Here is a 57,671-nt window from a genome sequence, read left to right as displayed (position 1 = left end):
CTTTAAAAAGAGAAAAGCCTGGAAGCAAGAAATTTTACAACGAGTAAGGGGAGATAAGGCAAAGCGTAAAGAAAGAAAGCAAGAAATTGCTGCTTTGCCAGAATCAGAACAAAAGGCAGAGGTAAAAAACGATAAACTTTTGCGAAAAGAAAAGAAACAACAAAGAAAAGAAGAATTGAAATCTTTAAATCGTAAAGAAAGAAAAGCTGAGAAAAAAGAAGCGAAAATGTATAAGAAATTAAAAAATAGACCAAGACGTTTCACTATTTGGTCGATCTTTGCTGCACTGTTATTAATCATTTTTATAACATTTGGACCGAGAGCTATAAGTATCGTTGAGAACATGGCTGGTAAATATATTACAATTGATACAACAAGTGAAGAAGCTGACCAAGCTAGAGCAACAGCTGATGATGTTTCAGAAAAGATTGCGGATGAAGGATTAGTATTATTAAAAAATGAAAATAATTCGTTGCCGTTAGAAGATAAAAAAATTAATGTATTTGGTTCTACAGCCTTTAATTTTAAATATGGCGGAGGTGGTTCAGGGGCTTCTGACCTATCTCGTGCTGTGAGTTTATTTGATGCCCTTAAGAATGAAGGTATTGAATATAACCAAGAACTATATGATTACTATATGGGATTACCTGAAATAGAAGCATCAACTGGTGATTCAGACACTGGACTTATTCAAGTCGCCAAAGGCATGTTAAGCAGTAATGAGTCAGAGGGCGAACCGGATGTATCTGATGAGGCGTTAGCCCAAGCTAAAGAGTACTCTGATAACGCGATGATAGTTATCCAAAATGATGCTGTGGAAGCTACAGATTTAAGTGAAGATGAACTAAGGATATCTGATGATATGCGTGCCTTAGTTGAAAAGACAGCTGAGAACTTTAATAACGTGACGCTTGTTGTGAATGCTGGTAATACCCTAGAATTAGGCTTTATAGAAGAATTTCCAAGTATTAAGTCTGTTGTTTGGACCGGAATACCTGGACCATTTGGGACTAATTCGCTTGCTAAAGTATTATCAGGCGAAGTAAACCCTTCTGGACATATAACTGATACGTATGCTTATGATGTTGATTCTTCACCAGCAAGTGAAAACTTTGGAGATTATCAGTATGAGAATTTAGATAAAGCTTACCTTAACTATGAAGAAGGTATTTATGTAGGGTACAGATTCTATGAGACTTTTTATCAAGATGATGAAGAAGGATACAATCAAGCCGTTCAATTTCCTTTTGGATCTGGTTTAAGTTATACATCATTTGATTGGGGTATCGTAAATCAAGAATTAAACAGTGATTCTATTGAGTTACAAGTAGAAGTAACAAATACAGGTGATGTAGCGGGTAAAGATGTCGTACAAGTTTATTACTCTCCTCCATACACACCTGGAGGTATTGAGAAGTCTGCCATTAACTTGGCTTCATTTGAAAAAACGAAGTCATTAGAACCAGGTGAGTCTGAAGTATTAACGATTAATTACGATACAAGAGATATGGCTTCATATGATATGGAAAATGAGAACTATATTTTAGAAAATGGAACATACGAGATTAAACTTGGAAATAATGTTCATGAAATTAACAACACAGTAGACTTTGAATTGTCTGAAGATATTGTGTACCAAAAAGATGCTGATACCGGAACAGAATATAAGAATCGTTTTACTCAATCAGAAAAGGATTTGACAGTTCTTTCTCGTAATGATTGGGAAGGGACATATCCATCCGATCAAGATGATTCAAAAGTTGCAAGTGATAAAGTAATTGAAAGAGTTCAAGAACATGAATTTAAAGATGATGTAGAAATGCCTACTACGGGTGCTGATAATGGGCTTAAATTAGAAGATCTAAAAGGATTAGATTATGATGATCCTTTGTGGAGTGACTTTTTAGATCAGTTGACTGTAGATCAAATGATAGATTATGTAACAGAAGCTGCTTATCATACTAAAGAAATTGATGAACATGGTATTCCAAATACAGTACTAATGGATGGACCTGCTGGTTTTAATTTCTTCGGCTTTAAACAGTTTGAAGCTGGCGCATATCCAGCGGAAATAGCCGTAGCATCCACTTGGAATAAGGACTTAGCATATGAGATGGGTGAAACGATAGGACATGAAGCACAAACATACGGTATACACGGATGGTACGCTCCAGCTCTTAATGTTCACCGTTCACCACGGGGTGGAAGAAACTTTGAATACATGTCAGAAGACCCTGTGTTAAATGGCATGATTGGTGCTGGTATGTCGAAAGGTGTTCAAGATCAAGGTGTTACAGTATTCATGAAGCATTTTATCATGAATGAGCAAGAAACAAATGCACGTTCTGGGATGTTGGTATGGTCTAATGAACAAGCAATGCGAGAAATTCACCTGCGTCCTTTTGAAATGACTGTAAAAGAGGCTGGTGTAACTGGCGCAATGTCTAGTTTCTCTTACATTGATGGAAAATGGGCAAACTCAGCACTACTAAATGGTATGCTTAGAGAAGAGTGGGGATTTGAAGGTGTTGTAACTTCAGATGCAGTGTTCGGTTTCATGGAACCAGAAAAAGCGATCACATCTGGTAATGATTTAATGTTAAATCTATTATCCGTACCGGGCCATCAGGACGCTTTAGAAGAAGCATATGACGAGCACCCAGCAGCGATTACAACAGGGCTACGAAACAGTATGCATAACTCTTTATATGCAACACTTCAAACGTACCTGTTTGACTAAAATATGACTTGTTAGGGTAAGAAGGCGGAATTTGTTTGCCTTCTTACCCAATAATAATTTTTGGGGCGGTGTAGAATGAAACATAAAGATATAATTAAACAAATGACTTTGGAAGAGAAAGCTTCCCTCATGTCTGGACAAAACTTTTGGAATACGAAAGCAATAGAACGTCATGGTATTCCATCCATAATGCTAACTGATGGACCACACGGAGTACGTAAACAAGGTGGGAAAGCAGATCACCTAGGATTAAACAAAAGTTTACCAGCAACTTGCTACCCAACAGCAGCAACGCTAGCAAATAGTTGGGATAAGTCCCTTATAAATGAAGTAGGACAAGACATCGGTAAGGAAGCGCGCAGTGAAAAAGTGAGTGTATTGCTAGGACCTGGTCTAAATATAAAACGTAATCCATTATGTGGACGTAATTTTGAATATTTCTCAGAAGACCCATACTTAACTGGTGAGCTTGCTAGTGAAATGGTAAAAGGCATTCAATCTAACGGGATTTCAGCTTGTCCTAAACATTATGCTGTGAATAGTCAGGAACATATGCGGATGACAATTGATGAAATCGTCGATGAGCGTTCACTTAGAGAGATTTATTTAACAGGGTTTGAAAAAGTAGTGAAAGAAAGTAATCCACATACAATCATGTCCTCTTATAACAAGGTTAATGGCGAGTACGCAAATGAAAACCAACATTTAGCGAATAATATTTTGTATTCTGAATGGGGATTTGATGGTGTTATTGTAACGGACTGGGGTGGAAATAATGACCGTGTTGCAGGATTAAAAGCCCATAACCAGTTAGAAATGCCATCTACTAATGGAATTACTGATCAAGAAATTGTGGAGGCAGTAAATGCAGGAACTCTAGATGAATCAGTATTAGATGAAGCGGTAGATCAATTGTTATCTCTGATAAATAAAGTGCGTCTAGACGATCAAGAATCTGTACAAGCAGATTATGAGGAACACCATAATAAGGCAGTTGAAGCTGCTCGTCAGTCTATGGTACTGCTTAAGAATGAAAATAACATTCTCCCGCTTAATGAAGAGGAAAAAGTAGCTGTTATTGGTGATTTTGCAAAGAATCCAAGATATCAAGGCGCAGGAAGCTCTTTAATTAACCCTTATAAGTTAAGTAATCCACTGAATAATTTAGAAGATTCTCCGTTAAATATTGTTGGATACGCACAAGGGTTTAAGCGTATGGGAGGAAAGAGTAGTAAATTATTGAAAGAAGCAACAAGTCTTGCGAAATCTGCTGAAACAGTTATTTTATTTATTGGTCTAGATGAAAGTAAGGAAGCTGAAGGGGTAGATCGAGAAGACTTGAAACTGCCGCAGAATCAATTAGACCTTGTTGAATCTTTAGTAAAAGTTAATAAGAATGTGGTGGTTGTTTTAGCTGGTGGTGGAGCACTTGAATTACCATTTGCAGATCAGGTGCAAGGTATTTTACACACTTACCTGTCTGGCCAAGGTGTTGGGGAAGCTGTTGTTGATGTTCTTCTTGGTAAACACAATCCGAGTGGTAAATTGAACGAAACATTCCCGATCGTTTATTCCGACATCCCTTCTTCGCCATATTTTCCTGGAGATCAAGTAACAAGTGAACATAAAGAAGGGTTATTCATCGGTTATAGATACTTTGAAACGGCTAATATACCAGTGCGTTACCCATTTGGATACGGGCTATCTTATACAACCTTTGAATATAGTAATATAAAGATTGATCGTTTAAATGTAAGTTTCGATCTGACAAATTCAGGGCAAGTGGCTGGAGCAGAAATCGCACAGTTGTATATTGAAAAGGTAGATTCAGAAATTTTCCGATCGAAAAAAGAATTGAAAGGCTTTGATAAAGTACACTTGGAACCAGGGGAAACGAAGCGGGTAACACTAGCATTAACAAGACGGGATTTCTCGTATTATAATCCTGAAATAAAGGATTGGGAGATTGAATCAGGGAATTACAAGGTTCAAGTTGGCAGTTCCGTTCAAGAGATTCATCTGGAGGAAACGGTTGAGATGGATGGCGTATCCCCGTCGATATTTTTAAAGAGCGAATATCCGCATTACGCAGTGGCGCAGGTAAAGGATATTCCCGATTCAGAATTCGAAAAATTATTAGGGGAAAAACTACCTCCGAAAACCTGGGATCTTCATAAAGATTTAGGAATGAATGACACGATTAATCAAGCACAGTATAAGAATTGGTTAGGAAAATCATTATATAATTTAATTATGTTCTTTCACTTTTTCTTTAAAAAGATTGGAAAACCGTTAACGGCAAATAATGTGTACTTTGTTATTAACATGCCATTTAGGCAAATTGATCGCTTTTCAGGCGGGAAAATAAGCAGAAAGAATGTTGAAAGATTATTACGGTGGATAAATCGATAAGATGAAAAGAATGCTGGGATTTCTGTGGTTAATAATGATAGTTAATTTAATCTTATCTTATCCCCGGAACTTAAACACTTAGATAGAAGATAAGTATCAGGAAGACCCAAATCATTCATATTTTAAGGATAAGTGAGAAAACCAAGATGAAACAAAGGATTAAATATACGAAAAAACTTGCTGAAAAACCTAAGATTACCTATATGGAAAGAGGCCTCTTATTAGTTGACTTAACTTTTAAGAGGTCTCATTCTATGTTTGATGAATTGTAATATTAAGTAAAACACCTAAAAAAGCTGCTCAAAACAGTTTTGTGCAAAATGTAGAGAACCTTACCACCAGTGAAAGTAAAACAAATGGTTGAACACGTCCTGGATAAGTGGACATTATGTACACTTTATAAAAATAGGGCGCTATCAACTTCATTTATTATTAAGTTGACACTCGTTACCTTGTGTTCCTTTCTGATGAAGGGACGTTAAGTTAGTTGTGGTCATTTATGAGTTTGTATTGGCCTTTTTAAACACTTCGCCCTGCCACAATTGATACAGATAAATGATTAAGGAAAAACCGACCATCATAGCAACAATAGCTATGGTGGGCAAAGTTGATTCACTTGAAACAATTCCGATACGCTGCCATATCGGGTAGACGATATACATAAATAACACGCCCAAAAGTATATTGACAGTCAAATACAACCAAAATTTTCGGAAAGTAAAATGGAATACCCAGATCACTATAACTAAATATGCTCCATACACCCAGGGCACCGGGACGACTTTATCCCACCCGAACAGACTCGAATCTGCTTCATTCCACCATCCGTAATGGTAAGCCGCTTGATATGCCAAGGTGTGAATAGCGGTCATAAATAGAGCGACTGGCATGTACCTGCGTACAGTATCCATATTTAATAAAAACAAGGATGCATAAGGCAATATCAAGAGTGACCAGAGAATAATTTGATTCATGTTGTTAACACCTCGTAATAGCTTTGTGCGTAGTGTGACACTCTGTTCAAATATTTATTCGATAGTAGTAACTGAACGACCAATAGTTTAAATATATTATCATTCTAATCGAGAATAATTTTGCTGTTCACTGCTCCAATAGGATAGGCGTAGTTGAACTCAAAAATTCTTTTGAAGATCACTCCATACTCAGAATGTGAATATCATTCCTAGGTGAAACCCTTTATTAAGGCTCTTAATCCAGATTCTTTTTAGGCTGTTGTTTATGCTTCCTGTCTTTGACCTCAGTAAATATGTTATCTGGCGTATTTGTTTGAGTTGCTGAGTTTGCATTCTGAGGCTGCGGTTGATTTGATTCAATCAGCGATTTGAGCATCTGAATATCCTGTTTAGTAGCATATTGGTTATCAGTCTTTAACATATATCCTAACTGCCCGTTCGGTTCTATTGTAGCCCATTGTACATCACTAATATGTTGGATATTTTGTTGTCTCATTCGCATTTCAAGCATATCAACCGTTAGCCGCAGCTTTTTCAAATTGCTTTCATTAACTTGGCCGTTTTCGACTACTATAAGTGATTTTCCATAAACAAACGTCTCAAGAGCGTCCGATTTCAAAACAATATACTCAACTAAGAGAAGTGTACCCACCATTAGAATTGTACTCACCATTGTAATCCCAATACTTCTGTCGCCAACAGGTTGAATAATCAAGGAACCAATAGCAATCATCATGACAGTCTGTGCAACGGTCAGCTGTGAGATCGATTTTCTTCCTGCCAATCGCAATATCAGTATTCCACCCACGACGACAAGAATAGCTTTCCATATGAAATTGAAATCCAAAAGATCCCCTCTTTTCAAAAGTTGCTAAATATATTTTAGTTCATGCTTCCTGTTTAAAATAAAATCCATAATCTTTAATAGCTATTATTTATTGTGGATGATATTTTTTACTTTATTCTCCATTCGTCAAACATCTCCATTATTAATAAGAAAGCTGATATAAGGTTATTAGCACCCGTCTCAATAAATCTACTGTCCAGGTTTAACGAAGTTAAGTTTCAGCTTGGCCAAAAGCAAGTGGCAGAACGTCTTCATGACATATCCGAATCCAAAGAAACAATCCCGTACAACCATTAACATCGTACGGGATTGTTTCATGCGGTATGAGCATGTTTATGTGAATCGGACTTATTTCTTTAAATTCTACATATCATGATCTGTGTTTTGTTTTTGTCGTGTATGATTGCGTTGTTTGACTTTGTGTGAGCCTTGCATGGGTTTACCATATGGTTGCTTCGGACTCTTCGGTAAATCTGGTTTTTCCTGTTGTTTAGGCCCTTTAGGTTTTCCGCTCATTGACGATCTCCTCCTTGTTGATTTGTGTATAGCTTTTGACAAGGGAAAGGAATCTATACAAAGAACGGAATCACTTGCGAATGAAAATTATCAATACTGCAAAGGTTATATGATGTCAATACAAAGAGCGAGTCACATTTAATGGTTAAATAGAGATGGTAATGATTTAAAACGAATCAGTTAAAGCAGATTTCTTATAAATATTTTCTATAGTATTAAAATGAAATCAACCAATTATCTTGACACTAAGATAAATCATTTAACTCTAGGAGGTTCATTATGAAGATTAAAGCAGCAGTCACAGAGGGACAAGGGCAAGATTTTAATTTTGAAGAAGTCGAATTGGCATCACCTAAAGCGAATGAAGTGTTAGTCGATATTGTTGCGACAGGTGTCTGTCATACGGATGCCGTAGCACGTGATGAAGCAATTGCGCCTTTACCTGCAGTGCTTGGACATGAAGGTTCAGGTATTGTTGAAGAGGTAGGGGAAGGTGTGACTCGTTTGGAGAAAGGGGACCATGTTGTCATATCATTCGCGCATTGCGGAGAATGTGATCATTGTTTAACGGGGCATCCAACGGTTTGTGAAACGTTTAATGAATTAAATTTTGGTGGTATGAACGATGATTCAACGCATCGATTATCCAAAGATGGTCAACCACTTTCAACTTTCTTTGGCCAATCGTCATTTGGTTCATATGCCGTTGCTCACGAGCGTAATGTTGTCAAAGTCGATCAAGATGTGGATATAGCGTTATTAGGTCCTTTAGGGTGTGGCATTCAGACAGGAGCAGGTACTGTTCTGAATCGTATCAAGCCAGAATTCGGTTCAACTATTGCAATTTATGGAGCAGGAGCCGTTGGTTTAAGTGCGATCATGGCTGCAAAAATAGTGGGTTGTAAAACGATTATTGCTGTTGATGTACACGATTCACGACTGGAGTTAGCGAAAGAACTTGGTGCGACTCATACCTTAAATGGCTCAAAAGTTGATGTATTAGAAGAGATTAAAGAACTCACAAACGGTGGTAGTACGTATGCTGTGGAAACGACAGGTGTTCCGGATGTTGTTCGCCAAAGTTTACAAGCATTACGTCCACTAGGCATATCAGCGATTGTGGGTGTGACGCCAGAAATGGATATCGACGTGCATAATGATTTAATGGCTGAAGGGAAAACAATGGTCGGTGTCATTGAAGGTGATTCAGTACCCAATGTTTTCATTCCAGATCTAGTTGATTACTACAAAGCAGGACAGTTCCCGTTCGATAAATTGGTTAAATTCTATGACTTTGAAGAGATCAACCAAGCCTTTGAAGACTCTAAAAATGGCGAAACAATTAAACCTGTTTTAAAAATTAACCAATAAGATAAAGGTATACTATGCACCTTTTAAGCAGTTTGTAGCTGTTTGAAAGGTGTATTTTTTTATTTGATTGTGGAAATAAATTGTTATAGAAATCAGAAAATTATCAAGTGTTACAATGAAAAAGTTTGTTGAAATATGTTGTTAATAATTTGAGATAGAATTGGCTCATTGGAAAAATCTCGTCATAAACACTTAACCCGCCTGTAACCACAAAGCCTGTCACCACGTGTTATGATGTAGCTTGTAAGATATTAAAGGAGGGAAACACCCATGAAAAAACTAGTAGCTTCAATTGCTACAGGTGTTATCATCGCGGGCGCAACAGCAACCACTGCATCTGCAGCAGATTACGAAGTTGAAGATGGCGATACACTTTGGGGCATCGCAGAAGAAAACAACACAACCGTAGAAGAATTAGTTGATATAAATGATTTAGATACAAAGACGATCTACTCCAATCAAACACTAACCCTAGATGAAGCCTATACCGTAGAAGAAGGCGATACATTGTTTGCCATTAGTGAAGAACATGATGTATCAGTCAGTGAACTTAAGCAATGGAACGAGCTTAATTCAGATCTCATTATGGTTGGACAAGAACTAGATTTAAACGGTGCTAATGTAGAACAAAGCACAAATGAATCAACTTCTGCATCAGCTGACAGTTCATCTAATGAATCTAGTCAATCTGAGGAGTCAGCTGAACAAGACACATCAGATGACGTTCAACAAACATCAAGCAACAATAATGAATCGTCCTCTGAAGAGCAGCCTTCTTCACAGAACGACCCAGAAGGACGAACGATAACAGTATCAGCCACAGCTTATACAGCTGATTGCGCAGGATGCTCAGGTGTGACAGCAACTGGTGTCGACCTAAATGCTAATCCAAACAAAAAAGTCATCGCTGTTGATCCAGACGTGATTCCATTGGGTACAAAAGTTCACGTTGAAGGTTATGGCACTGCAATTGCTGCAGATACTGGTGGCGCTATTAACGGCAACAAGATTGATGTTCACGTACCAACAAAAGATGAAGCATATGACTGGGGCACCCGCACAGTCGATGTTACGATCGTTGAGTAAAACACGAACGATAACAATTAAAAAGAATAGCTAAGAGATTATAAGAAGCGCAGTACTTGCCAGATAGGATAGTAAGTACTGCGCTTTTTTAATGGACGCTGAGAAATTCAGAGAATAGGATTAATAGATTCAAGCATTATTTGTCTGAAATTTTAAATTTCTTATCGTATAATTGTTATTATGTTGATGAATTAGAGGAGGTTAAAATATGTCATTTAATTTAGTTTTAATAAGACATGGGGAATCAGAAGCAGACATACCACCAGTTAGACATGAAGGACAAGCAGATTACCCTTTAACGAACAAAGGACGTGAACAGATCAAAAAGCTTAGTGAATTCACTACAGGCAATTATTTTTTTGATCGAATGTATTCTAGTACATTAAAACGTGCGAAAGAATCAGCAGAAATCATTAATCAAGATATGAATAGTGAGATAGTTTTCTTAGAAGAGTTAATGGAAATGAGTAATGGAGTTCTAGCAGGTATGACTAAGGAAGAAGCGAAAATTAAGTATCCATTACCAATAGATAGGAGAGCACATGAGTCTGTAGAAGAAGGAGAAAGCCTTATCGATTTTAAATATCGTATAGAGAACATACTCTCAAAAATAAAAGCAGAAGCGGACAGAGAAGACCTGCAGCAAATTTGTATAGTTGGGCATGGTGGAACCATTTCGATCATGATCCAATTGCTTTTACAGATTCCTGTATTTAAACATGGGTTTATGAATAGTGATGCGGGGGTTTCAGACCTTACTGTTCATAGTGACAGGGTAATAGTTAATTTCCTGAATCGTTAATTATAATCACTTTTAATGATGTAGAATACTAATTGAAAACAAAACAAATTAATAATAATTTGATTAGCTAAGATAAGTGTGCTACATAATATGCAAACGTTCTAAAATGGAATTAATTAAAAATTGTATATCCTCTTTAACTGAATGAGTTGCTGGATCGTCAATGAATAGTCCCTCGTAGTAAAGTGAGAATATAAGCTCCCTTCAATCATCAAACATTATAGAATTTAAATGGCATGTTGTTAGAATGAATTGACTAGAATATATTCACTTGATATAATTCGAAATATGTCGATGTATAATATTAATTATAACCAAACTGAAAAATATTCTGAAATGTTTAAGGCTTTATCCAATCCATATCGTTTAAAGATTTTTCTGTATCTTGCTACTCATTGTCGTCCTGGAGAACTTAGTACTAATGATGAAATGCGTTACACTGTTGGAGAGTTAGGGGAAGACTTAGAAATAGCACAATCCACTGTATCTCATCATCTTAAAGAACTTCGTCAATCAGGTTTAATTCGTATGGAACGAAAAAGTAAAAATGTTGAATGTTGGGTGGAGCAGGAGACGCTAGACTTTATGACGGCTTTCTTTGAAGTAACGCAGGATTAAACAGAATAAATTTTTAATCAAAACATCGATATATTTCGATATATCGATGTTTTGATTGGGGGCTGAATAATGATGTTAATGCCAACTGTGCAAGTATTTATGACTATGATGGTCCAACTAGTTCTTTTATTTGCTGGAATCAGCTTAATTTTAGGAATAGTTAATGAATTTATATCAAAAAACTTTATCAGTCGTATGTTAACGAATGAAAGTTTGAGAGGGAATTTCATCGGTGCAACGTTAGGTTCATTAACACCTTTTTGTAGCATTACAACCATACCTATTTTGGTGAGTTTTATGAACGCTGGAGCATCATTTGGTTCGTCTATGTCTTTTTTCTTAGTATCTCCCCTTGTAAATCCAGTGATCATAAGCCTTTTCTGGATATTATTTGGTTGGGAAATAACAATAATGTATGGTCTTTTGTGTTTTATGGCAGCTGTGATTCTGGGAGCTGTTTGGGAAAGGTTGAAATTGTTTGAGAAGATAAAGCATCATAAAATAAGTAATCTTTCTTCTTGTAATTCTAAGGATTTAGAAAAGCCAGAAGAAAGATTTCATATAAGGTTACAACGTATATTTAAGAGTTCTTGGAATCAATTTAAGTCACTTATGCCTTTTCTTATTTTAGGAGCAGGATTAGGAGCAATTATTTATGGGTTAGTGCCTGAAGGATGGATAGTCAATATAGCTGGTCCTGAAAACCCTTGGGCTATACCTGTGGCTGCTTTAGCAGGAACATCTTTATATGTTGGAGTTGAAACGATGTTCCCAATAACCAAAATTTTATTAGATATGGGGATGGGTATCGGGGCTGTCATGGCTCTAACTATTACTGCTGCCGGAATAAGTGTACCTGAGGTGATATTTTTGTCCAGCATATTTAAAATGAAATTACTACTTGTTTATGTTTCTACAATTTTGGTCATTTCAGTTGGTATGGGATATATATCTGTTATTTTGTGAATTCATTTTTGTAGGTGACAATATAGAAAAGTCAGTAATATACTTAATCGTTTTCAACATAAGGGTGGGTTAAGACCTATGAAAGTTTTGGGTTATTAATCAATACCAATGGCTAAATGTAATTAAATCCGATAAACAGAGATGCTATAATAAAAATTAATAAGAATGGATGCTTAAAAAAAGAAAAAATCACTTGGTTGGATTGTTGACGAATTGAATCCTCTGTTGAATATAAAACAAGAATTAGAATCATAGTTACAATAAATGCTATTATATTAATCATTGCATTGGGGCTAGTCATAGCTACCATATCCCCAAGCATTGCTCCCATCATTCCTCCCATTAAACCAGAAAGCGCACCTTCAATGACGGCAGGCAAACCAATTGGAATTCCAGCTATAAACCCAACAGTTAATCCAATCATGATCGAATATATGGTGGACTCAAATAAATTTCCATGGTGGATAACCCCAAGGATTGTTCCCATTAAAATTCCTGCTGACATACCTAATGACATAGAAATCAGCATTCCATTCATTTTTGTTATCCATTTTCGATAGTATGTTACCAAAGAAATGGTTGCCACAATTTGCGTAATACACAATACAATTATAAATAACAGTGTAAGCGACATGACTTCAACCCCAATCATAATTTGTCCACTTTTTATTTTATTCACTGCTAATTGATAATATTAGGCCTTAATTCATTTAACTATACAGGGGGGAGTAAGTTGCCGTGGAGAACCGTATCAAAAGTGATAAGAAATAAAGATTGCGAATCAACAATTGAAGAAGTAACTTGTTTAATTATTTTATCGAACTATAAAAAACGGTTATGTGTTTTACTACACTATTCGCAGGGATAAAGTTCGGTAAGCACAACAGTTCCTAAGGAGGCTCTTAAATGCGCTTCACTTCAATTGATTTTCAAGCCTTATCGAGAAAGTCATTAGCCTTGATGTTAACAGGTTTTGTCACGCTGTTCGTCTCGTTTTATATTTTCCTTTCGCTGGCAGATGACGTGTGGGAGGATGAGTCGTTTAAGCTCGATGTGATGGTCAATCAGTTTATTGCGTCGTTTAATACCCCGTGGTTAACAGGTGTGATGGGATATATTACGGAAACGGGGTCCGTTCCTTGGCTTACAGTTGCGACGATTTTGGTTGTCGCGTATTTAGTGTTGTTATCGGACAAGAGTTACTGGGTGGCGACGTTTTTAGTGATTAATATGCTTGGGATCAGTGGTTTGACGAAAGGACTTAAATTATTATTTGAACGGCAGCGTCCGGAAACGCTTGAGCAGTTTGATGGGACAGGTTTTAGCTTCCCTAGTGGCCATTCGACTGGAGCCATTACATTTTATGGATTCATGATCTATTTAATTGTGATCAGTCAGTTAAGCAAAGGGTCGAAGTGGTTGATTAATGGATTTCTAACGGTATGGATTCTATTAGTCGCCCTTAGTCGTGTGTTTGTTGGCGTACATTATATCACGGATATTATCGCTGGTTTAGCCATTGGATTGGCATGGTTACTCATTTGTATAGTAGGTTTGGCATTGTTACGCCGTCGCTAAATAAAAATTTCAGCAAAGCATCATTTTCTCGTTTAACACCTTTTTAATCGTGGGTATAGGTTAGTCATCTGGTTGTTGAGTTCATATCCATGTAGAGTGGTGAATAGGTTGTTGGAGATGGAACAGCAAGACTGACGATTAGGAGGGTAGCGATGCGATTTGCGGGTGTCGGGTTAGTGATGTTAGCTGCTATATGTTGGGGTATAACCGGCGGAATTGCTGAAATATTAATGTCTAAAGGGTGGAGTCCACTGGTCATTTCCTTTTATCGAGGAGCGATTGGGCTTACCTTTTTCCTCACGTGGTTACTGCTTTATATCAAGCGAAATTGGATGATCTCGCGTCGATTTTTTATCTGGTCCTTTCTAGCAGGTATAGGTGTTGCAGGTAACTTCACGTTTTATTTCCTCAGTATTCAATCCTCAAGTATCGCAGTTGGTGCAACGCTAATGTATACTGCCCCTATTTTCGTTTTGTTAATTTCCTTTGTCTTAAAAATAGAACGCTCGACTTGGTTTAAGTGGGGCTGCATTGCTTCGGTCCTGATCGGAATCGCCCTCCTTACTGGTGCCTACAATCCTGGTGCTATTTCCGTGAGTCTTATCGGTGTGCTAGCAGGGCTTGCCTCAGGTATTTCCTATGCTGTGTTTATATTTGGGTTCAAAAATGCTGCCTCGTTTGGGAAATCACCGATGACTCTAACATTCGCTTTCCTCTCATTTTGTTTCGTTTTATTCTTTTTTATCGATCATAATGAAGCAGCTAATGTCGTCACATCAAGTGATATTGGCTGGTTTCTATTATTAGGCATTCTTGGCGCTGGCGTGTCATTTATCATCTATTTAGTCGGACTTCGTATGACAGCTCCTACCACAGCTTCCATGGTCGCGATGCTAGAGCCTGTGACGGCTTCTTTGTTTGGCGTGCTACTTCTGGGCGATCATTTAGGCCTTGTTCAATTTCTTGGTATGGTGCTGATCTTAGCTACGGTTTCATTACTTAGTCTGAAACAATCTGATTAACAGTTAGGTTAAGTGTCTTTTTAAATAATAATGGATCAATAGCTCTTTTTGATCCATCCATAAGATCTTATACCTATGGTTAGAGAGAAAAAGTTAAGCTTTTCGACACTGAAGGCCTCACCACTTATCACAATTCGAATAATATTTATTGATAATCGATAAATAACGTGGTAATCTTTTATGTAGTATTTATTAAATGAGGTGTTTAGTATGAAAAAGCATTCCACATTATTTTTAAAACTGACTGTTGCTCTAATCAGTTTGCCAGTATTGATCGTGTCAATATTAGGGAGTTACTGGTTAGTCCAAAATCCAGTCAATCCAGATTTCGCACATATCCTTTATCCCATTTTGATTGGGGTTTATGTCTCGGTCATACCATTTATTTTCGCCTTGATTCAGGCCATAAAATTATTAAATTATATTGACCATCATCAAGCATTTTCTAATAAGACGGTTTCAGCTCTTAATAAAATAAAATTATGCGCCATTGTAATTAGCGGAATTTATGTATTAATATTACCTTTTGTTTATTGGATAGCGGAAATAGATGATGCTCCAGGATTGATTTTAATTGGAATGGCTTTTGCCTTTGCAGCATTTGTTTTTGCAGTATTTGCTGCATTACTTCAACGGTTACTAACGCAAGCCATTATGATTAAAACTGAAAATGATTTAACAGTCTGAGGTGAGTGATATGGCAATCAGAATAAATATTGATGTGATGCTGGCTAAGAGGAAAATGAGCGTGACAGAGTTGTCTGAACAGGTCGGGATTACCATGGCAAACTTGTCTATCTTAAAAAATGGAAAAGCCAAGGCGATTAGGTTTTCCACATTAGAAAATATATGTAAAGCTTTAAACTGTCAGCCAGGAGATATTATCGAATATCTACCTGATGATGATTCAGATGACAGCACTCAAATTAATTAATTGGGTTATAGATCAATAGATGTAACGTGATGGTAAACGTTATTCTTTTATCTAAACAGGTATAATAAGTATCAAGGAGTCTATCATGATTATTACCTTTACCGGCAACAGTTGATTGTTTAAGTTATTGTAAAAGGAGATTTTAAACATGAATACCATGCGAATCTAGGTAAGCATGCATGATAGTTTTTGATTTTTGCCAGCGGATTATAGTCTGCGGGAATTCTTCAGGGCTTTTAATAGTCCTATAACGATAATGGTTTATAGAAGCCAGTCGCTTTCCCTTCAAAACCTAGATTGGTATAAAATTGATGGGCATCAGCTCGTTCCCCGCGATTACCACTATTCAATACGAGTCTACCTGCACCTTGTTGTTTCGCCCACTCTTCAGCTTGGTGGATGAGCTCTTGGCCAATGCCTTGTTTTCGGTAGTGGGAATCCACAACTAACGCGACAATGCGTACATAGTCATCATTTTTTTCGTAATGATAACCTAAGAGCATACCAATCAACCCCACAACCATTCCATCACGTTCAGCTACTTGAGTATTATACATTGGATTTGAATTGATTTTATTCAATCGACGTTCCATGTCTTCCTCGTTCGTAGGATAACCTAATTCACCCATTAGCTTAGTTATTGCTAATAAATCTGACTCTTGAGCAGGTCTAATCATTTTTGCGCCCCCTATTCAGTGTTTAAATAAAATTTTATATAAACTGTTGATACTATCATACTGAAAAGCACACCAAATTTAAATAAGAATTAGTTATGGCACTAAAATGGCTCTTCTAGGAGGCACTTTGACTTCTTGCTATAATTCTTAGATGATAAGGATGAAACCATGACCTAACTCCATGAGTCTTATAAAAATGAAACATATTAGTTTGAATAAGGGGAAGGGTTAAACTATGTCGTTTATTCGTCGTTATCCATTTATGTCATTTTTTCTAATTGCCTTTGGTTGGAGCTGGTTGAATGATTATGTTGGTTACTATCTCGTTGATCAAAAACCAGGCTTGTTTTCCTTAACATTAACTAGAACATGGGGGCCGCTAATTGCAGTATTGATCGTGATTAATGCACAAGGTCAATCAATTCAATCATGGTGGAAGCGAGTTACCTATTACCGAGTAGCGATGAAGTGGTATGTGGCTGCTTTGGCTTTGCCGTTTGTTCTAGGGGAAACACGATCACTTATTCATTGGAGTGCTGGAGCTGAATTGCAGTTTCAAGGTTATTCGCCATTGTTAGTTGTGTTAAATTTTGTTGTTGTGTTGTTTTTAGGTGGTGCTTTAGAGGAATTAGGTTGGCGGGACTATGTGCAAAGGTATGTTCAGAATACATATTCAGTGATCTTAGTGGCTATTGGTGTTGGTGTCGTGTGGACTCTCTGGCATGCTCCGTTATTTTATCTATATGATCTGCCTTCATATACAGCGAATCAGTTTATTCCGTATCTTGTGACAGTTGTTGGTTTATCTTTAATCTTTACTTGGGTATATAATGGGAGTGGTGGTGTTGTCTTGTTGCCGATGCTGGCTCATGCAACCGCGAACCTTCCATCGTTTACAACGACCTCAGGAAATGTGTCAGAAGCGGTAACATCAATAGCAAGCATCTTACATCCAACCTCCTTTGTGGTAGTTGGATTGATCTTGCTTGTTATACAAAATCGATTTCGCCCACGCACATTTACTTAAAAAGTGGCGATCTTTTTTAAATATATTTCATTCTTTCATCATAGCTTGAAATGTCGCAGATCAATATAATAGAGGTCCGCCAATCAAAAGGAGATATTAGACATGAACACAATGCGAATCTGGGTCAACATACGCGATAGTTTTTGGTTTTTACCTGCCATATATAGTCTATTAGCGCTGATCGTCGTGACCTTTACTAACTTAATTGACACGTTGTTTATTCCAACCATTAAAGATCAAATTCCATCTGGTTTATTTGTAAGCAGTAGTACGGCTTCGAGTTTGTATAGCTCACTCATTACTGCGATTTTGACGATGACGACGATTAGTTTCTCAACAATTATGGTCGTCTTAACCACATACTCAACTCAGTTCTCACCACGAACATTACAGGACTTTATGAAGAGTCGTGTGACTCAACACGTACTGGGTGTGTTTTCATTTGGATTTATCTATACACTGATTAATTTGTTAATGCTTGGAACTGAAGGACCTAAAGGACTTGTAGGACCATTTTCAACAGTATTAATTGCCATTATTTCACTTGGATTCTTCCTATTATTTATTCATCATTCATCGCGTTATTTACAGGTGAATAATCTGATCGGTCAAATTCGTACGGATGCATCTACACTTATTCACAATACATTTCGTGAGAAAAATTATACCGAAGCAACAGAGTGGGACGAGGATGAAGTGAATGAATGGAAACAGTATACTCGTCATGTTGTGAAAGCGAATAAATCTGGTTATCTGCAAGGTATTGAAATTGAAGGGTTGCTACAATTTGCTAAGCAACATGAATTATTGCTCGCTTCAGTTTATCAAGTAGGTGATTATGTTCAAAAAGGGGCACCAGCCTTCTATTATTGGAAGAAGAATGGGGAAGAAACGGACGAATCTGTAAAAGATTGCAATCGCTACACTCTAATTGGTAATGAACGAACAGACGTGCAAGACATTGAATTTTCCGTACAAAAACTCGTTGAAATAGCAGTGAAGTCGATTTCGCCAAGTATTAATGACCCGCACACAGCCGTTAATTGTATCAATCGGATAGGATCATTTTTATCAGAGTTGGCCTCTGTTCATCAGCCAATCCGTTATTATGGAGATCAAAATGGACATTTGCGTTTCATGATGGAACCGAAGAAATTCGAGGATTATTTATATAAGAGTTTCTATCAAATTCGTTTGTATGGCAAGAAAGACTTAACGGTTATGGATGAGTTGCTTCAAGCACTTTATCGAATTGCAATCACAAACGAAGATCATATCAAGCGAGACACATGGACGTTTGCGAAATACGTTATGGAATCGGCTGATATTGATGAAATGCATGAACTTGACTATGAACGATTTTATGAAACATGCTGTAAAATAGCAGAAGTATGTGATGAAGAGCTTCCTGCTAATATGAACTAGGAAAAAGGAGAGAGATGGCATGCGCCACCTCTCTTTTTTTGCTTATTTAACGTTTTATCATGCCATAAAATACATAACTATAATCATTCGAGTACTCGTGATAAAGTTTGATTTCTTGGCGGAAAATAGTTACTACTTCTAAAGCGTCTGAGACATTTGAGTATTGTTGTTCCAATGTTTTCAGGTTTGCTTCAAGAGGGTTGTAATAACCCTCGGTCCAATCTTCTTTAGGTAAAACAAATGAAAATTGATAATCATAATGATGTTCGATGATCTGATTAATTTTGTTGGGAATCGTATCAATGTCAGGGTAAACTTCTTTCCAAAATGCTCTGATTTCAGGTGGTGGGTTGTGATGCAACCATGACACCTCACTGCAGACCAAATAGCCACCTGGTTTTAATAGAGACTTCCATTGTTCCAACCCTGCTTGAAATCCTGCAATATAAATTGAGCCCTCAGCCCAAATAAGATCGAATGACTCCGGTTGGAAGTCCATTTCGAACATGGACATATTAATAGCAGTGACTCGATTGTCTAAATCTTGACGCTGTGCCCTTGCCGTTAAGTCATCCAAGGTTGTCAATGCTCTGGTGCGAAAATCTAAAGGTTGCTTTACTTAAAAGCTGGGCAACCTTATTTTTAAATTGATATTTCCCGGGAAATTTTTCGACAAAAAACACGAACCTCTTGCTTGAAGAGGTTCGTGTTTTTTAATCTTCTTCAGTTAATTCCGTTAAGTCAACTTCAAATTCTTTCGGTTCATCTTCGTTCACGTAAAAAATGGTTGCTTTTTGAGTATCGTCGTTAACTTCTTTGATGTAAATGTATTTGCCGTTGTAAACGACATCTCGCATATTCGGATCATCTTTAATGTCTTTTGCTTGCATTAAGTTCATAAGTTAACCCTCCTTAATTGAGTCCTTATTCAACCATTACCGAAATAGACTGTGTTCAAACATTCAATATTAAAAAGATTTATTTTGCCAAAGCAAATATCTTGAATTAAAGATAATGTTGTATTAAGGTAGTAGTTGTGTGAAAAACATCACACCGTTTCGTAAATTCATAAACTAGGAAGGGTAAGAGTTTTGGGGTTATTCAGTAAGTTATTTGGAAAGACTAAAGAAGAACAAGAAACAAAGGAGAATGATCAAATGTCAAACGTAAAATTAGCCATTATTTTTTATAGTATGAGTGGTACAAACTACCAACTAGCTAAATGGGCAAAAGAAGGCGCTGAAGCACAAGGCGCTGAAGTAAAAGTACTTAAAGTTGAGGAACTAGCACCTCAATCAGCAATCGAAGAAAATGAAGCATGGAAAGCAACTGTTGAAGCAACATCTGACGTACCCGTCGCGACATCAGATGATATCGAATGGGCAGATGCGTTGATCTTCAGTACCCCAACTCGCTTTGGTAACTTACCTTCCCAAATGAAACAATTCTTAGATATGCAAGGTGCACTTTGGGCAACTGGTAAAACGGTTAATAAAGTGGTTAGTGGCATGAGCTCAGCTCAAAACCCTCACGGTGGTCAAGAAGCAACGATTTTATCACTTTATACATCTATGATGCACTGGGGCGCGATTATTGCAGCACCAGGTTATTCAGACGGTTCCATCTTTGCTGCTGGCGGTAACCCATACGGCACAACGGTAACAGTCGATCAAGATGGCAATATGACAGAAGATGCTGAAGAGGCTGTTAAACACCAAGCAAAACGTACTGTGTCTGTTGCTGAAGGTGTGAAGAACATTTAAATCTTTAGCACGGAGTGTAAGGTCTAACTATCTTAGTTAGGCCTTTTTCTTTTGGTGAGATGTAGGTTCCTTATTTTGAAGGTAGGGCATAATAACCGTTTCAAGTTCGATGAATAAAGTTAGTTACTTATTTAATAGGATGTAAAATAAATATTCGAGTTGGTCATGTATTTTTGAGTATTAATCTTTAATCCATGTTAAAATAAGTTAACTAAAATAGTCAGGGGGCTTACCATGCTATTACCAGAACGGTTGTTGTTATTAGGAACCAGGCGTGAAAAAGGGACGATTCCTATGTCGGTAGCAAATCGGATGGCTTATGGATTGGCGGGAGCTACTTTAATGGAGTTGGCTTTCCGTGAGAAGCTAGATATCAGCAAAAAGCAATTGCGTGTTGTTGATTCAGAGCCAACAGGTATTTCCTATCTGGATGATACTTTAATCGAAATCAATCGATCCAAGAAACCTCGTAAAGCTAAATATTGGGTGCAGAAGCTAGGACGTAAGCGGCTGCAGCTGCAAGTTTATGAGCGTTTAGCTGAAGAGGGTGTCGTTCGCGATGAGACACAACAGTTTTTAGGGATTTTTCCAATAAGACGTTATCCAGTAGAACAATCGGTGGTATTAGACGAGTTAATGAGTGAAGTAAGAGAAGCGACGTTCACAGATAATCTTGAGCAATTAGAAGATTCTCGTATTGTCTCTTTGCTAGGACTCATTTCTGTTTGTGAGTTACGAAAATTCTTGTTTAACTCAGATAAACAGAAAGAAGCGAAAAAACGCTTGAAAGCAGTCATGGAAAGCGACGTACTCGCACGTTCGGTTTCTGAAGCGGTGCAAGCTGTAGAAACGGCCGTGATGGCTGCTGTAGCAGGTGCGGCTGTTGCGTCGAGTTCCTCTTCATAATTGTACTAAGAAGCAGTTGAGGGAAATGATTATAGAAAAGTTAAACAATCTCTGAACAGTAAGCAAATTAATAACTAAAAAGAGTGAACAAAAATGAAGATAATTGCAGACCGCCATAAAAGTTTTGAATTGGAAGAACTACTTGAAAAGCCACTGTTTGCACATCTTGCAACGGTGGAAAACGATTCGCCTAAAGACACACCTTGTTGGTTTCATTGGGAAGATGGGCACTTATGGATCATCGGAACCCCATCTGATACTTTTCCAAATAGGATCAAACAACATCCAAAATGTGCTATTGGAATTATTGATTTCAATCCTCATACTGGCTTGGTATTACATGCTGGTTTTAGAGGGACTGCAACAGTTGAACCATTCGATGAAACCATTGCTAATAAGTTATTGTCACGTTATTTGGGACCGAAAGAAACTGATTGGCCTCCACGCTTTAGACAGATAGATAGAAGTAGTGTGTTGGTTAAATTCAAGCCTGATACAGTGGTGGTAAGAGATCAATCTTACTCATTACCAAACGACGGAGACGCCTTCACATTTTAATGAACTAGGAAACAGGTAGATACGCTCTGCCTGTTTTTTATTTTGTCCGAACAAAATTTTAAAATTATTTGACAATAAACCGCTTACATATTATAGTGTGTGATGTATACATCATACATAGAGGTGGATGTTATGAGTAAATTCGATTTAAAACCGATTCAAAAAAACAAAACATCAAAAGAGTTAGTCTACGATGAGTTAAAAAGTGCGATCTTACATGGATCGATCCCTAAAAATGAATTAATCACAGAAATATCATTGTCTAAATCCTTTGATGTCTCGAGAACACCGGTGCGTGAAAGCTTGGCGGAATTAACGAAAGAAGGGCTTTTAGTACATGAGCAACGGAAAGGCTTCAAAGTAAGGGAAATTTCCGAAAATGAAAAAGAACAGATTATTTATTTAAGGAAATCAATGGAGAAAGAAGGCGTTCGGAAGTTAGCCCCGCTTATTACTGAAGAACAAATTCAAGAGCTTTATGACATCTTATCTGAACAGGAAGAGGCTGCTCAAAATGATGATCGATTACGTAATATCGAGCTAGACCAAATGTTTCATAAAACCATACTAGAATTTGCTGAGCAAAATATGTTCAAAAAGATTTTTATCGATCTGCATAATTTAACGAGGGTAATAGGTCATGAAGCGTTGATGAAGCCGGGTCGTATGGAAGAAGTTATTAAAGAACATCGGGCCATTTTAGAAGGTTTACAAGAACAAGATGAGCAGATAGCTATGGACAAGCTAGACTATCACTTAAGCAATACAGAAACGGTTGTTAAAAATATTAAGTAACAACTAGGCATGGAGGTAGAAGTCATAATGTATCAATTCAACTTAAACTATCAAGGGGAAAAAATACCTGTCAATCTCTCGGAAGTCTATTGCATTGGCTATACGGGACGCAATAAGGAAAAGACCTTAGAGCATATTAAAGAGCTGAAAGAGATGGGAATTCCTGAACCAAGCCAAGTCCCAGCACTGTATCCGATTAGGTTAACAAGCTTGAATCAAATAGGCCAAATGGATGTAATCGGCGGAAAATCAAGTGGCGAAGCTGAAATTGTATTGATCTTCGGTGACGAAACTTATATCACAGTTGGCAGTGACCATACTGATAGAGGCTTAGAAACAGTCGATATTAACAAATCCAAGCAAGTTTGTGACAAACCATTCGCTAATGATGTCTGGAAGTTATCAGACGTTCAAGATCATTGGGATCAACTAGAATTATCATCTGACATTTATGTAGATGGAGAATGGGTTCCTTACCAGCATCATGATTTAACGGCGATTATTCCATACGAAGAAATAATAGAATACTTGAATCAGAATCATGTGCCTTTGCAGGGGTCAATTGTATTTGCGGGCACGGTTCCTTTATTGGATGGTTTTAAATTCGGAGAGAAATTCAAGATGCGCTTAAAAGATCCAGTTTCTAATAAACAGATTGAAACTGAATATACCATTAACCAAATTGCAGGTGAGTCATAATGAACTTCTCAGTTTTTCAAATGGATATAGTCCCAGGGGATCCTGAGGCAAACAGACAACTTCTTACTGAGTGGATTGATCGTGATGTTGAGGAAAATAGTCCAGACACCATCGTGATTCCCGAAATGTGGACGACAGCTTATACATTACCAGAATTAGAAGATATAGCTGATCAAGATGGTGAGCCTACCATTTCATTCTTAAAGGATTTAGCTACAAAACACCACGTGAATATCGTGGGTGGATCTATAGCGAATAAAAAAGAAGGAGGGATCTATAACACGGCTGTGGTGATCAACCGTGAAGGTGAACTGGTCTATCAATATGATAAAGCGCATTTAGTGCCTATGTTAAATGAACATCATTATCTCACAGGGGGTGAGAAGCCAGCGGAGGTATTTGAATTAGATGGCGTCAAATTTGGGTTAATCATTTGTTACGATTTGAGATTTCCAGAACTGATTAGACCATTAGCTTTAGAAGGAGCTCAAGTACTATGTGTTGTAGCAGAATGGCCGGCTGCTCGTAGGAAACATTGGCGGAGCTTACAAATTGCTAGAGCGATTGAAAATCAAATGTATGTCGTTTCGAGTAATCGAATCGGTGAGTATGATGGTCAAGAATTTAGTGGCAATTCCATGGTTGTCGACCCATGGGGAGATGTCTTGGCAGAAGGTAGCAATAGTCAGGAAGAAACGTTAAGCCTAAGACTAGATTTAGAAAAGGTGAAAAAGGTTAGGCACGATGTTCCGATTTTCGATAGTCGGGTACCTGAAATTTATAAAAAAGATAGAGGAGTGTAGAAAATGAAGAAAGTACTTTTATTGTTATTATCAACAACTTTATTGATCTTGGTTGCCTGCGGAAGCGGGGGCGAATCGGAATCTGGGTCTGGTGATGGAGAATCAACTAGTATTAAACTAGCGCATTCAGGTTCTGAATCACACCAGTATCAAATAGCTGCCGAAAAGTTTAAAGAGTCAGTTGAAGAAAAAACAGACGGTGGCGTTACGATTGAAATTCATGGAAATGCAACGCTGGGTAGTGAAGCAGATGCCGTAGAACAAGTGATGGATGGTTCACTTGAGATGACAACAGTAGCAGCAGACAGTTCATTTGCAAATACAGTAGAAGAGATGAATGTTTTTGGCATTCCTTATTTATTTGATGACGAAGACCATGTTTATAGTGTTCTAGATGGAGAAATCGGACAAGATTTATTGGATAAGACTTCAGAGTACGACATGAAAGGATTAGGCTACTGGGAAGTAGGATTCAGACATTTAACGAACAATCAACGTGAAATTAATCAGCCTGAAGATGTAGAAGGATTAAAGATACGTGTTCAACCTTCAGACGTTTGGGAAGAGCATATGTCAGCTTTAGGAGCTGAGCCGACACCAGTTGATTTCAATGAATTATACTCTGCATTAGACCAAGGTGTAGTTGATGGGCAAGAGAACCCATTACCGACAATTGATTCAATGAAATTCTATGAAGTGCAGGATCATGTTGCTTTAACGTCCCATACTTATTCACCAGCAATCGTGGTTATGAATCAAGGAGTATTTGACGGCCTAACTGATGAGCAACAAACGGCAGTCGAGGAGGCTGTAACAGAAACTACTGAATATCACAGAGAGACACTAGCTGAAAAAGAAGACGAGATTAAACAAAAGCTTAAGGATAATGGTGTCACGATTACCGAACCAAATCGTGAAGCATTCCGTGAAGCAACACAAGATGTAAAAGAAGCTGTATCAGACAGAGTTCCAGAGGATCTAATTAACCGTATCGAAGAAGCACGTAACTAAAGAACTGGACTAGCTCCTACCGTTATAAAGCTAGGAGCTAGTTTCTTATCTTAATTGTAAATGAAATGAGGTGTTTCTATTGCTTAACAAAATAGATACCTTAATCTATCGACTTGTAGAAGTCATAGTTGCTATTACATTATCAACAACTGTGGTTGTGACCTTTTTACAAGTTTTGTTTCGCAAAGTGATCCAACAGCCTTTGAGTTGGTCGCAAGAAGTCTTGATGATTTCGTTCGTTTATAGCATTCTGTTTGGTGCTGCATTGTTAATTTATAATAGTGGCCATCTGACAGTTGATTTATTTGAGGAAGCAAAGGGTTTAACTATTAAAGTATTAAAAGTGTTGGAGTTTGTCCTAGTTGGATTTACGATTATCTTTTTAGTTTTATATGGTGTCCAACTGGTTCAGAACAATTTAGATTCTGGTCAAACATTAGGGTTTTTAGACATCCAAAAAGCTTATGTTTATTTAGCTTTACCAATCAGTGCAGTCTTAATGTTTTACTTCCATGTTAGGAAGGTGTTCAAATGATTTGGCTTGTTGTATTATTATTTGTTCTTATACTACTTAGAATTCCGATTGCTTTCTCACTTATATTTGTTTCGATTTTAGGTATATTATTCAGCAGTCCTGATTTATTAATTAATGTACCTCGTAATGTGTTTAATGGGATTGATCAATTCACATTAGTCGCCATTCCATTGTTTGTTCTAGCAGGTGAATTAATGACCAAAGGTGGTATTTCGAAACGATTGATCAACTTCTCTAAAACAATTGTGGGTCCATTACCTGGTGGACTAGCAATGGTCGTAATTATAACTAGCGTTTTCTTTGCTGCATTAACAGGTACAGCCATAGCGGCAGCAGCGGCTATTGGTGGTATGATGATTCCTGAGATGAAGAAAGATGGTTATGATCTACGTTTCTCATCAAGTCTAGTAGCATCAGCTGCAACAATTGGTCCTATTATACCGCCAAGTATTGTACTCATCTTGTACGGAGTAATGGCCAATGAATCTATCGGTGACTTATTCATTGCTGGTGTGATTCCAGGGTTGCTAATGGGACTAGGATTGATGGTCTATAGTTATTTCGTTGGTAAGAAGTATAATTATAGAGCTAGTGAAACGCGGGCTTCTTTAGGTGAAGTTTTACATGGATTTAAGCATGCGGTTCTTGCACTCATGATGCCAGTCATTATTATTGGTGGTATTGTATCAGGCATGTTCACGGCAACAGAATCAGGTGTCATTGCGGTTGTGTATGCTGTCATTATCGGCATGTTTGTATATAGAGAAATTTCGCTGAAAGACCTAAAACCAATTTTACTACAAACGGCCAAAACAACATCTGCTATTGTCTTCTTAATTGGTGGGGCATCCCTATTCATTTGGTTCTTATCATTTAACCAAATTCCACAACAATTAATTAGTGCATTGGGAGTTGTCGCAGACAATCCGATCTTATTACTTTTATTGATTAATGTCATATTGCTATTGGCAGGAACCTTTATTGATACGATTAGTGCGGTATCTATTTTCACACCATTATTATTGCCACTCGTGGAACAAGCAGGTGTAGATCCACTGCATTTCGGTATTATTTTGGCAGTAAACTTAACCATTGGTATGGTAACGCCGCCACTGGGTGTATGTTTATTTGTGACATCATCCATTGCTGAAATTGGTGTGCCTAAGATGTTTAAGTTTCTCTTTCCACAGGTCGCAATATTAATCGCTGTCTTGTTAGTGATTACTTATATCCCAGATGTCATTTTATTCCCGGTTGAGTTATTTAATAATTAGAGGTGTTGAGTGATGCGCAGTCCTAAAGAAATGAGAGATTTGTTTCGTAAGAATGAGCGTGTAATGACAACTAGCGATTTGTGTCCACATTATTTACAAACGAATCTCATCTCATTACCTTATGAGTATGCGTTTGACTTCTTGTTGTTTTGCAAACGGAATCCGAAAGCTTGTCCATTAATTGAGGTACTTGAACCTGGTCAAGTAGAGCCGACTACAGCATTTGGAGCAGATATAAGAACTGATGTACCGAAATATCGTGTTTATAAAAACGGACAATTTTCAAAAGAAGTGCTTAATCTTTATGATGACTGGTGTGATTCCTTTGTGACGTTTCTAATCGGATGTAGTTTCACATTTGAAAAGGCTTTGGTCGAACAAGGAATTCAGTTATTGCATCAAGAGCAACAAAGGGTTATTCCGATGTACCGGACAACTATCCCGTGTCAGTCTGTTGGGATGTTTACTGGGAACATGGTTGTTAGTATGCGACCTTTAAAACCAAGTGAAGTCGATCAAGCTATTGATATTACGAGCAAATTTGAGACTTCACACGGTTCCCCCGTTCATATTGGAGATCCCAATGAGATAGGGATAGAAGACATTAATCATCCAGATTACGGAGAATCAGTAGATTTTGAGGAGGACAGAGTGCCAGTGTTTTGGGCTTGTGGAGTGACACCTCAGAATGTATTAGAAAAAGCGGGTATTCCAATATTCGTGAGTCATGCCCCAGGGCATATGTTTATTACAGATAGCGTCGAAGAATATAGATAAAGATAGTCCATAATTAAAGCCAGAACGCTTTTCTTTTGTGAAAGCGTTCTGGTTTTTATTATCATTCATCGCCTTATAAGTTGGTGATCACCGAAATGATAATAATCGCGAGAATGAGAATGATCATGCATCCAGGACTACCAAAGAAGCCGCGATCAAAAGTGTCATTTGAATTGTGGTTATCAAACAAAATGAGCCTCCTAGCTCAATTGACGTTTACTTTTATGTAATCATTATATATGATAAAGGAAATAGTTAGAAGTTATCCAGTTTAATGGGGGGATTTTTTGTGGAAGTTTTTAAAGATTATCTAGCAAAGATTGATGATCCTAATCAAAAAGAAAGAATGGAAACAGTACTTAATTGGGTGAAGCAGACATTCCCGCAATTAGAACCAGTCGTCAAATGGAATCAGCCGATGTTCCAAGATCACGGGACGTTTATTATAGCATTCAGTATGGCCAAGCATCACATGTCTATTGCGCCTGAACGTGTGGCGTTGGAACAATTTCTTGATGAGATAAAAGAAGCGGGTTATGAGACGACGAAAGAGTTGTTGAAAATTAAATGGAAAGAACAGGTTGATTATCAATTACTTGAGAAGATGATTGCATTTAATATTGAAGATAAACAAAATTACACAAAGTTTTGGCGATAGAACGGTTTATCTAGGACAATAATTTCATTTTATTTAGACAGAAATGTATAAAGTGTCGATTTAATAGACACTCTATGAAAGTTTGCTGATTGTGACTGTGTGTCAACTTGCTATAATAAAAGTGTAAGGATTATCACAATTATGAAAGTTTTCATAAGGAGGAATTGTCCATGGGTAAACTACAAGACAAAGTAGCGTTTATTACAGGTGGTGCATCAGGTATTGGAGCTGCATCTGCACGATTATTTGCTAAAGAAGGCGCAAAAATCGTGATTGCAGACTTGGATGATGAAAAAGGTCAAGCAGTGGTTGATGAGTTGAAAACGAACGGCACTGAAGCGGCTTTTCATCAAGTGAATACAACGAAAGAAGATCAAGTTGTAGCGGCTTTTGACGATGTAGCGAAAGCATTTGGTCAAATTGATATCGTGTTCAATAATGCAGGTATTGGCTCTCAAGGCCCGACTCATGAATTAGAATACGATGATTGGCGCAAGACGGTTAATGTTGATTTAGATGGTGTCTTTTTAGTAGCGCGTGAAGGCATTCGCAAAATGCGTGAATCAGGCGGTGGCACAATCGTGAATACAGCATCGATGTACGGCCATGTAGGAGCTGCCCAAACAGCTGCTTATAATGCGGCTAAAGGTGGCGTGGTTAACCTTACTCGTTCACTGGGTGTTGAATATGCTGAAGAAAACATTCGCGTAAATGCTCTCTGCCCAGGTTTTATCGAGACACCAATCTTACCGCCAGAGAGTCGAGAAGCCTTAGCTGAAGCAACACCAGTAAAACGTCTAGGACAGCCAGAAGAAATCGCTAAATCAGTTTTATTCCTAGCAAGCGATGATTCTTCCTTCATGACAGGTGCTAGTTTAATCGTCGACGGTGGCGTGACAGCGCAATAAATATAAAAAGGGAAATCTCTTTTAGTATGAGATTTCCCTTTTTTATGTGAGTATTGAATTAAATGACTTCAATGTTACATTGCTTCTTTTATGCCTTTTTGAATAAGCCACCAATTAGCTGGATAACTGACTAAGAAACCAAGAATCATAGCAATCTGCATCATAAACCAAAATGTCGGTTCTACAGGAGTTGGTGGATTTGAGAATAGTAAATAATGAACAACTGCCATCCAACCGAACATACCAATTTGGAAAGTGATTACTGACCAAGTATCGGCTTTGATTGCTGATTTAAAAGCATGGAATTTATACTTGTTTTGTTGCATTGGATAAATAGCTAAAAATTGAAAGATAATGCCAAACAGATAAGCTAATATAAACTCAATTAGATAATGAGCGAATAGAGTCGACCCAACAATGGTCATGCCAGTCAATGCTACAATGGGAACGCCTACGATGTCACCAAATGTACACCCACCAGCACAATGACTAGCCGAAACAAATATTTTTGCTGATTGTTGGCGTTCATCTTCTTGATTTGAGTCTTTCGCCTTTAATCGTCCCCATTTGAAATAGGTCCAGACTGCAAAAGGTCCAAAAAACCAACCATTAATCGGCCAAACGATGTTCATGATTGTCATCATTTGTGGATGTTTGAATACATCGATTGCGATAATCATAGATGACATTATACCAATAACTAAAGCAATCCATGAAATGATTGTTAACATAAGAGTACATCCCTCCTCCTAATCGGGATGTACCCTTTAGTTAAGGGAACGAAACAGGAGCGTTAAGTAAAAGTTATAGTTGTTAATTCAACGCCTCATACCATTCGCGAACTGTATCGTCCTCTTCATGATTAACAAATAATTGCTCATTTTCGCTAGCAACATAAAGAACAGGTCCGTGTTCGCCTTTTAAAAATAGTCTTGCAGAGCCATATTGATCGACGCGAAAATGACCTTTTGCTAAATTTTGTATCGCAAATCCATTCGTTCGAATCAAAACCTCTGGCATCTCCTCAAGCAACTGGACTTCATTAATGTCTGATTGTGCCCATTCAACCCCATACAATCCTGAAACGGTGAACTGTTCATCGGTGATCGTGACTTGATTTGGTTGAAATGCCCAAATGGTTAGGCCTATAATACCAACGATAAACACCACAGCAATACTTCCCGTAATCCAGTACCCACGCTTGCGTTTTGATTCAATTTCGTAACGTTGAATCCAAACAATCCCGACTAAACTGTATAACAATAAGATGGAAAACCCAATTTCCATGCCGTATGGTATAGGCAAAAAGCCGACAATAAAGGTCACGAATAAGATGATGAAAGTATGTAATAAATAGCGTTTAATCGCATTCGTGTATCCATTCGTGATTAGTTGTTGTTGCTCTTCTTTTGAACGATTCGCAAATCCACTGATTAACGTTAAATCGTTTCGTTTATAAACAAGAAAAGTAAAACCTCCCATGATGATTAAGGTAAACCCCATGACGATACCATAAATAATCATACCTTGTGACACAGTTAACCACCTCTTACGTCATTTTATTAAAACCGACAATATCAAATGATCGATCATTCCGATAATTATCTATTGCTCGTTTGATATAAGGAATCGTGTTGTCTGGAAGCTGATTAAGGGGGTGCCATGATAAGTCATCACATTTGTGTGGCTCCATGTTGGTGATCTCGCCTTCCCAATCATTAGCTGTTAAGAAAAAGTCAATGCGCTCGTCATCTGACTGGCGGTGCATCACCCCAACCATGGAAAAATGGTCATAAGGAACCGTGACGCCACCTTCTTCTAACACTTCCCGTTGTGCAGCTTGAATGACGTCTTCACCTCCATCTAAATGCCCAGCTAATACACTGTAGTTCCCATCCTGATAACCTGTGTTATAACGTCTTAATAACAGCACGTGACCGTCTTGAATTAAAAATACATGAACAGCAGCGAGTAACGTAAAACGGTTTTTACTCATGAATATCACCTCTAACTACATTTTAACATGATGTCATATTTAAGAATGGTAGAAATTAAAGCGATTTCTAGGCGTTGGGCTCCAACTCAGGGTTAACTAGATTAGTGGATAATAAAAAAAGAAGGGGATTCTTCTGCCTAACTAGAATAAAAACTTTAGAAAAGGAGTGAATCATATGGTTTTACAACGTATAAGTCTTGTTACGATCGGGTGTCATGAATTGCCATTGTTACGTCAGTTTTATCAAGATTTAGGCTGGGAAGAAACAGATCATGGCTACCAAGATTTTGCGACCTTTAAAACGGCTGGTGTCATGTTGTCGCTATTTTCAGTAGAAGAACTGGCTAAGGAGTCTGGGTTGGAGGTTAGTCCGTTATCACCAAATGCTTTCAAAGGGATTACATTTTCGATTAACGTCGATGAACCAAATCAGGTGGATGCGATCATTGATAAGGTGAAACAAGCAGGAGGAAAAGTATTGAAAGAACCAAGTGGTGTATTCTGGGATGGTTATTCAGCCACTTTTAAGGATCCTGAGTATAACTTATGGGAAGTCGCGTATAATCCAGATTCAACATTTGATGAGCGCGGTGCTATGCTTACTTTATAATTTTAAATGCTTAGACAAGACGTTGCCAATTTGGGTAACGTCTTTTTATTAAGATCAAATAGGTAAAAAGGTTGTTCAGTAGAGAAGTGTTATAATTCGTAAGTTGTGGAAGTGCGCCACCTAGCTATCTCACGAATTTAGGCCTTTATAAAGATTGTACTAATCTATGAGTATAGTATAATGAACATCAAAAGATGTCGAATTATCTGAAATCTTAAAAGGTGGTGTATGAATGGCTAACAAGAAAAAAGTCGCTTCTTTTACAATAGGGGCTGCTTTTGCGTCTACTGTTGTATTTGCGAGTGAAGCGGAAGCCTCTACATACGAGGTTCAGTCAGGAGACTCCCTATGGAACATTGCCCGGGACTACAACATTAGTGTACAAGTGTTGAAGGATATGAATGACCTAGACTCGAACATTATTTATCCTAATCAAACGCTAAAAACGAGCGAGGAATCATCGGGTCAGTCTGATGAAGGCGATGTCGAATTGGTTAATGACTCACAAGATGACGAGGAAGCTCAGGGAAGTGGCTCGACGCAACATCACACAGTTGAACGTGGTGATACGTTAGGCGCTATTTCGAGTCAATATGGTATTTCGCTTCGTGATTTAATGGACTGGAATGATTTAGATACGACGTTAATTTATCCTGGTGATCGTTTGAAGGTTAGCGAATCAAGCAATGATGAAAGTTCTTCGAATGAAAGCTCTGATCAAAATGAGTCAAATGACAGTCAATCAAATAACAATCAATCAACGACGACTTATACGGTAAAGTCAGGGGATACACTTGGTAAGATTGCAGGAGAGTATGGCGTGACGGTTGCCAATTTGAAATCTTGGAACAATCTATCGTCGCATCTCATCTATGTAGACCAAACATTAGATGTAAAAGGCGTGGATAGCCAACCATCTGAGAATACGAGCGAACAGGAGAAGCCTTCTAGTGTCGATTACAATGTTTCGAAGTTAGTCAACATAGCGACTGATATGGAAGGTGTAGGCTATAAGTGGGCTGGCAATAGTCCGAGTGGATTTGATTGTAGTGGATTTATTCAATATGCTTATAGTCAAGCTGGTCAAGACCTTCAACGCCATTCGAGTGATGGTTACTATGATCGTTCGCATTATGTTGATGAACCTAAGATTGGCGATTTAGTCTTCTTTGAAGATACTTATAAGTCAGGTATTTCTCACGTTGGTATTTACTTAGGCGATAATGAATTCATCCATGCTGGTTCTGATGGTGTAGAGATCGCAAGTTTAGATAATAGCTACTGGAATAAGCATTTTGCAGATTTCAAGCGGTTCTACTAAGGAAAGGTAGCGTATCAATTCTTTAAGTGAAAGATCTGTTTTTAAGTTGTAAGTAATTCGGTTTTGGAGTACGAACAAAACAGATGTATTATAAAATAAAGTCGCAGGTATTTTACCCCAAAAGTTAGAGTAAAATCTCTAATTTTTGGGGTTTATTAATCGTAGATTCCTTATTATATAATTGTTCCTTTTAGTTCATCAAAGACTATGATTAATTTTAATTAAAACTTTTCCTTCATAACTGCGACTTTCAATTAGTTTATGAGCTTTTTCAACATCATTTAAATTAAACACTTGTGCAACAGGGAGAGTAACTTCATTCGATTCAAATAGCTTCAAGACTTTTTTTGCAACAGGTGCTAAACGTTCTGGATTATGCTTTCTAGTTGTCCCTAAACTAAATCCTTTAATATTCCTGCAACTACTATGTACGTCGCTAGTTTTAAAGGTACCCGCCTCACCGCTGCTATTGCCAAATTGGACAAGTGTTCCGAATAATGCTAAACAATCTAAACTATTATTGCTAACCTCACCTGCAACAGAATCAAAAATAACATTAGCTCCTTGATCGTTAGTCAGCTTTAATACTTCCTGTGTGAATGTTTCATAGGTACACACTGTATCAGCTCCTAATGCTTTCACATAATTTTCTTTACCTAAATCTCCTACTGTGCCGATGATGTTCTGGATGCCAGCTAAATTTGCTAACTGTACAAGCATTGAACCTACACCACCAGCTGCACTATGAATAACTATGGTATCTGATTCTTGAACCTGTCCAATTTCAAATAGAAGAATATAAGATAAAATAGACACTGTTGGCATAGTTGCAGCTTTCTCAAGTGGGAGGCTATGAGGAATTTTAAAAACCAATTGTTCATTTGCTACTACATATTCTGCATATGAACCGTTTTTTGGAAAAGCTATTACTCTATCACCTTTTAAAAGTGTGGAATTAGGTGGAGCTTCTTCAATTATTCCTGAAACATCTAACCCTAAAACTAGGGGAAATTCACCTTTTCCTTTATTTCCTGTACGCTTTTTAATATCTGCATAATTTACACTTGTATAGGCTGCTCTTATTAAGACTTCGTTTTCACCTATCTTCGGTATTTCAACATCGGTATATTTTAGTACATCTGCATTTCCATATTCATATTGGACCACGGCCTTCATTTTTTTCATTCCCTTCACTTGTTTAAAATCTAACATTATCTTTTACAATTTTTATTCTGTTCTTTTATAAAGGTCAAATAAGCAAACAGACTTGCTATTTAAATAATTATGCTAAAAATCTCATTAAGGACGACATTCCCAAGGTTCAATAACCCCAACAACATGATTTGACTTGTTATTTTTAATTGCTTCAATAACTCCTTCAGAAATCTCTTTGTTAGTTAGCCATCTTGAGTGGTTCTCCTCAAGAATGAAACCCAGTTGAATAGTGTGATAAATACAATTTTCATGAATGTTTATAGTCTTTTTTAGGTCTTCAAGGTCAGTGCTACTCCCTAGTACATGGAATAAATCCCAATAATAGATTGTATTGGTTAATTCATCAGCAATTATTTCAAGTACACTTTCGGCATTGGAATGAACCCAAGCTACAATAAGATCAATCTTACCGTTTATTTGATAAACCTCCTTTAGCTTGTATCTTAGATCTTTATCTTCTCTGTAATCAACCAATACTGGTGTGATATTGTGCTTACCAGTTCTTTTCATTAAGTTTTCCATTTTACTGTTATCCCTTGCAATTACAGATACATGATAACCGTTCTTTACTAACCAAATCGTTAAATCTGCTAACATTCCAGTACCACCAACTACCAACGCATGCTTCAATTGATCCACTCCCCAGTTTTTAACATTAGTCCCTTAAATAAATAAGAACTACATGATTATGAAAAGTTATCCCCCTAAAATCAGGATATACTTTTAAGGAAGAATATTCTAGCGGAAAATTGTCTTGTTTTATAACAATAATTATGCAGATTCTAAATAGCTTGATCCTTATAGTTGTCTCTGAGGTGGTTTAATTGTTTAAGGTGATTTGGAAAGATAAAAATATACGGTACTACTTACTTGGAGGAGGAACTTCTAAGCTTGGGGATGTTCTATCGGGGATGGCTTTTTTATTTTTGGCTTACGACTTAACAGGATCTAAAGTTCTCACAACTGGTATGGCAATTGCAGAAACCTTACCTTATTTATTGTTTGGCTTAATTGGCGGAGTGACAGCAGACTGGCTACCTAAGAAAAAATTATTAATTGTCTTAGACATGATCCGGATCCCATTAATATTTTCCATTGTATGCCTGTTTTACTTAGAATTACTCTCCTACTCTTACTTGTTAGTTGTTAGTTTTCTTATTCAGAGTATTGGTTGCTTCTTTAATCCGACCCACAGAACGGTCTTGCCTATGATAACAGCAGAAGAAGAAAGAACCGGAGTAAACAGTTTGAATGATACCCTAACTAGAGGGCTGGCTGTGTTAAGTCCATTTCTATCTGTTTGGCTATTAAACAGTTATGGAGCTATCCATTTCTTTACCCTTGATGCTTTAACATACGCAGTTAGTACATATTGTATTTCAAAGCTAAATATAAAGGAAAGAAGGCAGGTAGTTAACAAATCAGTTAAGAAAGTTTATAGCTCTATCGCAGAATTTGCTTATTGGGCTAAAACAAACACTAGTATAAGAAAACTCTTTCTTTTCACTTTTGTAACAGTTTTCTTTAACACATGGGTGTGGGAAGTGGGGCTTTTACTTGCGCTGAGTGAAATGAGTCGCGAGAGTGAAGAATTATACAGTGTTATTCAGGGAGTTTTTGGGGGAGTCGTTATATTAACCAATATTATCCTGCCATTATTCTTAAAGAAAATGACCCTACAGATCTATCTTGTTGGGACAATGATTTGGGGAATGGGGATAGTTTACTATGGTCTCTTTTACGGTATAAACCATTTTTTTATTGGCAGCGCAATAGTAGCAATTGGGTTACCAATTGCTGGACTATCACGCATTTACCTTATTCAATCACTCGTACCTGAAGATAAGATGGGGAGAGCTTTTAGCTTTAATGCAGTTTTATTGTATTTTTCCAATACTATTTCTTTAGGAGTCTACGGTTTTTTAGTATCTTTCATTTCAATCCAAAATCTAATGTTCTTTAGTGGTATTCTAATAATGATAAGCAGTGTTATAGGGTTATTATTTTCCGTGAGTAGAACGAAATTGCGTCGGAGTTTTATTATAAATTTTTCTAAATAAATGATTGTAAGAAGACACACTACTAAAACCATGTTCAAGAGCAATTGTTAAAATTGATTGCTCTGTAAAAATAAGTGCTTGTTGGCTTTTAAATAAGCGATACAGCTGAAGCCATGAATATGGAGATATACCAGTTTCTTCTTTAAATAAGTGAGCGAACTGGTATTTACTCATTCCTGCGACTAGAGACATCTGATCCAACGTCCAATCTTCCTGATAGCTTTCCTTAAGTGCGTCTAATACAGAATTAATATTCTGCTTACTAATTATCTTTGGGAACTGATTTTGGTGTGAACCAGAACCATATTGGAGCATTAAAATAGAGATTTGCGCTAAACTATTTTCAAGGAAAAGTTGCTTGGACATTGGATCGGAATCCTTGTTAATCATTAAGAATTCTCTTATGAATGATGTCCATTGTTGAATCTGGGCATGACGATATGAAAGCATAGAAAATTCAGGTTCCACTATTTTAAATCCTAATTGTTGTGCTGTCTCTTTTAGTAATGATGGTTGTATCTCAACTAAGAATTTTTCCTTTGTAGTCTTTAATTGCTTATGATCAATATTTGGGTTAAAAATGAAAAATTCATTTTGTTGGATAGAAACATAGTTTTGATTTAACTGATATTCAGCTTGCCCATATGGAGAGAAAATAATTTTGTAGCAATCATCGTTTCTCCAGTCTCGTTCATGTAAGCGATCATGGCGCATGAGAAGAAGGCCATTATGGTTGTTTAATATCATTTTTGTCCCGCCGTTCCAAAATTATTATTCTATCATCCACTCTATTTTCAAATTCAAATTGCTTAAATAATTCTTCAACGATTTACTAACACAATTGTCTTTTGTTTATCTCATACTCCCGTTAGTGAAAGTATATTTGGTTATTAATATTAATATTGAAATTTAGATTTAAACACGATTCATATGGTTGTCTTTAAAATCCGTTGGGTACTTTAATCCATATCCAATCATTCTATCCATTCCGATATGGGCAGACCATATTAGACCGATTGCTAAAGCTGTTTGATTCTCTAATAATAGCCCACAAAAGATAACTATAATCACTATTGTAAAAGTATGAAAAAGATTATAAAGCCTTGCACCAATCTGATTATTAATTAAATAACCAAACATTGAAATATCAGGTGCTAACAATAAGATAAAAAATAATAGCCAACTAAATTGACTATATCCGTAAAAATAAAGGCTTAATACAAGGACCGCAAGACCTTCTATATGTAAGAACACTTTATTCAATTTCTCACCCCCCTAGAGTTTTATTTAATCAATATATTGTATTCTTCATTCCGTTAAAACCTTCTGTAACACTAACAACTGTCTTTATCACAATAAGAGTTGCCGAAATGACACCCCCTACTTGCGACCGTTAGTTAAAAAACGTCTTTTAACTTATCTTACCATATACTTGCTAATAATTATAAAATTCACATAATTAAATTCATATTTTAGTGTGCAATTTCAAATAAAAAAAGTAGTTCAATTAAGGGTGCAAACTGTAAATTTGCACTCCAAAATTGAACTACTAAATGATCAATGCTGCTTTTTAATGATTTTTATTTGTTTTTATTAACTGAAGCATCATAAATCGAATTAACGGCTGCTTGTAGAGCTTCATTAAATTGTTCTTTTGTTTGGTTGACGTTCAGCTCTGTTACAAGTGCACGAGAGAAGCTTGCGATTAAACCGATATGGTCTTTAAGACGGTTGTTCGCTTCGTCGCGTGAATAACCACCTGATAGTGCAACAACACGGATAACATTTGGATGATCGATTAATTCTTTGTAATGGTTTGGTACTTCTGGAATAGTTAGTTTAAGCATGACGTATTGATCGTCGTTAAGTGTGTTTAGATGCTTAAGAATTTCGTCTTTTAGCATGTCTTCACATTTTGCTTTGTCAGAGCTGTTAATATCCACTTCAGGTTCGATGATTGGAACTAAGTCAGCTTCAATAATTTGCTTACCAACTTCGAATTGCTGGTCGACAACAGCTTTGATTGCTTCTTCATTCGGTTCATGAACAACGGAACGCATTTTCGTGCCGAAGATATTGCGCTCATTGGCACGACGAAGTGTATCGTCTAAGTCATGAATTGGTTTCATGAGCTGTACGCCGTTTTCTTTGTCAGCTAGTCCTTTGTCGACTTTTAAGAAAGGAACGATGCCTTGGCTAGCTAGGTAGTCAGCTGTGTATTGACCTTCGATTTCGCGGTCCATTGTTTGTTCGAACAGAATAGCACCAAGGATTTGCTCTGAGTTAAAAGCTGGTGATGTGATGATGCGTGTACGCATTTGGTGTACTAAATCAAACATCTCATCTTCGTTTGAGTATTGATCTTCTGTGACGCCATATCCTGCAAGTGCCTTAGGTGTACTGCCACCACTTTGGTCAAGTGCTGCAATAAACCCTTGCCCGTTTTTCATTTTGTCAAAATGCTTTTGATTCATGATATTCACTCCTAAAATACATAATCTTGACTCACGTACTTCCATTTTAACATTGAATAGCTTGAAATGGTACGAGTAAGGTACGAACTTTCGGCTTTTTTTCGTAATTTTATTGTATCATCGATTGCTTTAGACAAAAAATATCATATTTCATAGTGTTTGAATGGGATTTAACATCAATTCTTGTTATGATAATAAAGTAGTTATAATTTTATGACAATACAAGGTGTTTATTGAAGGGGGACGGCCGATTGATTACGTTTGAACATGTATCTAAGCAATTTGAAGATGGTACATTGGCTGTTGATGATATGAATTTCTCGATTGAGAAGGGTGAATTTTTTGTTTTGATTGGTCCGAGTGGTTGTGGCAAAACAACCTCACTTAAAATGATGAATCGTCTCATTCCATTGACGGAAGGAACGATTTTTGTCGATGGGAAACGGATCAGTGATTATGATATTAATGAACTTCGGTGGAATATGGGTTATGTATTACAACAAATTGCGCTATTCCCTCATATGACGATTGAAGAAAATATTTCAGTAGTCCCTGAGTTGAAGCAGTGGAGTAAGGGTGATATCCAGTCTCGTGTAACGGAATTATTACAGATGGTGGGGCTACATCCTGAAACGTATCGCTATCGTTATCCACATGAATTATCAGGTGGTGAACAGCAACGTGTCGGGGTGATAAGGGCACTTGCGGCGGATCCTGATGTAATTTTAATGGATGAACCTTTTAGCGCACTTGATCCCATCAGTCGAGAGAAGTTACAAGATGATTTGATTGAGTTACGTAACCAAATTAATAAGACAATCATTTTCGTGACGCATGATATTGAAGAAGCGATGAAGTTGGGTGATCGTATTTGTCTCATGCAGGAAGGTCAAATGGTGCAATTAGGAACGCCACATGAATTATTGACTGATCCAGCGAATGACTTTGTTAGGCAGTTTGTGGGGGGACCAGAAGGGCTTGAGGTTGGCTTTGACTTGCGCGATATGATTGAACCTGTTGAGTTAAGCGGCGAACCGTCTCATGTGATTGATGTGGGTGCGACATTGGAAGAAACTTTGAGCGCATTATCACAAGATGATTCTATTTATGTCCAAGACGAGAAAGATGTTATAGGGTTAGTTAATCGCCAACATATGATTGACTACGTGGCTTCATCCTTGAATGAAGGAGGAGAACGTCATGTCTGAATTGTGGAATGTGTTTCAAAACAGGCAAGGTGAACTGTGGCAGGCATTAATCGAACATATCCAAATTTCGCTTATTGCTTTGTTTTTCGCTGTATTAATTGCGGTGCCACTAGGAATTTATTTAACAAGGAAAGGGCGTATCTCTGAGCCGATTATTGGTGTAGCTGCAGTAGCGCAAACAGTTCCTTCTTTAGCGTTACTTGGTTTGTTTATTCCATTGTTTGGTATTGGGAAGGTACCTGCTGTGATTGCCTTAGTTCTGTACGCATTATTACCGGTCTTACGTAATACATATACCGGAATTTTGGAAGTGGAACGTTCACTAATTGAAGCGGCGACAGCCATGGGGATGAATACGAGGAAACGGCTGATGAAAGTCGAACTTCCTATTGCATTGCCTGTTATTATGGCCGGTATTCGTACATCAATGGTATTAATTGTTGGGACGACGACGATTGCTGCTTTAATTGGAGCAGGCGGTCTAGGTGACTTAATCTTGCTAGGGATTGACCGTAATGATACAGCATTGATTATTTTAGGAGCGATCCCAGCGGCTTTATTAGCTTTACTGTTTGATCGTTTATTACGCAAAATGGAAACTTTATCATTCAAACAGTCGATCATCTCCATGATTGTGATTGTTTTAATTTCTCTATTATTTATCGTTGTACCATATGTGACAGGACAGGATGACGACACCATTGTCATTGGTGGTAAGCTTGGTACTGAACCAGAAATTTTAATTAATATGTACGAGTTATTAATTGAAGAAGATACTGATTTGAATGTTGAACTTGAAACAGGATTAGGAAAGACTTCATTTGTATTTAACGCCTTAGAAACAGGAAGTATTGATGTGTATCCAGAGTTCACAGGTACTGCGTTGTCACAGTTCTTAGATGAAACAGCTGATAGTAATGACGCTCAAGTCGTATACAATCAAGCGCGTGCTGGATTGTTAGAAGAATATAATATGCGCTTTTTAGAACCAATGGCATATAACAATACCTATACATTGGCGACGACTCAAGAGTTTGCGGATGAATATAATATAGAAACGATTTCTGATTTGCAATCGGTAGAAAATGAGATTGATGCTGGATTCACACTAGAGTTTAGTGATCGTGAAGATGGTTATCTTGGAATTCAAGATGTGTATGGTTTGGAGTTTCCTGATGTTACAACGATGGAGCCTCAGTTGCGTTATAGCGCAATTGAAGAAGGCGATATTAACTTAATGGACGCGTATGCAACCGACGGCGAACTGCGACGCTATAATCTGGTCGTGCTAGATGACGATCAAAACTTATTCCCGCCGTATCAAGGAGCGCCGTTATTGCGTGCAGAAACATTAGACGAACATCCAGAATTAGAGGAGGTCTTAAATCAACTTGGGGGTAAAATTTCTGGTGATAAAATGCGTGAAATGAATTATCAAGTTGGAGCGGAAGGGCGAGCAGCAGAAGAAGTTGCTCGCGAATATTTAGTTGAAGAAGGATTAATAGATGAGTAAGGAGGTCATGATATGAAACAATCAGTCCAGTCGATTATTGATCAACTCGGATTAGAGCCTCACCCAGAAGGAGGCTTTTTCCGAGGGACGTATCAATCAGATTTGACGACAGATGCAAATGGTGCCGAAAGATCGTTATATACAAGCATTTATTTCTTATTGCGGTCACAAGATGTCTCACATTTTCACCGTTTGCAGTCTGATGAACTCTGGTATTTTCATGGTGGTAGCCCACTGTATGTGCATACGATCAGTCCGAATGGCGAGTATCAAAAGCATAAACTTGGTTTGGATTTGGAGAATGGAGAAACGCCGCAGTTATTAGTCCCGAAGCATACTATTTTCGGCTCGTCAGTGGTTGAGGCTGACTCTTATTCTCTCGTCGGTTGCATGGTCGCACCAGGGTTTGATTTTGCGGATTTTGAATTGTTTGATGAAGCGGACTTGTTGGAGCAATATCCAGAGCATGAAGATGTGATTAAGTGGTTAACGCCTGAAGAATAAAGGAATGACAAGCACCAGAATGATGCTTGATTACTGCATCGTTCTGGTGTTTTTATTAGGCTATGTTAAAGTCTGTTGTTGATATTTGATTTGCGGGAACGTATGTTCTTTGATGGGTTTAACTATATAATGGTGGTGATGAATGTGAGAGCAACTGATATTCTTAAAGCCATTCAAAAACTAAATCCAGCAGAAAAGCACCGACTACGAGAGTATTTAATTGATGCACTTACTGCATCTTCTTCGACATGAACTGTTCTGCAAGAGATATCTGAACGCAAAAATGAGAGCGGTAGACTTAAAGGATGGATACAACGTTTTAATAGAGTTGCAACTAAATAACTGAATAGTTACCTTGCTTGGTTTCAGGTGTTAGAATCCATTCAACATCAAAGGAATCCTATTACTATGAATGACTTGATGATTAAAGGGAATTTGATACAAAATATGGAAACATATGATACACTTAGGTTATCTAAATTCACGATATAAACATTACTGCTTGTTCAACTAACGTGGCAGGATTCATCAATAAGATTTTTTATAATGAATTTTTTATAATAAAAGGAAGGTTAAAAGATGAAAAATTTTATTGGCATATTTCTGGCTTGTATTGTTGTTACTTATATCTTTTCATTTTTCTTTCTTGGTCTTATTGTAGAGAATGTTTGGGCTTTAGTTATTTTTGCTGCATTTCTCTTAGCTGTGTTCATTACAGTTTTTATAAGTCAAGAATCCAGGATTGAAGAATTAGAAAAGAAAGTAGAGGAGTTATCAAGTAATAAGCAGGATTAAGAAATGTTTGATATTGTGAATTATTGTACTTAAAGTAACGGGTGCGTTAGTTTAACAAGCCAATGGTATAGAAAATGGAAATTCCATAAATTAGGAGTATCCGTTTTTTATAAGCAATATCAACATTATACTTTAACAGAGCCTTTTATTAAAAAACTTTTCAATGATCAACCTATTGATGTGAAAGGTGAATTCACAATGAATAGAGAACTTCATCGTATTTGTCACTAAGTATTTGGCAATGATCCTGCCAATTTCAAACAAATGTCTATTGTTATTCTTTTTAATAGATAAAAAGCGTATCAGTTTTTCGGAAGCATACGTTTGATCATTCTAATTTGACCACGATGACTGATTTCATCCTCAAATACGTGGAACCAAAGGAAGTAATTATTATAAGGAACTCCATTTCCCCATTCCTTTTCCTCGTATAACCAATCATCGTTTAACTCTTTGAAGCGTGTTAAAGTCTTCTCTCTGACTTTAGATAATTCATCAATATAATAATTGATAGTATTTTTATTAATTGTTTTTCTAGCATCATCACCAAGCACTAATGCAGACTTCCATTTTTTCAGTTCTGCTTCATTAATATCTCGGTTTTCAAAAGATATAACCTGATGTACAAATTCAATTGAGGCGATATGAAGCAAAAGCGAACCTATAGAATTGGAGCTTTCCTCTACCAAATAATCCAATTCTTTTTCACTAAGATCCTTTATTTCTTCCAATGTAACTGCTCTTGTATGCTCTAACATCGATGCAAGTTCACCAACCTTTGGAGAGAAGTCTCCAATGTTTTTAACCCGATAATCAATCATACAATTACCTCCCATCAAGTCTATATAAAAGTTATCAATAAATGTTAAAAAAATAAAGTCTGATATTTTATGGAAATTAATGTTATGATGTAATTAGATACAAAAAAGATAGCTTTGTTACAAGCTAACTTGCAGAGACATCTTTAACAGAAAATGGATTCTTAAGCTAACGAGTAAATTATCTTAATCTGTAACTAATATGACTTAAACATGTGACATCCCGAACTGTTCAATTAAGAAAACGGTTCGGGATGTTTTTTAAGTAAGTAAATAGACGAATATATTATTAAGGCTTAAAAACTAATCTTACTTTTAAATCAATAGTAACTATTATATAATAGGTTGAGAGAGTATAGCTATTATATAAAAACTACAAGTATAGGAAGATTGACATGAGTGATGAACAAAATAATACAGACGTCATCCTAATTGGTGCAGGCATTATGAGTGCTACATTAGGCACAATGTTAAAGGAACTCGCACCAGATTGGAATATTAGGGTGTTTGAACAATTGGATAAACCAGGTGACGAAAGCTCGAACGAGTGGAATAATGCAGGAACAGGACATGCAGCCTTATGTGAGTTGAACTACACAAAGGAACAAGCTGATGGATCAGTTGATATTCAAAAGGCCATTAATATCAATGAGCAGTTTCAGGTGTCTAAGCAGTTCTGGTCTTATCTCGTTAATCGACAGTTATTAGAAGATCCACAAGAGTTTATTATGCCACTTCCACATATGAGTATGGTGCGTGGTCGTGATAATATTGAATTCTTACGGAAACGTTATGAAAAAATGTCTAACCATCCATTGTTTGATACGATGGAGTTTTCTGAGGACCCAGAGCAATTAAAAGAATGGTTCCCGCTTATCTTAAATGGTCGCCAAGATCAAGAACCAATGGCTGCAACGAAGATTGACGGTGGCACGGATGTGAATTTCGGAGCTTTAACGCGTAAGTTGTTTGATCATCTTACGGATCAAGGCGTTGATGTCCAATATAATCAAAACGTCGATGATTTGACTCAAAATGCTGATGGTTCTTGGGATGTGAAAGTTCGTCATCTAAGATCAGGCGATATTCAACATCATTCTGCGAAATTCGTTTTTATTGGTGCAGGTGGCGGAAGTCTGCATTTATTACAGAAGTCTGGTATTCCTGAAAGTAGAGGGATTGGCGGCTTTCCTGTTAGTGGATTATTTATGGTTTGTAACAATCCAGAAGTCATTGAACAGCACCAAGCAAAAGTTTATGGAAAAGCCCCAGTAGGAGCGCCTCCTATGTCGGTACCTCACCTTGATACACGTTATATTGATGGTAAGAAGACATTATTATTTGGTCCATTCGCTGGCTTTTCACCTCGCTTTTTAAAGACAGGTGCTTTAACGGATTTAATAACATCAGTTCGTCCAAGCAACATGTTTACGATGTTATCAGCAGGTGCTAAGGAAATGGGCTTAACGAAATATTTAGTTTCCCAAGTGATGCAATCAAAAGAACAGCGCATGGAAACATTACGTGAGTTTGTTCCTGAGGCGAAAAGTGAGGACTGGGACATTGTTGTAGCTGGTCAGCGCGTTCAGGTGATTAAAGACACTGAAGAAGGCGGTAAAGGCACACTCCAATTCGGAACAGAAGTCGTCAGTTCAAGTGATGGAACGATTTCCGCTTTATTAGGTGCATCACCTGGTGCATCGACGGCCGTGAATGTCATGCTTGAGATTATGGAAAATTGTTTTCCAGATCATATGGATGAATGGAAGCCAAAAATTCAAGAAATGATTCCGTCATACGGTTCGGAGTTGCGAAATGATACAGAGTTGATTCGTCAAGTTCATGAGACGACTGATGAGACACTCGGTTTAAGTGAAAAAACAGTTCACCAATAGTTAATCATAGAAGGCCCTTACGTATTGTCAGTACGTAAGGGCCTTTTGTATGAGCTTTTCATTTATTAGATAAATTTGCTAATTTATGAGATAAATAACTTTAGTTTTGATTTTCAAATGGAGAAGCACTGAGTTGTTGAATTGTGAGTAGCGAAGGTGGCGACTCCTGCGGGAATAGCACGAGACTCGAGACCCCGCAGGCCGCGCTCTTTGGCCGAGGAGGCTCGAGCCGTGCCCGCGGAAAGCGTCCACCGATAGCGGATCACAATTTCAACAACGGACTTTAGTATAACTAAATATTAATTATACCTGCTAACTTTTTGAGATAAATCGACAGGGTTTTGAAATAATCGACCTCAGTTATTTCAAAACTTTAATCAATAATTTAAAAATTTAGCGCGGTGCTCTATTAAAGTTACTGTTAACTAATGACAATAATTTGGACGTGAGTTATAATAAAGTAGTTCTGAATCACCTTTCATATTAGAAAGGGGTTTTTTTGTGATTACATTACATAATGTCAGCAAACAGTTCGAATCGTTCGAAGCGATTAAGGACGTATCATTAAGTATTAAATCAGGCGAAATCTATGGCATTATTGGTGCGAGTGGTGCAGGCAAATCGACGTTGATTCGCATGATGAATTATATCGAAAGGCCTGACGAAGGCAGCGTGGTCATTGATGGCGAAGCGTTAGATCAAGTGAAGCATAAACGAATACGTCACATCCGTCAGTCGTTAGCTATGGTTTTCCAAGGGTACAATCTTGTTGGAAACAAAACGGTGTACGACAATGTCGCGGTGCCGCTTGAATTGTCTAAAGTGCCTAAGCGAGATCGTGCGGAACGCGTATTAGAAAGTTTACGATTTGTCGGCTTAGAAACGTTGAAAAACCAATATCCTGGCCAGTTAAGTGGTGGTCAGAAGCAACGTGTTGCCATTGCGCGTGCATTAGTAAATAATCCGAGTGTTCTCTTGTGTGATGAACCGACGTCGTCATTAGATCCGAATACAACAGCAGAAGTGTTGGATGTATTGAAGCGGATTAATGAGCGATTGGGGGTCACTATTGTGATCGTTAGTCATGAGATGGAGGTTATTAAAAGTCTCTGTCAACGTGTTACGGTAATGGCTGATGGTCAAGTATACGATACAGTAGAGAATAACCCAACAGGCGTCCAGCACATGGAACATAGTGCTGCAGGGTTTGTAGAGCGGCTACGGTCAGGTGGTGACGCAAATGATTCCTGATGTATTAATCGAGTATCAAAGCGAAATTTGGGTGTCCATTGGCGAAACTTTTATCATGGTAGGGTTTGCGATCTTAGCGGCTCTATTAGTAGGTCTTCCAATCGGAACATTCCTGTTTCTGTGTCGTAAAGGCCAGTTGCTCGAAAATCAGATCGCGTTCTCATCACTTAATTTAATTGTTAATCTGATTCGCTCTTTTCCGTTTCTATTGCTTGTTATATTTATGATTCCTTTCACACGATTTGTTATGGGGACGGCAATTGGAACAGCTGCTGCGACTGTGCCAATGATGATCATTGCGAGTGCGCATTATTCCCGACTAGTGGAGCAGTCACTGCTTGATGCGCCAAAGGGTGTTTTGGAAGCAGCCGTGTCAATGGGTGCGTCAATTAAGGATATTATTTTTAAATTTCTTTACGTTGAAGCCAGATCAGCGCTTGTGTTAAGTATGACGACCTCGACGATTAGCTTTATTTCGTATTCAACGATTATGGGTGTTGTTGGTGGTGGCGGAATTGGTGACTTTGCGATTCGTTATGGCTATCAACAATTTCGTACTGATTTGATGATTTATGTCATTATTATAATTTTGGTATTTGTTCAATTTATCCAATATGCTGGCATTACGTTAGCTCGAAAAATTGATAAACGATAAAGGGGAGTTTCTAATGAAAAAATGGTTATTAATCATGATGGTTACCCTTGTGACAGTATTAGTTGCATGTGGTGGCAGTGATGACAACAGTGAAAATGCAGATGAATCAACAAATGAATCTTCAGAAGAAACGAATGAAAGCAATAACAGTGAAGGCGAGACACAAACATTGCGTGTGGCGGCTGTTGAATCACCAATGACAGATGTTGTTGAGATTGCAAAAGAAAACTTAGCTGAAGAGAATATTGAAGTTGAAGTAGTTGAAATGGGTGACTATATTCAGCCGAACGAAGCACTTCAGAACGAAGAAATCGATGCTAACTTTTCTCAGCACGTCCCGTTTATGAAGCAATATAATAACAACCAAGACGCTAATTTAACTGAAGTACAATCGATTTATTTCGCGAATTTTGGTCTTTATGCGAAAGAATATGATAGTATAGAAGCTCTTCCAGATGATGCGACGATTGGAATAGCGAATGATCCATCTAATATTGATCGTTCCCTTCGTTTATTAGCAGCTCATGACCTTATCGAAATGAAGGATACAGACAGCGAACAATATGGGTTAGAAGATGTTAAAGAAGATTCGCATAACTACAGCTTTGAGCAAGCAGGTATTGCGGCATTAGCTCGCTTGTATGAAGATGTTGACGGTGTTATCTTAAATCCAACGCATGCTGGCAATATTGATTTAACACCAGCAGATGATGCACTAGTGACGGAAACGGAAGATAGTAAATTTGCGATTACATTAGTTGCACGTGAAGATAATGCTGACTCAGAACTTATTCAACAATTAGCTGACGCGATGACGAGTGAAGAAGTACGTGAATTTTTAGAATCTCGTGAAGGTGGCGCATCAGTTCCGGCATTCTAATATAATCATGCTTAAAGGTCCCTCTAGCATATAGTGATGCTAGAGGGATTTTTTTGCTTTCAAAAACGATGACATCATATTTGCATTATTTGCTATAACGTCTATTTAATTATGTGTCATCAAATTTGAAAACCTTATATTCAGATAAAAAGGAGCGATGAGTATGCAATATGAAGTAGCAACAATCGTATATGGGGATGTGACAGGTGACGGGGTGTTTGATGCTGTAATCGTGTGGGGATGGCATAAGCCTGATACACCATTTTGGGAGGGATTAACTATTGATGTTCAAAATGGGGTTACAGGTGAGATAGCTCGGCAGCCTCTCAGTCAACCTGAAGGCTATGATCCGAATATTTGGCTTGGCGATGTAACAGGCAATGGCGTGGATGATATTGTGTTAACGATTCAAACAGGAGGCAGCGGTGCCACGATTAATGCATATGTCTTTCAATATGAACAGCAGCGCTTAGCAACGTTATTTGATAGTGAACAATATCAGAATCAATATGCTTATCAAGTCAACTATCAAGATCAATATTTAGTGCATGTTTTAAGTATGAGTAACCAAGAGCTTTATAGTATAGATTTATCGTTGCGACCTAGTGAATATTTAAATGAGATTTATGATCAAGACGGTGTTCTGCTTGAGCCGATTGAGGGATGGGTCAATCCAATGAGTGGGCTATATCCGGTCGATTTTGATGGCGATGGTGTTTACGAATTGATGATTTTACAACGTATTGCTGGGCGTTATAATGCTGATGCGATTGGTTATGTTCAAAACGTGCTGGCTTGGCAAGACAATTATTTTGAACTTAATCAACAATATGTAGAGGTATTCGGTCAACCGAATGCTTAATTCACGTTAAATCTTTATCCCTTTAACGTTTTACCTCAAGATATTCCATAAAGTGAATTTTCGAAAAAATCATTAAATCTTGAATAATTCTAAGCAATCGATACAATATGGTAGCATTTATTAAGTTCCTAAGTCTTAGTTTGGCTCATCACGATTAAGCTTGTTGAATGATGATTAATCAAGCTTAAACCTGTTTGATAAAAAATGGTGCGCTCGTTATGATTAATTATGGAAACAATCGTTAACCAAAAATTGAAAGGAGTCGTTACCATTAACACTCAAACAGCTACTTTGAACCCGGCAGATACACTGGTACTTGAGAAACCAAGTGTTGAAGATGGGTCAGCTATGTGGGAACTTGTTAACAACTCGTCTTTAGATCAGAACTCAGCATACAAATACATTATGATGTGTGAACACTTCGCTGAGACATGTGTTGTAGCGAAGGAAGAAGGCAAAGTGGTAGGCTTTGTTACCGCATTTATACCTCCAGAAAGGCAAGATGTCGTGTTCGTTTGGCAAATTGGCGTCGATTCATCACAACGTGGAAAAGGACTGGCGTCGAAAATATTAAACGAACTGTTTGATCGTGATGCTTGCCGTGATGTCCGCTATTTAGAAGCCACGGTTACTCCAACTAATGAAGCATCCCAAGCTTTATTTAAGAAATTCGCAAAAGAGCATAATACGACTTGTGAAGTATCAGAATGCTTTCCAAAAGAATTATTCCCGAGCGATGAACATGAAGCGGAATTGAGCTTTTTGATCGGGCCAATCGAAAAATAGGCTAGCTATGACTGTTCGTTCGGTGAAGTATTATATATACCAATATACCCGCAGGGGTAATTAAGGGGGATTTGATTGTGACACGTACAGATATGAATATTTTTGAACAATACGAATCAGAGGTGCGCAGTTATTGCCGTAGTTTTCCGACGGTCTTTCATGAAGCTAAAGGCTCTAAAATGTGGGATGAACAAGGGCGTGAATATATTGACTTTTTCTCAGGTGCTGGTGCCTTGAACTATGGACATAATGATGAGCATATGAAAGAAGCATTAATTGATTACATTAAACAAGACGGCATTACGCATTCATTGGATAAAGCGACAACAGCAAAAGGTCAGTTTATTCAAGCGTTTAATGACATTATTTTAAAACCTCGTGAAATGAATTATAAAATGATGTTCCCAGGTCCAACTGGTACAAATGCTGTTGAGAGTGCATTAAAGCTCGCGCGTAAAGTGACGGGCCGCACTGATGTTATTAGTTTTACGAACGGTTTTCACGGTATGACAATCGGTTCTTTATCGGTAACAGGTAATGCAATGAAGCGTAAAGGTGCAGGTGTTCCGCTTGAACACGCGGTAACAATGCCTTATGACCGTTTTATTAGTGAAGATCTCGAAACGTTAGAGTATCTAGAGCGTTTCTTAGAAAACGGAGGTAGTGGCGTTGATATTCCAGCAGCGATGATCGTAGAAACGGTGCAAGGTGAAGGCGGTATTAACGCAGCGCGCTTTAAATGGTTGAAGAAATTAGATGAGATTTGTAAACGTTGGGATATTCTATTAATCGTTGATGATATTCAAGCAGGAATTGGACGTACAGGTGCATTCTTCAGTTTTGAAGAAGCAGGAATTGAACCTGATATTGTCTGCTTATCAAAATCATTAAGTGGTTACGGCTTACCACTAGCGATTATGCTAAGCAAGCCTGAACTTGATATTTGGCAGCCTGGTGAGCATAACGGAACATTCCGTGGTAACAACCACGCATTTGTTACAGCAACAGCTGCACTTGATTATTGGAAAGACGACCAGTTCGAAGCATCGATTAAACAAAAGGCTGATATGACGCATGAATTCTTACATCGTCTAGTTAAAGATTATCCAGAACTAAAAGGCACGGTGAAAGGTCGTGGCTTGATGGTTGGGATCGCGTGCGAAGATGATGGCATGGCAGAAAAAGTGGCAGCTCAAGCGTTTGAACTCGGCTTAATTATGGAGACAGCTGGTGCGAATGATGAAGTATTTAAGTTATTCCCAGCCATGACAATTAGCAAAGATGAATTGAAACAGGGTCTAGCGATTATTGAAGAAAGCGTGAAGAAATTAGTGAAAGAGCCTGTATTAAACTAAATAATAGCGTAAAGTCTGACGTTCAACTAAATGGTTGCGTCAGACTTTTTTATGGTTTGTTGAAACCAAGTATCCCAAGACTTTTGGTTTAAATTATGAAGACGTCCAGATGTAAGTGGCATGGTATCAGGTGAAATACCAGCACCGCCTATTGCTATTTCCAGTTCTGGATCATGATGAATAAATTGTTCGAGCTTTTCTTTTAATTTATTGAGTTGCTCCTCGTGAGGATACGTAAGAGAAGTCACTAATAATTTAATATCATTTGTCTGAAGTACATGCGTGACGTGGTCCAATGGTGTATTAGGCCCTAAATAAAGAACTTCCATCCCTTGTTTTCTTAAAAACAAACTAAACGTGAGCAGGCCAATATGATGGAGTTCATTTTCAGGTGTAAAGGCAAGAGCTTTTGGTAGTGAATGATCGATAGGTAATATGCGTAAAATTTCTGTGCATCGTTGCATGATGAATTCCGAAGCAAAATGTTCTTGAGCAATGGATAATGTGCCCTTCTCCCACTCATTCCCGACCCGATGTAAAATCGGCATGAAAATATGGTGGATGACATCTTCATAATCATATTGAGAAAAAGCAAGGTTAATTGTATCATTCGCTTCTTTCGTATTGAACCCAGTTAGATGATTATAAAGTGTGTAAATCGTATCTGAATAATGACTGTTATCATTGGCGTAAGCAGAGGTTATTTCACCATCTTGCTCTTCCCACAGTCTCACTGCATCACTAATTTTATAACTCTCAAATTCAGTTTTATACTTAAGCCATTTTAACAACCGAACATCATCGTCACTATATATTCGATGCCCGCCTTCGCTTCTAGAAAGTGAGACGATCTGATAACGGTTTTCCCAGGCACGAATGGTGACTGTTGGGATTCCTGTTAACTCTGCTACTTTTTTAATGGAGTACATAATCCCTCACCTCACATTTATTATACATAAATTATACAGAATAAAGCAAAATAACTTCAATTATTTTAAACATCTGATGAGGTGTGTTTAATATTTAGAAAGGCGTATGACTTTAAGAATTATACAAATCCTAAACTCGATTTGTGATCTTAAATTCTCTTTTTATAACGATTGCAGGTTAAGATTCTGCAGAGGTCAAGATATGGATGAACTCTTTCAATATCCTTGCTGTAAGCCCCCAAATCACCCGATTTTGGTAATAATAAAAATGTTCTTCAATTTGAAAGGTTTGTTTCATATAAAGTGATTGATTCGGGACATCGCTTATAGGAAATGATTCGTCGGGTTCAATCGCCATGTTCATATAATGAATGGTTGGCTCGTTTTGTAAAAAGAAGTGAAGAGGAACAGTAAAGACATCGTCAACTTCACCAGGATTAAGCTCAAATGATGACTCAGATGTATTTGTTAATAGACCAACATATACATGCACGTTCAATCCAAAGGGTGTTTGTACCCATCCGAGTGATTGGGTATAACGAAGCTTATCTTGATCAACTCCCAGTTCTTCATTAAGTTCACGTAAAGCAGCCTCGTTCGTGCTGTCATCATCTTCATCCACTCGTCCCCCAGGGAAGCAAATCTCACCAGGTTGAGTTCTCATGGTTTTTGATCGGACTTCGAAGAGTATATGCAAACCATCATCTTTTTCAATTAGTGGCAAAATGACAGCTGTTTCACGTGGTTTATGTGGTCCTAATGATTTGGGTTGGTGATGTTTTAGAATGTGATGAATATTGTCTGCTTGCATTATAATCCCCTTTCTTCCTGCTACTTCTAGAATAACGGATTCATAATTAGTTTGCATGAACTTTGATGTGAAATCAGATGATGTCGCATAATGGCATCTGTTGTCGTATGCGGGAGATATTTCCCACTCAATGATGTTGGAACCTGGCGACAATTGTCAGGTTAACTTGTCTTAGTTTTATCTTTATGTTAAGGTTTTGAACGTATGTCGCTAGTATACCATTAAAATATTGGTCAAGGATTCCCTAGTATGTGAACAGTGCAACTATTTTTAAAAGAAATGTTTTATAACGTTAAATAGGGGTATAACATTATGTATATCATACTTGAAGTGACATATTAGGAAATCATTTGACACCAGACGAAATTTAATAAGGAGGAGAGTTTATGTCAGCGAAACCAAAAGGAATTACGTCCTTTAGTAAAGCTGTCAAAACACCAGCATTTATAATTTCAATCATATTTGGTGTGTTATTTGTTTTGGCAGGTATACTTTTACCTGATTTTGATACTTATATTAATAGTGCTTACAATTGGATTATCGAATATCTTGGGTGGTCATTTATTTTAGGTGCTAGTGCTTTTATTATTGTGACCGTCTTCTTAATTTTAAGTCCGTTAGGCGAAATTAAGTTGGGTGAAGATGATGAAAAGCCGATGTATTCCACACCAGCCTGGTTCGCAATGCTATTCAGTGCTGGTATGGGTATTGGTTTACTTTTCTGGGGTGCATCAGAACCGATTAATCACTATGATTGGCCTGCAAGTGGTGGTGAAGGTGGTACAGCCGCGGCCCTTCATGATGCGCTTCAATATTCATTCTTCCACTGGGGCTTACACCCATGGGCGATTTATACAGTTGTGGCATTATCACTAGCGTATTTCTCTTATCGTAAAAACTTACCAATGCTATTGAGCTCAGCGTTAGAGCCATTAATTGGTCGAAACAATTTAAACGGTTTTTGGGGTAACACTGTAAATGTTATTGGTGTTTTCTCAACATTATTCGGTATTTCTACATCACTCGGTTTAGGTGTTATGCAAATCGGTGGTGGTTTTGAGCGACTGTTTGGTATTCCAAATGAGACAGGTCTTTGGATGGTTATTATTGCAGTTGTTACAACGTTAGCCATCCTTTCGACTACAACAGGTATTGATAAAGGAATTAAGTGGCTGAGCCAGGCGAACTTAGGCGTTGCTGGTTTGTTGCTATTGTTCGTGTTTATCTTAGGTCCAACATTATTCATCTTAGAAGCAATGACACAAAGTACAGGTGGTTATTTACAGAACCTATTCTCGATGTCATTTGGAATTGATGCAGCCGGTGAAGGTGCAGAAGGCTGGTATGATGCTTGGACAATATTCTACTGGGCATGGTGGATTGCATGGGCGCCATTCGTTGGTTCCTTTATTGCACGTGTGTCTAGAGGTCGTACGATCCGTAGCTTTGCGATTGGTGTTATGTTAGTACCAACAGCTGTCAGTATTTTCTGGTTCAGTGTCTTTGGTGGTACAGCACTATATAACGAACATTTTACTAATAATAGTATTATGGATGCAGTCATGCAAGATGAGGCACAAGGGTTCTTTGCAATGCTCGAAGGCTTCCCTTTCTCTTCTGTTTTAATTGTGATTGCGATGATCTCGTTAACAGTATTCTTTATTACGTCATCTGACTCCGGTACGTATGTAATCGGTATGTTAACGTCTAAAGGTAACATGAACCCACCAATTGGTTTACGTATTACATGGGGTATTATTGAAGGTTTATTCGCAGCTGTACTATTAGCAGCAGGCGGACTCGAAGCCTTACAAACCGCCTCGTTAATTGGTGGTTTCCCATTCATGATTATTATGTTCTTGATGATGTATAGCTTAATATACGCCCTATATCAAGAGCTCGATGATGGTTCTTTACCACGTGAACGTCAGCGTATTTATCAAGCCCTTGAAGACTTAAGTGATGAAAATAAAGTTGCTGATGACGTCATTACAGACGAAAGCGAACACAATAATAATTAATTTAAACGGTCTTATTAACCTCTCGGCTTTTGCCGAGAGGTTAATTTTTTTGTTTGAGGAGAAAATGGAGCATGTCGAGATGATGACAAAATAAGATCAGAAATGAAAGAAAGTGTCTGTTTGTTATATAATAGAGATAAGTTCAAGATTGTTTGTTGATCACGGTAGATTTTTGTCTATTAACAATATACACTATGACTAGAGATAGACAGCAATTAAGGAAGGTATGAGCGCATTTATGAATATTTTAATTACGGGAGCGACTGGATTTTTAGGGACACAATTAACGCAGAAACTCGTTAATGACAGTCACCATGTCTATTTATTAGTTCGTAACCGAAAAAAACTTGAACCTCTCTATCAATCACTTACAGATGAACAACAAGAATTAGTGCACGTAGTCGAAGGGGATTTATTACAAGCAGAATTAGGCATCACACCTGAACAGAAGACCGCTTTACAGGGACAAATCGATGCGCTATATCACACAGCAGCTTATTTATCCTTTGATGAAGCGGAGCGAGATCTTGTATTTGATATAAATTTATATGGAACTAAACGAGCATTGGCTTTTGCGAAATCGATTGGGGTCAAGACGTTCATCCATGTCAGTACGGCCTATACTCTGGGTGAGGCAACAACAGGTTATGAAAACCTTCATCCAACAGATGGAGCCTTTGTGAATACGTATGAAGAAAGCAAATGTTTCGCCGAGCATGAAGTGATGGCAGAACAAGACAATCTTAAGACAGTGATTGTAAGGCCTGCTATTATTATTGGTAATTCACAATCAGGTGAAGCTGATACAACATTTGGTTTATATGGCATTTTACGAACCGTCTATTTATTGAAAAAGCGAGCTCAACGCAAATCAGATGACCATATTTTCCACTTGTTAATTGAGGAAGATACAGTTTCAAATTTGGTACCTGTCGATTTTGTCATCGATGTACTTCATGCGAGCTTAACGCATGGCCAAGCAGGGACGATTTATCATGCGACAAACCCGAACCCACCTACAAATGGTGAAATATTCACAGCCATTAAAGAAGGAATGGATTTTGATCAAGTCAAGATTGTGTCTTATGACGAAAAAGGTGAATTATCAGAAGAAGAGCAACGTCTTAATCAACCATTAGAAGTGTTTAAGCAATATTTAAATCGATCAATCACATTCGATCGCAAGAATGTTAAAGCCTTATTAAATCAAACGAACCAACAAGATTTAAACATGGATCATGACATGTTACTACGAATTGTTGATGGATTTTTAGAAGAGCAATAAAGTGAAAATGTGTTTGTATTTCATTTTTGGAGGAGAAATGGAATGGAATTTCAAAGGCAGCAAGGATCAAAACCCCTATATCAACAGATTGAAGCCTGGATGACCACACAAATCGAGAATGGAACATGGGAAGGTGGCGATCGCTTGCCATCAGAACAATTTTTGGCTAAAGAAATGGATGTTAGTCGTGGCACGTTAAGAAAAGCCATTCAAAAATTAATGAGGCAGGGACTGTTAGAGCAAAAGCAGGGTAGTGGGACTTATGTTAGGCAACAAAAAATCTCTTATCCCTTTGCGCAAGAATTGCTCTCCTTTGCTGAAGCCATGGAAATGAAAGATTATAATTTTGATACAGACATTATTTCACAAAAAATTGTACAACCTTCAGAATGGGTGCAAAATTATCTTGATATTAGTCTCTATGATCTAGTGTTTTATATTAAACGAGTGAGAAGAATTGACGGTGAGCCAGCATTGATCATAGAAAGTTGGATTGCGGTTGACCGCTGTCCTGGAATTGAACAAGCTAATTTTAATCAAGACGGCCTATTTAATTCAATCGAAATGTATTCAAGTTCGCCAATATCATATGGTGTGCGTAAGTTTGCGGCGAAAGTTCTAAATGCTGAAGAAGCGAAATTACTGCATTTGACGATGGGTGATCCAGCGCTTCATTTGAGTCAGCAAACCTTTAATTCACATGATATCCCTTTGGAGTGCTCACAAATCGTATTAAGATCTGATC

General features: G+C 37.6%; 60 protein-coding genes and 1 pseudogene (2 of these 61 running past the window's edge). 43 read left to right on the top strand and 18 right to left on the bottom strand.

Annotation, left to right across the window (positions count from 1 at the left end):
* Together J2S77_RS01470 and J2S77_RS01465 are read left to right on the top strand one after the other, a co-directional pair.
* Positions 1 to 2,740: the 3' portion of a glycoside hydrolase family 3 protein gene (locus J2S77_RS01470; protein ID WP_306973983.1), read on the top strand. 11 nt of this gene lie to the left of the window's left edge; 2,740 of the gene's 2,751 nt are visible here — the last part of the coding sequence; its start codon lies off the left edge, out of view; it ends in the stop codon at positions 2,738 to 2,740.
* Positions 2,741 to 2,815: 75 nt separating this feature from the next.
* Positions 2,816 to 5,152 carry a glycoside hydrolase family 3 C-terminal domain-containing protein gene (locus tag J2S77_RS01465; protein ID WP_306973982.1) on the top strand — a complete coding sequence of 779 codons (2,337 nt, stop codon included), beginning with the start codon at positions 2,816 to 2,818 and terminating at the stop codon, positions 5,150 to 5,152.
* Positions 5,153 to 5,649: 497 nt separating this feature from the next.
* Here J2S77_RS01465 and J2S77_RS01460 read toward each other — a convergent pair whose 3' ends face one another.
* From J2S77_RS01460 to J2S77_RS01450, 3 genes are all read right to left on the bottom strand, one after another.
* The gene (locus J2S77_RS01460; protein ID WP_306973980.1) at positions 5,650 to 6,126 is read right to left on the bottom strand and encodes a hypothetical protein; all 477 of its coding nucleotides are present in this window, start codon (positions 6,124 to 6,126) and stop codon (positions 5,650 to 5,652) included.
* 235 nt (positions 6,127 to 6,361) lie between these two features.
* Positions 6,362 to 6,973: a DUF421 domain-containing protein gene (locus J2S77_RS01455; protein ID WP_306973978.1), complete on the bottom strand. Its 612-nt coding sequence runs from the start codon at positions 6,971 to 6,973 to the stop codon at positions 6,362 to 6,364.
* Positions 6,974 to 7,336: 363 nt separating this feature from the next.
* Entirely contained in the window at positions 7,337 to 7,489 is a 153-nt protein-coding gene (locus J2S77_RS01450; RefSeq protein WP_306973977.1) for a small acid-soluble spore protein P, read from the bottom strand.
* 279 nt (positions 7,490 to 7,768) lie between these two features.
* Between J2S77_RS01450 and J2S77_RS01445 the strand changes: the two genes are divergently transcribed.
* The 5 genes from J2S77_RS01445 (at position 7,769) to J2S77_RS01425 (ending at position 12,332) form a co-directional block, all read left to right on the top strand.
* Positions 7,769 to 8,860, top strand: a complete 1,092-nt coding sequence (locus J2S77_RS01445) for an NAD(P)-dependent alcohol dehydrogenase (protein WP_306973975.1) — start codon at positions 7,769 to 7,771, stop codon at positions 8,858 to 8,860.
* A gap of 270 nt (positions 8,861 to 9,130) precedes the next feature.
* Complete coding sequence (locus J2S77_RS01440; RefSeq protein WP_306973973.1) at positions 9,131 to 9,946, top strand: 3D domain-containing protein; 816 nt, start codon at positions 9,131 to 9,133, stop codon at positions 9,944 to 9,946.
* A gap of 208 nt (positions 9,947 to 10,154) precedes the next feature.
* Complete coding sequence (locus J2S77_RS01435; RefSeq protein WP_306973971.1) at positions 10,155 to 10,748, top strand: histidine phosphatase family protein; 594 nt, start codon at positions 10,155 to 10,157, stop codon at positions 10,746 to 10,748.
* 252 nt (positions 10,749 to 11,000) lie between these two features.
* On the top strand, positions 11,001 to 11,366 hold the full coding sequence (locus J2S77_RS01430; protein WP_306973969.1) for an ArsR/SmtB family transcription factor: 366 nt from the start codon (positions 11,001 to 11,003) through the stop codon (positions 11,364 to 11,366).
* 69 nt (positions 11,367 to 11,435) lie between these two features.
* Positions 11,436 to 12,332, top strand: a complete 897-nt coding sequence (locus tag J2S77_RS01425; protein WP_306973968.1) for a permease — start codon at positions 11,436 to 11,438, stop codon at positions 12,330 to 12,332.
* A 112-nt stretch (positions 12,333 to 12,444) separates the two neighbouring features.
* Here the strand turns inward: J2S77_RS01425 and J2S77_RS01420 are convergent, their stop codons facing one another.
* Positions 12,445 to 12,984, bottom strand: a complete 540-nt coding sequence (locus tag J2S77_RS01420; RefSeq protein WP_306973967.1) for a hypothetical protein — start codon at positions 12,982 to 12,984, stop codon at positions 12,445 to 12,447.
* Between the two features lie 254 nt (positions 12,985 to 13,238).
* Here J2S77_RS01420 and J2S77_RS01415 point away from each other — a divergent pair, with 254 nt between their 5' ends.
* From J2S77_RS01415 to J2S77_RS01400, 4 genes are all read left to right on the top strand, one after another.
* Complete coding sequence (locus J2S77_RS01415; protein ID WP_306973965.1) at positions 13,239 to 13,910, top strand: phosphatase PAP2 family protein; 672 nt, start codon at positions 13,239 to 13,241, stop codon at positions 13,908 to 13,910.
* Positions 13,911 to 14,062: 152 nt separating this feature from the next.
* Positions 14,063 to 14,932 (top strand): DMT family transporter, encoded by an 870-nt coding sequence (locus J2S77_RS01410; RefSeq protein ID WP_306973963.1) that lies wholly within the window; start codon positions 14,063 to 14,065, stop codon positions 14,930 to 14,932.
* A 210-nt stretch (positions 14,933 to 15,142) separates the two neighbouring features.
* Positions 15,143 to 15,619, top strand: a complete 477-nt coding sequence (locus J2S77_RS01405) for a DUF2975 domain-containing protein (RefSeq protein WP_306973961.1) — start codon at positions 15,143 to 15,145, stop codon at positions 15,617 to 15,619.
* 10 nt (positions 15,620 to 15,629) lie between these two features.
* Entirely contained in the window at positions 15,630 to 15,866 is a 237-nt protein-coding gene (locus tag J2S77_RS01400; protein WP_306973960.1) for a helix-turn-helix domain-containing protein, read from the top strand.
* Between the two features lie 245 nt (positions 15,867 to 16,111).
* On the opposite strand, the gene J2S77_RS01395 is transcribed toward J2S77_RS01400, so the two are convergent.
* A complete protein-coding gene (locus tag J2S77_RS01395) occupies positions 16,112 to 16,543 on the bottom strand; it encodes a GNAT family N-acetyltransferase (protein WP_306973958.1) in 432 nt (143 codons plus the stop codon).
* Positions 16,544 to 16,778: 235 nt separating this feature from the next.
* Here J2S77_RS01395 and J2S77_RS01390 point away from each other — a divergent pair, with 235 nt between their 5' ends.
* A complete protein-coding gene (locus tag J2S77_RS01390) occupies positions 16,779 to 17,570 on the top strand; it encodes a CPBP family intramembrane glutamic endopeptidase (RefSeq protein ID WP_306973956.1) in 792 nt (263 codons plus the stop codon).
* Positions 17,571 to 17,672: 102 nt separating this feature from the next.
* A complete protein-coding gene (locus J2S77_RS01385) occupies positions 17,673 to 18,995 on the top strand; it encodes a DUF2254 domain-containing protein (protein WP_306973954.1) in 1,323 nt (440 codons plus the stop codon).
* A 46-nt stretch (positions 18,996 to 19,041) separates the two neighbouring features.
* Here J2S77_RS01385 and J2S77_RS01380 read toward each other — a convergent pair whose 3' ends face one another.
* Together J2S77_RS01380 and J2S77_RS01375 are read right to left on the bottom strand one after the other, a co-directional pair.
* A complete protein-coding gene (locus J2S77_RS01380) occupies positions 19,042 to 19,572 on the bottom strand; it encodes a class I SAM-dependent methyltransferase (RefSeq protein WP_306973952.1) in 531 nt (176 codons plus the stop codon).
* 136 nt (positions 19,573 to 19,708) lie between these two features.
* The gene (locus tag J2S77_RS01375) at positions 19,709 to 19,894 is read right to left on the bottom strand and encodes a small, acid-soluble spore protein, H family (RefSeq protein ID WP_306973950.1); all 186 of its coding nucleotides are present in this window, start codon (positions 19,892 to 19,894) and stop codon (positions 19,709 to 19,711) included.
* Between the two features lie 258 nt (positions 19,895 to 20,152).
* Here J2S77_RS01375 and wrbA point away from each other — a divergent pair, with 258 nt between their 5' ends.
* The 12 genes from wrbA (at position 20,153) to J2S77_RS01315 (ending at position 29,682) form a co-directional block, all read left to right on the top strand.
* On the top strand, positions 20,153 to 20,758 hold the full coding sequence (gene wrbA, locus J2S77_RS01370) for an NAD(P)H:quinone oxidoreductase (protein WP_306973948.1): 606 nt from the start codon (positions 20,153 to 20,155) through the stop codon (positions 20,756 to 20,758).
* 234 nt (positions 20,759 to 20,992) lie between these two features.
* The gene (locus J2S77_RS01365) at positions 20,993 to 21,664 is read left to right on the top strand and encodes a GOLPH3/VPS74 family protein (RefSeq protein WP_306973946.1); all 672 of its coding nucleotides are present in this window, start codon (positions 20,993 to 20,995) and stop codon (positions 21,662 to 21,664) included.
* Between the two features lie 93 nt (positions 21,665 to 21,757).
* Positions 21,758 to 22,222, top strand: a complete 465-nt coding sequence (locus J2S77_RS01360; RefSeq protein ID WP_306973943.1) for a pyridoxamine 5'-phosphate oxidase family protein — start codon at positions 21,758 to 21,760, stop codon at positions 22,220 to 22,222.
* 132 nt (positions 22,223 to 22,354) lie between these two features.
* On the top strand, positions 22,355 to 23,017 hold the full coding sequence (locus tag J2S77_RS01355) for a GntR family transcriptional regulator (protein WP_306973942.1): 663 nt from the start codon (positions 22,355 to 22,357) through the stop codon (positions 23,015 to 23,017).
* Between the two features lie 27 nt (positions 23,018 to 23,044).
* Positions 23,045 to 23,716 carry a DUF2848 family protein gene (locus tag J2S77_RS01350; RefSeq protein WP_306973940.1) on the top strand — a complete coding sequence of 224 codons (672 nt, stop codon included), beginning with the start codon at positions 23,045 to 23,047 and terminating at the stop codon, positions 23,714 to 23,716.
* Complete coding sequence (locus J2S77_RS01345; protein ID WP_306973939.1) at positions 23,716 to 24,519, top strand: carbon-nitrogen family hydrolase; 804 nt, start codon at positions 23,716 to 23,718, stop codon at positions 24,517 to 24,519. The genes J2S77_RS01350 and J2S77_RS01345 overlap by 1 nt, the downstream gene beginning before the upstream one ends.
* 3 nt (positions 24,520 to 24,522) lie before the next feature.
* Positions 24,523 to 25,530 carry a TRAP transporter substrate-binding protein gene (locus J2S77_RS01340; protein WP_306973937.1) on the top strand — a complete coding sequence of 336 codons (1,008 nt, stop codon included), beginning with the start codon at positions 24,523 to 24,525 and terminating at the stop codon, positions 25,528 to 25,530.
* A gap of 79 nt (positions 25,531 to 25,609) precedes the next feature.
* Positions 25,610 to 26,065, top strand: coding sequence for a TRAP transporter small permease (locus J2S77_RS01335; RefSeq protein ID WP_306973934.1), 456 nt, complete (start codon positions 25,610 to 25,612; stop codon positions 26,063 to 26,065).
* On the top strand, positions 26,062 to 27,339 hold the full coding sequence (locus J2S77_RS01330; protein ID WP_306973932.1) for a TRAP transporter large permease: 1,278 nt from the start codon (positions 26,062 to 26,064) through the stop codon (positions 27,337 to 27,339). Before J2S77_RS01335 ends, J2S77_RS01330 begins: the two co-directional genes overlap by 4 nt.
* Positions 27,340 to 27,351: 12 nt before the next feature.
* Positions 27,352 to 28,116, top strand: coding sequence for a putative hydro-lyase (locus tag J2S77_RS01325; protein WP_306973930.1), 765 nt, complete (start codon positions 27,352 to 27,354; stop codon positions 28,114 to 28,116).
* 289 nt (positions 28,117 to 28,405) lie between these two features.
* Positions 28,406 to 28,774 carry an iron chaperone gene (locus J2S77_RS01320; protein WP_306973928.1) on the top strand — a complete coding sequence of 123 codons (369 nt, stop codon included), beginning with the start codon at positions 28,406 to 28,408 and terminating at the stop codon, positions 28,772 to 28,774.
* Positions 28,775 to 28,944: 170 nt separating this feature from the next.
* Complete coding sequence (locus J2S77_RS01315; protein WP_306973926.1) at positions 28,945 to 29,682, top strand: SDR family NAD(P)-dependent oxidoreductase; 738 nt, start codon at positions 28,945 to 28,947, stop codon at positions 29,680 to 29,682.
* A gap of 74 nt (positions 29,683 to 29,756) precedes the next feature.
* Here the strand turns inward: J2S77_RS01315 and J2S77_RS01310 are convergent, their stop codons facing one another.
* The 3 genes from J2S77_RS01310 to J2S77_RS01300 all read right to left on the bottom strand — a co-directional run bounded on the left by J2S77_RS01310 (position 29,757) and on the right by J2S77_RS01300 (position 31,678).
* Positions 29,757 to 30,413, bottom strand: coding sequence for a DUF4396 domain-containing protein (locus tag J2S77_RS01310; protein WP_306973924.1), 657 nt, complete (start codon positions 30,411 to 30,413; stop codon positions 29,757 to 29,759).
* Between the two features lie 82 nt (positions 30,414 to 30,495).
* Positions 30,496 to 31,218, bottom strand: coding sequence for a DUF3784 domain-containing protein (locus J2S77_RS01305; protein ID WP_306973923.1), 723 nt, complete (start codon positions 31,216 to 31,218; stop codon positions 30,496 to 30,498).
* A 13-nt stretch (positions 31,219 to 31,231) separates the two neighbouring features.
* Positions 31,232 to 31,678, bottom strand: a complete 447-nt coding sequence (locus tag J2S77_RS01300) for an NUDIX hydrolase (protein WP_306973921.1) — start codon at positions 31,676 to 31,678, stop codon at positions 31,232 to 31,234.
* Between the two features lie 175 nt (positions 31,679 to 31,853).
* Here J2S77_RS01300 and J2S77_RS01295 point away from each other — a divergent pair, with 175 nt between their 5' ends.
* Positions 31,854 to 32,288 carry a VOC family protein gene (locus tag J2S77_RS01295; protein WP_306973920.1) on the top strand — a complete coding sequence of 145 codons (435 nt, stop codon included), beginning with the start codon at positions 31,854 to 31,856 and terminating at the stop codon, positions 32,286 to 32,288.
* 232 nt (positions 32,289 to 32,520) lie between these two features.
* On the top strand, positions 32,521 to 33,609 hold the full coding sequence (locus J2S77_RS01290) for a C40 family peptidase (RefSeq protein WP_306973918.1): 1,089 nt from the start codon (positions 32,521 to 32,523) through the stop codon (positions 33,607 to 33,609).
* A gap of 198 nt (positions 33,610 to 33,807) precedes the next feature.
* Here J2S77_RS01290 and J2S77_RS01285 read toward each other — a convergent pair whose 3' ends face one another.
* Both J2S77_RS01285 and J2S77_RS01280 read right to left on the bottom strand, forming a co-directional pair.
* Complete coding sequence (locus tag J2S77_RS01285) at positions 33,808 to 34,821, bottom strand: quinone oxidoreductase family protein (RefSeq protein WP_306973916.1); 1,014 nt, start codon at positions 34,819 to 34,821, stop codon at positions 33,808 to 33,810.
* Positions 34,822 to 34,908: 87 nt separating this feature from the next.
* Positions 34,909 to 35,463, bottom strand: coding sequence for a short-chain dehydrogenase (locus tag J2S77_RS01280; RefSeq protein ID WP_306973914.1), 555 nt, complete (start codon positions 35,461 to 35,463; stop codon positions 34,909 to 34,911).
* A 194-nt stretch (positions 35,464 to 35,657) separates the two neighbouring features.
* On the opposite strand from J2S77_RS01280, the gene J2S77_RS01275 reads away from it, so the two are divergent.
* Positions 35,658 to 36,884: an MFS transporter gene (locus J2S77_RS01275; protein ID WP_306974206.1), complete on the top strand. Its 1,227-nt coding sequence runs from the start codon at positions 35,658 to 35,660 to the stop codon at positions 36,882 to 36,884.
* Here J2S77_RS01275 and J2S77_RS01270 read toward each other — a convergent pair.
* The 3 genes from J2S77_RS01270 to J2S77_RS01260 form a co-directional block, all read right to left on the bottom strand.
* Complete coding sequence (locus tag J2S77_RS01270) at positions 36,825 to 37,631, bottom strand: helix-turn-helix transcriptional regulator (protein WP_306973912.1); 807 nt, start codon at positions 37,629 to 37,631, stop codon at positions 36,825 to 36,827. The two genes, J2S77_RS01275 and J2S77_RS01270, sit on opposite strands and share 60 nt — an antisense overlap.
* 168 nt (positions 37,632 to 37,799) lie before the next feature.
* A complete protein-coding gene (locus tag J2S77_RS01265; protein WP_306973910.1) occupies positions 37,800 to 38,147 on the bottom strand; it encodes a DUF4260 domain-containing protein in 348 nt (115 codons plus the stop codon).
* A 317-nt stretch (positions 38,148 to 38,464) separates the two neighbouring features.
* On the bottom strand, positions 38,465 to 39,358 hold the full coding sequence (locus tag J2S77_RS01260) for a fructose bisphosphate aldolase (RefSeq protein WP_306973908.1): 894 nt from the start codon (positions 39,356 to 39,358) through the stop codon (positions 38,465 to 38,467).
* Between the two features lie 251 nt (positions 39,359 to 39,609).
* On the opposite strand from J2S77_RS01260, the gene J2S77_RS01255 reads away from it, so the two are divergent.
* The 5 genes and pseudogenes from J2S77_RS01255 (at position 39,610) to J2S77_RS01235 (ending at position 43,378) form a co-directional block, all read left to right on the top strand.
* Complete coding sequence (locus tag J2S77_RS01255; RefSeq protein ID WP_306973905.1) at positions 39,610 to 40,566, top strand: ABC transporter ATP-binding protein; 957 nt, start codon at positions 39,610 to 39,612, stop codon at positions 40,564 to 40,566.
* Positions 40,559 to 42,079, top strand: a complete 1,521-nt coding sequence (locus tag J2S77_RS01250) for an ABC transporter permease/substrate-binding protein (RefSeq protein ID WP_306973904.1) — start codon at positions 40,559 to 40,561, stop codon at positions 42,077 to 42,079. Before J2S77_RS01255 ends, J2S77_RS01250 begins: the two co-directional genes overlap by 8 nt.
* Positions 42,080 to 42,091: 12 nt before the next feature.
* Complete coding sequence (locus J2S77_RS01245; protein ID WP_306973902.1) at positions 42,092 to 42,583, top strand: cupin domain-containing protein; 492 nt, start codon at positions 42,092 to 42,094, stop codon at positions 42,581 to 42,583.
* Positions 42,584 to 42,871: 288 nt separating this feature from the next.
* Positions 42,872 to 43,075: pseudogene (locus J2S77_RS01240) on the top strand (IS1595 family transposase); the annotation flags it as partial.
* 87 nt (positions 43,076 to 43,162) lie between these two features.
* Entirely contained in the window at positions 43,163 to 43,378 is a 216-nt protein-coding gene (locus J2S77_RS01235; protein ID WP_306973900.1) for a hypothetical protein, read from the top strand.
* Between the two features lie 302 nt (positions 43,379 to 43,680).
* Here the strand turns inward: J2S77_RS01235 and J2S77_RS01230 are convergent, their stop codons facing one another.
* The gene (locus tag J2S77_RS01230; RefSeq protein WP_306973898.1) at positions 43,681 to 44,199 is read right to left on the bottom strand and encodes a DinB family protein; all 519 of its coding nucleotides are present in this window, start codon (positions 44,197 to 44,199) and stop codon (positions 43,681 to 43,683) included.
* Between the two features lie 392 nt (positions 44,200 to 44,591).
* Between J2S77_RS01230 and J2S77_RS01225 the strand changes: the two genes are divergently transcribed.
* The 7 genes from J2S77_RS01225 to ectB all read left to right on the top strand — a co-directional run bounded on the left by J2S77_RS01225 (position 44,592) and on the right by ectB (position 51,880).
* A complete protein-coding gene (locus tag J2S77_RS01225; protein WP_306973897.1) occupies positions 44,592 to 46,091 on the top strand; it encodes a malate:quinone oxidoreductase in 1,500 nt (499 codons plus the stop codon).
* Positions 46,092 to 46,592: 501 nt separating this feature from the next.
* Positions 46,593 to 47,342, top strand: coding sequence for a methionine ABC transporter ATP-binding protein (locus J2S77_RS01220; protein ID WP_306973895.1), 750 nt, complete (start codon positions 46,593 to 46,595; stop codon positions 47,340 to 47,342).
* Entirely contained in the window at positions 47,335 to 47,997 is a 663-nt protein-coding gene (locus J2S77_RS01215; protein ID WP_306974204.1) for a methionine ABC transporter permease, read from the top strand. Before J2S77_RS01220 ends, J2S77_RS01215 begins: the two co-directional genes overlap by 8 nt.
* Positions 47,998 to 48,010: 13 nt before the next feature.
* The gene (locus J2S77_RS01210) at positions 48,011 to 48,877 is read left to right on the top strand and encodes a MetQ/NlpA family ABC transporter substrate-binding protein (protein ID WP_306973894.1); all 867 of its coding nucleotides are present in this window, start codon (positions 48,011 to 48,013) and stop codon (positions 48,875 to 48,877) included.
* 163 nt (positions 48,878 to 49,040) lie between these two features.
* The gene (locus J2S77_RS01205) at positions 49,041 to 49,739 is read left to right on the top strand and encodes a YybI family spore inner coat protein (RefSeq protein ID WP_306973892.1); all 699 of its coding nucleotides are present in this window, start codon (positions 49,041 to 49,043) and stop codon (positions 49,737 to 49,739) included.
* 228 nt (positions 49,740 to 49,967) lie between these two features.
* Positions 49,968 to 50,525, top strand: coding sequence for a diaminobutyrate acetyltransferase (gene ectA, locus J2S77_RS01200; RefSeq protein WP_306973890.1), 558 nt, complete (start codon positions 49,968 to 49,970; stop codon positions 50,523 to 50,525).
* Between the two features lie 77 nt (positions 50,526 to 50,602).
* Positions 50,603 to 51,880, top strand: coding sequence for a diaminobutyrate--2-oxoglutarate transaminase (gene ectB / locus J2S77_RS01195; RefSeq protein ID WP_306973889.1), 1,278 nt, complete (start codon positions 50,603 to 50,605; stop codon positions 51,878 to 51,880).
* Between the two features lie 26 nt (positions 51,881 to 51,906).
* Here the strand turns inward: ectB and J2S77_RS01190 are convergent, their stop codons facing one another.
* Both J2S77_RS01190 and J2S77_RS01185 read right to left on the bottom strand, forming a co-directional pair.
* Entirely contained in the window at positions 51,907 to 52,809 is a 903-nt protein-coding gene (locus tag J2S77_RS01190) for a MerR family transcriptional regulator (protein ID WP_306973887.1), read from the bottom strand.
* A gap of 178 nt (positions 52,810 to 52,987) precedes the next feature.
* Positions 52,988 to 53,620 carry an NUDIX hydrolase gene (locus J2S77_RS01185; protein ID WP_306973885.1) on the bottom strand — a complete coding sequence of 211 codons (633 nt, stop codon included), beginning with the start codon at positions 53,618 to 53,620 and terminating at the stop codon, positions 52,988 to 52,990.
* Between the two features lie 386 nt (positions 53,621 to 54,006).
* Here J2S77_RS01185 and J2S77_RS01180 point away from each other — a divergent pair, with 386 nt between their 5' ends.
* From J2S77_RS01180 to J2S77_RS01170, 3 genes are all read left to right on the top strand, one after another.
* A complete protein-coding gene (locus J2S77_RS01180; RefSeq protein WP_306973883.1) occupies positions 54,007 to 55,641 on the top strand; it encodes a BCCT family transporter in 1,635 nt (544 codons plus the stop codon).
* Positions 55,642 to 55,879: 238 nt separating this feature from the next.
* A complete protein-coding gene (locus J2S77_RS01175; RefSeq protein WP_306973881.1) occupies positions 55,880 to 56,926 on the top strand; it encodes an SDR family oxidoreductase in 1,047 nt (348 codons plus the stop codon).
* Between the two features lie 42 nt (positions 56,927 to 56,968).
* Positions 56,969 to 57,671, top strand: the 5' portion of a protein-coding gene (locus tag J2S77_RS01170) for a GntR family transcriptional regulator (protein ID WP_306973879.1). 32 nt of this gene lie beyond the right edge of the window; 703 of the gene's 735 nt are visible here — the first part of the coding sequence; its start codon is at positions 56,969 to 56,971; its stop codon lies beyond the right edge, outside the window.

It is taken from the genome of Alkalibacillus salilacus, assembly GCF_030812915.1.
GTDB lineage: Bacteria > Bacillota > Bacilli > Bacillales > Alkalibacillaceae > Alkalibacillus > Alkalibacillus salilacus.
The sequence above is the reverse complement of the archived record's forward strand: the minus strand, read 5'-3'. Positions and strand labels throughout refer to the sequence as shown.

What these genes read in the sequence shown, in the direction of transcription:
- J2S77_RS01465 (WP_306973982.1), top strand. Translation starts at nt 2,816, where the DNA reads ATGAAACATAAAGATATAATTAAACAAATGACTTTGGAAGAGAAAGCT.
- J2S77_RS01460 (WP_306973980.1), bottom strand. Translation starts at nt 6,126, where the DNA reads ATGAATCAAATTATTCTCTGGTCACTCTTGATATTGCCTTATGCATCC.
- J2S77_RS01450 (WP_306973977.1), bottom strand. Translation starts at nt 7,489, where the DNA reads ATGAGCGGAAAACCTAAAGGGCCTAAACAACAGGAAAAACCAGATTTA.
- J2S77_RS01445 (WP_306973975.1), top strand. Translation starts at nt 7,769, where the DNA reads ATGAAGATTAAAGCAGCAGTCACAGAGGGACAAGGGCAAGATTTTAAT.
- J2S77_RS01440 (WP_306973973.1), top strand. Translation starts at nt 9,131, where the DNA reads ATGAAAAAACTAGTAGCTTCAATTGCTACAGGTGTTATCATCGCGGGC.
- J2S77_RS01435 (WP_306973971.1), top strand. Translation starts at nt 10,155, where the DNA reads ATGTCATTTAATTTAGTTTTAATAAGACATGGGGAATCAGAAGCAGAC.
- J2S77_RS01425 (WP_306973968.1), top strand. Translation starts at nt 11,436, where the DNA reads ATGATGTTAATGCCAACTGTGCAAGTATTTATGACTATGATGGTCCAA.
- J2S77_RS01420 (WP_306973967.1), bottom strand. Translation starts at nt 12,984, where the DNA reads ATGATTGGGGTTGAAGTCATGTCGCTTACACTGTTATTTATAATTGTA.
- J2S77_RS01415 (WP_306973965.1), top strand. Translation starts at nt 13,239, where the DNA reads ATGCGCTTCACTTCAATTGATTTTCAAGCCTTATCGAGAAAGTCATTA.
- J2S77_RS01410 (WP_306973963.1), top strand. Translation starts at nt 14,063, where the DNA reads ATGCGATTTGCGGGTGTCGGGTTAGTGATGTTAGCTGCTATATGTTGG.
- J2S77_RS01405 (WP_306973961.1), top strand. Translation starts at nt 15,143, where the DNA reads ATGAAAAAGCATTCCACATTATTTTTAAAACTGACTGTTGCTCTAATC.
- J2S77_RS01400 (WP_306973960.1), top strand. Translation starts at nt 15,630, where the DNA reads ATGGCAATCAGAATAAATATTGATGTGATGCTGGCTAAGAGGAAAATG.
- J2S77_RS01395 (WP_306973958.1), bottom strand. Translation starts at nt 16,543, where the DNA reads ATGATTAGACCTGCTCAAGAGTCAGATTTATTAGCAATAACTAAGCTA.
- J2S77_RS01390 (WP_306973956.1), top strand. Translation starts at nt 16,779, where the DNA reads ATGTCGTTTATTCGTCGTTATCCATTTATGTCATTTTTTCTAATTGCC.
- J2S77_RS01385 (WP_306973954.1), top strand. Translation starts at nt 17,673, where the DNA reads ATGAACACAATGCGAATCTGGGTCAACATACGCGATAGTTTTTGGTTT.
- J2S77_RS01375 (WP_306973950.1), bottom strand. Translation starts at nt 19,894, where the DNA reads ATGAACTTAATGCAAGCAAAAGACATTAAAGATGATCCGAATATGCGA.
- wrbA (WP_306973948.1), top strand. Translation starts at nt 20,153, where the DNA reads ATGTCAAACGTAAAATTAGCCATTATTTTTTATAGTATGAGTGGTACA.
- J2S77_RS01365 (WP_306973946.1), top strand. Translation starts at nt 20,993, where the DNA reads ATGCTATTACCAGAACGGTTGTTGTTATTAGGAACCAGGCGTGAAAAA.
- J2S77_RS01360 (WP_306973943.1), top strand. Translation starts at nt 21,758, where the DNA reads ATGAAGATAATTGCAGACCGCCATAAAAGTTTTGAATTGGAAGAACTA.
- J2S77_RS01355 (WP_306973942.1), top strand. Translation starts at nt 22,355, where the DNA reads ATGAGTAAATTCGATTTAAAACCGATTCAAAAAAACAAAACATCAAAA.
- J2S77_RS01350 (WP_306973940.1), top strand. Translation starts at nt 23,045, where the DNA reads ATGTATCAATTCAACTTAAACTATCAAGGGGAAAAAATACCTGTCAAT.
- J2S77_RS01345 (WP_306973939.1), top strand. Translation starts at nt 23,716, where the DNA reads ATGAACTTCTCAGTTTTTCAAATGGATATAGTCCCAGGGGATCCTGAG.
- J2S77_RS01340 (WP_306973937.1), top strand. Translation starts at nt 24,523, where the DNA reads ATGAAGAAAGTACTTTTATTGTTATTATCAACAACTTTATTGATCTTG.
- J2S77_RS01330 (WP_306973932.1), top strand. Translation starts at nt 26,062, where the DNA reads ATGATTTGGCTTGTTGTATTATTATTTGTTCTTATACTACTTAGAATT.
- J2S77_RS01325 (WP_306973930.1), top strand. Translation starts at nt 27,352, where the DNA reads ATGCGCAGTCCTAAAGAAATGAGAGATTTGTTTCGTAAGAATGAGCGT.
- J2S77_RS01315 (WP_306973926.1), top strand. Translation starts at nt 28,945, where the DNA reads ATGGGTAAACTACAAGACAAAGTAGCGTTTATTACAGGTGGTGCATCA.
- J2S77_RS01310 (WP_306973924.1), bottom strand. Translation starts at nt 30,413, where the DNA reads ATGTTAACAATCATTTCATGGATTGCTTTAGTTATTGGTATAATGTCA.
- J2S77_RS01300 (WP_306973921.1), bottom strand. Translation starts at nt 31,678, where the DNA reads ATGAGTAAAAACCGTTTTACGTTACTCGCTGCTGTTCATGTATTTTTA.
- J2S77_RS01295 (WP_306973920.1), top strand. Translation starts at nt 31,854, where the DNA reads ATGGTTTTACAACGTATAAGTCTTGTTACGATCGGGTGTCATGAATTG.
- J2S77_RS01290 (WP_306973918.1), top strand. Translation starts at nt 32,521, where the DNA reads ATGGCTAACAAGAAAAAAGTCGCTTCTTTTACAATAGGGGCTGCTTTT.
- J2S77_RS01285 (WP_306973916.1), bottom strand. Translation starts at nt 34,821, where the DNA reads ATGTTAGATTTTAAACAAGTGAAGGGAATGAAAAAAATGAAGGCCGTG.
- J2S77_RS01270 (WP_306973912.1), bottom strand. Translation starts at nt 37,631, where the DNA reads ATGATATTAAACAACCATAATGGCCTTCTTCTCATGCGCCATGATCGC.
- J2S77_RS01260 (WP_306973908.1), bottom strand. Translation starts at nt 39,358, where the DNA reads ATGAATCAAAAGCATTTTGACAAAATGAAAAACGGGCAAGGGTTTATT.
- J2S77_RS01250 (WP_306973904.1), top strand. Translation starts at nt 40,559, where the DNA reads ATGTCTGAATTGTGGAATGTGTTTCAAAACAGGCAAGGTGAACTGTGG.
- J2S77_RS01245 (WP_306973902.1), top strand. Translation starts at nt 42,092, where the DNA reads ATGAAACAATCAGTCCAGTCGATTATTGATCAACTCGGATTAGAGCCT.
- J2S77_RS01235 (WP_306973900.1), top strand. Translation starts at nt 43,163, where the DNA reads ATGAAAAATTTTATTGGCATATTTCTGGCTTGTATTGTTGTTACTTAT.
- J2S77_RS01230 (WP_306973898.1), bottom strand. Translation starts at nt 44,199, where the DNA reads ATGATTGATTATCGGGTTAAAAACATTGGAGACTTCTCTCCAAAGGTT.
- J2S77_RS01225 (WP_306973897.1), top strand. Translation starts at nt 44,592, where the DNA reads ATGAGTGATGAACAAAATAATACAGACGTCATCCTAATTGGTGCAGGC.
- J2S77_RS01210 (WP_306973894.1), top strand. Translation starts at nt 48,011, where the DNA reads ATGAAAAAATGGTTATTAATCATGATGGTTACCCTTGTGACAGTATTA.
- J2S77_RS01205 (WP_306973892.1), top strand. Translation starts at nt 49,041, where the DNA reads ATGCAATATGAAGTAGCAACAATCGTATATGGGGATGTGACAGGTGAC.
- ectA (WP_306973890.1), top strand. Translation starts at nt 49,968, where the DNA reads ATGGAAACAATCGTTAACCAAAAATTGAAAGGAGTCGTTACCATTAAC.
- J2S77_RS01190 (WP_306973887.1), bottom strand. Translation starts at nt 52,809, where the DNA reads ATGTACTCCATTAAAAAAGTAGCAGAGTTAACAGGAATCCCAACAGTC.
- J2S77_RS01185 (WP_306973885.1), bottom strand. Translation starts at nt 53,620, where the DNA reads ATGCAAGCAGACAATATTCATCACATTCTAAAACATCACCAACCCAAA.
- J2S77_RS01180 (WP_306973883.1), top strand. Translation starts at nt 54,007, where the DNA reads ATGTCAGCGAAACCAAAAGGAATTACGTCCTTTAGTAAAGCTGTCAAA.
- J2S77_RS01175 (WP_306973881.1), top strand. Translation starts at nt 55,880, where the DNA reads ATGAATATTTTAATTACGGGAGCGACTGGATTTTTAGGGACACAATTA.